We start from the raw sequence: 56,524 nt of genomic DNA on the forward strand, positions 1-56,524 counted from the left end.
TCTTCGCCGATCAGGGTGCACAGTTTCTGCACGTCGTCGACCTCGACGGCGCGTTCGCGGGCGCGTCGGTCAACGGCGACGCGGTGCGCGCGATCGTCGAGCGTTTCCCAGGCCACGTCCAGCTTGGCGGCGGCATCCGCACCCGCGACAGCGTCGAGCGCTGGTTCGACCTCGGCGTATCGCGCGTGGTGATCGGCACGGCCGCGCTGGAGGACCCGGAGTTCGTCCGCGGCGTGGCAGGGGATTTCCCCGGCGGCATCGTCGTCGCGGTCGATGCGCGCGACGGCATGGTCGCGACCAAGGGCTGGGCCGACGTGTCCACGACCAGCGCCGTCGACCTCGCGCGCCGGTTCGAGGATGCCGGCGTCGCGGCGCTGCTGTTCACCGATGTCGGCCGCGACGGTCTGCTGAAGGGCTGCAACATTGAAGCGACCGTTGACCTCGCCCGCGCGGTCGCGATCCCGGTCATTGCCAGCGGCGGCGTTGCCGGCATCTCTGACATTCACGTCCTGTCGCTGCATGCGAAGGACGGGATCGAGGGCGTGATTACCGGTCGCGCGCTGTACGACGGGCGACTCGATCTGGCCGCGGCGTTCGCGGTGGCCGCCGCCGCCGCATGACCGTCCGCGCGCGCGTCATCCCCTGTCTCGATGTCGCCCAGGGCCGCGTCGTCAAGGGCGTGAACTTCGTCGAACTCCGCGACGCCGGCGATCCGGTGGAGCAGGCGCGCGCCTATGACGCCGCTGGGGCGGACGAACTGTGTTTCCTCGACATCACCGCCAGCCACGAGGCGCGCGGCACGATCCTCGACGTGGTCAGCCGCACCGCGGCGGTGTGCTTCATGCCGCTGACCGTCGGCGGCGGCGTGCGGACGGCGGAGGACGCGCGCGCGCTGCTGCTGGCGGGCGCGGACAAGGTCGCAGTCAATTCCGCCGCCGTCGCCCGCCCGGAAGTCGTCGCCGACATCGCCGAGCGCTTCGGCAGCCAATGCTGCGTCGCGAGCATCGATGCGCGCCGGGTGGAGGGTGGCTGGGAGGTGTTCACCCACGGTGGCCGTCGCCCGACCGGCATCGACGCCGTCGAACACGCGCTGCGGCTGGCGGACCTCGGCGCGGGCGAGTTGCTCGTGACGTCGATGGACCGGGACGGCACGCGGTCCGGCTACGACCTCGACCTTATCCGCGCGATCGCCGATCGGACGAGTGTACCGGTCGTCGCATCGGGTGGCGTCGGCGGGCTGGACGACCTCGTCGCCGGGATCGTCGAAGGCCACGCATCCGCCGTGCTGGCCGCATCGATCTTCCACTTCGGCGAGGCCAGCGTCGCGGACGCCCACGCCGCGCTGGCGAAGGCGGGGGTACCGGTCCGGTCGCACTGAGGCGCGTCGATGGAGCGCCTTTTCACGCGAGTAAGGGGAGCACATGCCCGACCGGCACCTCGCCTTGTCCCGGTGAGGAATCGTCGCAAACCTCTTCTGCCACCCCGGCGGAGGCCGGGGCCCAGTTAGGATGTCGACGTTAATCGACGGAGAACGCTTCCCAGCTGGACCCCGGCCTTCGCCGGGATGGTGGCTTGCCCACGGGCGCCGGAGTTCGTTGTAACGATCTCCCTCAGAAAAGCGTCGGGCGGACCCTCTCCGCAAGCGAACCGCTAACCCGATCGCAACGCCCGTCCCCTACCCCACAGCGATGCCCTCGACCCAGGTCCCGTCCGGCCACACCGGCATCGTCCATCCCCGCACCGGCCCGGCGCTCTCCGACATCGCGCTGTTCGCCTGCGCCTGCCTCGGCGTCTGGATCGTCCGCCGTGCGCTGCGTCGCCGTTTTGGATCGACGACCCCGCGGGATTGACCCGACAACGGTCCTCCGCCACGGCGCGGATATGGACGCGTTCGCCCGCCTCGAAGCCACCATCGCCACCCGTCGCGGGGCCGATGCCGGCAGTTCCTATACGGCCAGCCTGTTTGCCCGCGGCCGCGGCAAGATCGCGCAGAAACTGGGCGAAGAGGCGGTCGAGACCGTCATCGCCGCGATGGGCGACGAACCCCGCGCGATCGTGCCGGAGGCCGCGGACCTGATGTTCCACCTGTGCGTCCTGCTTGCCGATGCCGGCCTGTCGCTCGACGATGTCCGCACCGAACTCACCCGGCGCGAGGGCGTATCGGGCCATGACGAGAAGGCGAGCCGCTGACATGCCGATCGATGCCACCCTGCCTTACGACGAGCAGAATATCTTCGCGAAGATCCTGCGCGGCGATATCCCCGCGACCCGCGTCTATGAGGACGAATGGGCGATCGCCATCCGCGACATCGCACCACAGGCTCCGACGCATATCCTCGTGATCCCGCGCGGCGCCTATGTGTCGTGGGACGATTTCAGCACGCGCGGGTCGGAAGCGGAGATCGCCGGCTTCGTCCGCGCGGTGGGCGCGGTCGCGCGGGCCGAGGGGCTGGTCGAGCCGGGCTATCGCCTGCTCGCCAACATCGGCGCTCATGGTGGACAGGAGGTACCGCACCTGCACGTCCACCTGTTCGGCGGCGCTCCACTCGGGCCGATGCTCGCGCGCTAGCGAGGCGTCGGGCGCGCATAGCCACGCTTCACCGCACTAAAGGATTGCGCGTCCCCGATTTGGCTTTAGGCTCTCCCCTTTCGCACATGATGGGGCGCGGACGACGCCCCGCCTTTATCCCTGGGGGGACGTAAGTACATGATTTTCGGGCGCGTTAAGCCACTGGACGCTATCCTGGCGGCGGCGGAGGGGAAATCTCTCCACCGGACGCTCGGCGCGTTCCAGCTCACCCTGTTCGGTATCGGTTCGGTGATCGGCACCGGCATCTTCGTTCTGACTGCGGCGGGCGCGCAAAAGGCCGGACCGGGCCTGATGCTCGCCTTCGCCATTGCCGGCGCGATCTGCATCGTTGCGGCGCTCTGCTACGCCGAGATCGCGGCGATGATCCCCGTCGCCGGCTCCGCCTACACCTACACCTATTCGACGATGGGCGAGCTGCTGGCCTGGACGGTCGGCTGGGCGCTGGTCCTTGAATATGCGGTCGCCGCGTCGGCGGTGTCGGTCGGCTGGTCGGGCTATTTCACCGGCACGATCCTCAACCAGTTCCTCGGCATCCAGCTACCGGTCTGGCTCAGCGCCGGGCCGCTGGCGCTGGGCGGCGTCGCCGGCGGGTTCATCAACCTGCCCGCCGTCGTGATCGCGCTGCTGGTCACGTGGCTGCTCATCATCGGCACGTCGGAAAGCGCGAAGGTCAACGCGATCCTCGTCGGGATCAAGGTCGTCGCGCTGACCGCGTTCATCTTCCTGACCTACGGCAAGATCGACACGGCACAGTTCAGCCCGTTCCTGCCCGCGGGCGTGTTCGGCGGCTTCGGCACCGGCGTCGGCGCGGTGGGTGCGGCGGCGACGATCTTCTTCGCCTATGTCGGCTTCGACGCGGTTTCGACTGCCGCCGAAGAGACCAAGAACCCGCAGCGCAACGTGCCGATCGGCCTGATCGGATCGCTGCTGTTCTGCACCGTCTTCTACATCCTCGTCGCCGCAGGCGCGATCGGGACGATCGGCGGCCAGCCCATCATGGGCCCGGGCGGCATCCCCTTCCCCGCCGGTTCGGAAGAACTCGCACGCCAGTGCGCCATGCCGCAGCATGCGCAGGCGCTGGTCTGCTCGAACGAGGCGCTCGCGCACGTTCTGCGCACGATCGGCTTCGGCAAGATCGGCAACATGCTCGGCATCGCCGCGTTCGTCGCGCTGCCGTCGGTCATCCTCGTGCTGTTGTTCGGTCAGACCCGCATCTTCTTCGTGATGAGCCGTGACGGCCTGCTCCCCAACGCGTTGAGCAAGGTCCATCCGAAGTGGAAGACACCGCACGTCGTCACCGCCATCACCGGTGCGGCGGTCGCGTTCGCGGCGGCGTTCCTGCCGGTCGGCGCGCTGGCGGATATCGCGAATGCCGGCACGCTCTACGCGTTCATGATGGTCGCGATCGCGGTCCTGATCCTGCGCAAGAAGGAGGGTCATCGCCCCCGTTCGTTCCGGACGCCGGCGGTGTGGTTCGTCGCACCGGCGACGATCGTCGGCTGCATCTTCCTGTTCTTCAACCTGCCGTCCGCGGCGATGCTGGTGCTGGTGATCTGGGGCGCGATCGGCCTCGTCGTCTATTACCTCTACGGTTACCGGACGAGCCACGTCGGGCATGGTCGGGTAGAGGTGCTGACCGACGATGCGATAGACGGCATCACCCACTGATCGGCTCAACGCAGGCAACAAAAAAGGCCGGGGGAAACCCCGGCCTTTTTTGTTGCCCCGCTCCTCCCCTGCAAGGGGAGGTGGCAGTCCTCAGGACTGACGGAGGGGTGACACCAGCAGCGTGAACACCCTCCGCCGCTCCGCGCCCCCCCCTTGCAGAGGAGAAGCGACAGCGACCCGGCTTCAGCCCAGCTTTTCCGCCGCCAGCGCCTTCAGATCCACCTGGGGCCGCGCGCCGAAGTGGCTGATGATTTCCGCCGCACACAGCGCACCCAGCTTGAGTGACCGTTCCAGATCGTCACCACGCGCCTGCGCGTGCAGGAAGCCGGCCGCGAACAGGTCGCCCGCACCGGTCGTATCGACCACCGTCGCGATCGGCACCGCCGGTACCGTCGTGCGCTCGCCGCCGCGGATCGCGCACGCGCCCTTTTCGGCCAGCGTCACGACCACCGTCGGCACCTTGTCCTGCACCGCCGCAATGGCGGCATCCACGTCGCTCGTCTCGGTCAACGCCATGATCTCCGCCTCGTTGGCGAACAGCACGTCGATCAGGCCGGCGTCGATCAGCGCATGGAAATCGGCGCGATAGCGATCGATCACGAACTCGGCCGACAGCGTGAACGCGATCTTCCGCCCCGCGCCCCGCGCGACGTCGATCGCGGCCCGCATCGCCGCGCGCGGCTCTTCCGGGTCCCAGAGATAGCCTTCGATATACAGATACGCGGCATCCGCGATCAGCGCACGGTCGATCGCGGCCTCCGGCAGGAAGTGCGACGCGCCGAGAAAGGTATTCATCGTCCGTTGCCCGTCGGGCGTCACGAAGATCAGGCAGCGCCCGGTGGTCGGCGCCCCGGCGCGCTCCGCTGTGTCGAAGCGGATGCCGGCGGCGCGGATGTCGTGCGCGAACACCTGTCCCAGCTGATCGTCGGCGACCTGACCGATAAAGGCGCACTTGCCGCCCAGCGCCGCGATGCCGGCCAGCGTGTTCGCCGCCGATCCGCCCGACACTTCGCGGCCGGGGCCCATCTTCGCGTACAGCGCGTCGGCATCTTCGGGGGAGAAGATGAGCTGCATTGCCCCCTTGGTCATGCCCTGCTCGGTCAGGAAGGCGTCATCGGACTGCGACAGGATGTCGACGATCGCATTGCCGATCGCGACGACATCGTAGGTGGGCTGGCTCAAGACGGAAAACTCCCAGGAAAATCTGCCGCCGCCCTATCGGCGAAACGCCGCCACCACAACGACCCGCCGTCGACCCGACGACGCCGTGTCCGTCTGCTCGACGCCTGAGCGCCCACAGCATCTTCGTGCGCGCAGGGGCGCGCAGAAGAAGGGCGATCTCACGTAAACGATCCTCACCATGTTGACCCCCCGTTGACCCGATCGCCACCGGGCGTCATCCCGGCAGCATGTTCACCGCGTTCTTCCTCTCGCTCGGCCAGCTCGGCGATGCGCGCATCATGCGGGTGCTCGTCAAGTCGATGGCAGTGACGGTCGCGGTGTTCGCAGTACTGGGCGTCGCGACCTGGTGGGGCGTGCGGGCGCTGATCGCGCGCTGGTCTGCCGATGGCGCTGGCGGAATCGCCGCAGCAGCCACGGTCGTGATCCTGGGGCTGGCGTTGTGGCTGTTGTTCCGCGCGATCGCCATCGCCGTGATCGGGCTGTTCGCGGACGAGGTCGTGGAGGCGGTCGAGGCTCGCCACTATCCTGCCGCGCTCGCGACCGCGCGGCCGGTGCCGTTCGCGCGGTCGGCGGCGATGGGGATGCGATCGGCGGGGCGGGTCGTCGCCGTCAATGCCGTGCTGCTGCCCCTCTACCTCGTCCTGCTCGTCACGGGCATCGGCACTGCGGCGGCGTTCTTGCTGGTGAATGGCTGGCTGCTCGGTCGCGATCTGGGCGACATGGTCGCTGCGCGCCACTTCGATCGCGCAGGGCTGATCCAATGGCGTCGGCGGACGCGCGGGCGGCGGTTCCTGCTTGGGCTCGCCGATGCGGCACTGTTCCTCGTGCCGGTGGTGGCGTTCGTCGCGCCGGTGTTGGGCGCGGCGATGGCGACGCATATGTTTCACCGGGACAAGACATGACACGGCTTCCCATCCCCGCCCTGAGCCTCACTCTGGCGCTCGCCGCCTGCGCAACCGCACCGACGCCCGTCGCGCGGACCGGCGCGGCGCGAGCACCGATGCCCTACACCAGCGTCGGACTGGAGCGTGTCCTCGGCCAGAGCGCTGCGGGATTGACGCAGTTGTTCGGCGATCCGGACGCCGACGTTCGCGAGGGTTCTGCGCGCAAACTGCAGTTCGGCAGCAACATCTGCATCCTCGATGCCTATCTCTACCCCAGCGGCAATACCGAGCCGAAGGTCACGTATCTCGACGCGCGCGAGCCGGACGGCAGCGCGATCGACCGCGCAAGCTGCGTAGCGGCGCTGACCCGTCGCAAGGAAGCACGCTAGCGGGCGTCGTTATTCCTCGCGCAACACCGTGACGTCGACGTCGAGCTCCTCCTCGCCCTCGCCCAGCCGCGATCCGGCGACCGGCGCGGCACCGATCGAATCGAGTCCGATCGCGACGCGGACATAACCGTCCTCGGGGCTCAGGCCGGTACACGGATCGAATCCGATCCACCCGATATCTTCACACCAGGCTTCCGCCCACCCATGCGGCGCCGGCCGATGCGCCCCACCCCCCAGCCGATAGCCGCTGACATAGCGCGCGGGGATGCCAAGTGATCGAGCGCCGGCAACAAAGACGTGCGCCAGATCGCGCGCCGTGCCGCTGCGTCGCGCCATCGTCGCGGCGGCGGTGACGCCGGGCTGGCCGCGACCGCGCTCGACCGCGAAGCCCTCCTTCACCGTCGCGTTCAAACGGTGGAGCGCGCGGTGGGGTTCGGCGCCCTTGGTCGCGTCGCGGGCAAATGCCGCCAGCGTCTCGTCGATAGCCGTCTTCGGTGTCGAGCGTTGGAACACGGCCGGGGGCAAAGGTTCGTGAACGCCGTGGAGGACGCCGTCGGAGTGGCTGGTCACCACTTCCCCCTGCACCGCGATCTTGATCGCCTCCACCGGGCCATCGACGTAGAGCATCGTCACCGCGTTGCCGAACCCGTCGCGTCCCTCCCGCATCCGCGCATCGTGATCGACATCGATCCGCCAGCTCGCCACTGTCTGGTCGTGCGAATTCTGCGGATTGACGCGCAGCATCTGCACCAGCCGCGCCTGGGGTTCGGTGAACCGGTACACCGTGCGATGATCGATCGACAGCCGCATGGCCCGCTATCCTAGCTGAAGGTGAATTGCCGCCCGATCGCGGCGTGCAGCAACGCGTTCTCGTGGATGAAGGCCTGCAGATACTGGTGCAGCCCCGCCGCGATCACCTCGCCCGACCGTGTCCGCGCCATCCGTGTCGCCCGCACCCGCGCCATTCGGTCCGCTTCTCCGTGCAAACCCGTCCGCCGCGCCAGCAGACCCAGCACATCGACCGTTTCCTCCACCGACGCCGCCAAACTACGTGGCAGTTCGGCGCGAGCGATCAGCAGGTCGATGACGTTGGCCGGCGTCAGGCCATCCGAATAGAGCCAACGATACGCCGTTACCGCCGATACCGTCTGGAGGATCGTCGTCCACTGGTCGCGATCGACGACGCCGCCGATGCGCTCGCCCGCCGGCAGAAGGATGTGGTATTTCACGTCGAGCAGCCGCGCCGTGTTGTCGGCGCGCTCCACCGCCTGCCCCAGCCGAATGAACCACGTCGTCTGGTTGCGCAGCATCCGATGCACGGCGCCTTCGAACCCGCGCGTCTCGTTCTTTACCGCTTCGACCAGATCGAGCACCGCATTGGGGTCGTCGGCCGCCGGCTTGGCTTCGAACGTCAGCCACGCGCGGTTGATCGCCGCCCACGCATCGCGGGTCAGCGCGGTCCGCACCGCGCGCGCATTGTTGCGCGCCATGTCGAGGCACCGAACGATCGATCCGGGATGGCTGTTGTCGACCGTCAGGAACCTTGCCACCTCGCGGCGGCGGACCTCGCCACCGCGCTCGACGAATGTCTCGTCGGTTTCGGTCACCGCCAGCGCCGACGCCCATGCCGCCTGCCCGGCGGAACGCGGCGACAGTACGTCGAGCCGCACCGTCGCCTCCACCAGCCGCGCGATAAAATCGGTCCGCTCGAAATAGCGGCCCAGCCAGTAGAGCGACGATGCGGTACGGCTGAGCATCAGAGCGGCCCCTGCGACTGGGTCATGCCGCCCATCGTCTGCGTCTGTCCAAAGCCAAAATCCTGGGACTGCGCGATCACCGGATCGTCCATCAGGACGAAACTGTCCTTGGTGCCACCGCCCTGGCTGGAGTTCACGACCAGCGAACCTTCCTTCAACGCCACGCGGGTCAGGCCGCCGGGCACCACCTGCACCATGTTCGCGCCAGTGAGCACGAAGGGGCGGAAGTCGACATGCCGCGGCGCAAGCCCGCTTTCCGCCAGCGTCGGCACCGTCGACAGCGCCAATGTGGGCTGCGCGATATAGCGATGCGGTTCCGCGATCAGCGCGGCGCGGAACGCCTCGATCTCCGCCTTTGACGCGGTCGGGCCGACCAGCATGCCGTAGCCGCCCGATCCGTCGACCAGTTTGACGACGACTTTCTCCAGATTGTCGAGGACGTATTGCAGCGCCTGCGGCTCGCGGCAGCGCCAGGTCTCCACGTTCGGCAGCTTCGGCTCCGCCCCGGAATAGAAGCGGACGATTTCGGGCATGTAGCTGTAGATCGCCTTGTCGTCGGCGATGCCGTTGCCCGGCGCGTTCATGATCGCGACGTTGCCGGCGGCATAGGCGGCGATCAGCCCCGGCACGCCGAGCGCCGAGTCCGGACGGAACACCAACGGATCGAGGAAATCGTCGTCGATCCGGCGGTAGATCACGTCGACCCGTACCCGCCCGGCGATGGTCCGCATCCACACGACATCGTCGTCGACGACGAGGTCCGCCGCCTCGACCAGTTCGATGCCCATGGAATCGGCTAGAAAGCTATGTTCGTAATAGGCGGAGTTATAGTGTCCCGGCGTCAGCACGACGCAGGTCGGCGCGGCGACCCCGAGCGGCGCGACCGACTTCATCGTCTCGAGCAGGCGGTCGGGATAGCTGTCGACCGCGGCGACGCGGAAATTGCGGAACAGCTCGGGGCACAGCCGCAGCATCGCCTCTCGATTTTCGAGCATGTAGCTGACGCCGGACGGCGTGCGCGCATTGTCCTCCAGGACCCAGAACTCGTCGGGGCCGGTACGGACGAGATCGATGCCGCAAATATGCGCCCAGATACCGTGCGGCGGGCGCATCCCCGCGATCTCCGGCCGGAACTGCGGATTGCCGAGAACGAGGTCCTCCGGCAGCACGCCCTCTTTCAGGATGCGGCGCTCTCCGTACACGTCGTCCAGAAACGCGTTGATCGCCTCGGTGCGCTGGATCAACCCTTCGGACAGGCGCGTCCACTCATCGGGCAGGAACACGCGCGGCACGATGTCGAAGGGAATGATCCGCTCCGCCGCATCGCTTTCGCCATATACCGCAAAGGTGATGCCAAGCTGCCGGAACGTCGCCTCCGCGGAGCGTTGGCGACGGCGCAGTTCCTCGGGCGGGGTCGTCTCGATCCAGCGGGCGATCGCAGCCAGCTCGTCACGCGTCGGCGGTCCGTCCTCGCCCCCCAGGATTTCGTCGAACGCCCTCGCCATATACCGATACGCCTCCGACGCGGGTTGAACGCTCATGCTGCGGGCAAACGCCGCACTGCACAAGAGGGAGCGGGCAGAAAGACGTCAGGACCGGCAGCCTTCCCCTTGCCGGGAGCAATGAGGTCAGCCGCCCGCCATGCCCGTCAATATTCCCGTCGTCAGCACCTGCGGCATGACAGTCGGCTCGGCCGCGCCCGGCGCGTACCACAGGTAGAGCGGCACGCCAGCGCGGTTGTGCGCTTCGATGAAGCGGCCCAGCGAAGGGTCGCCGTCCGTCCAGTCGCCGACCAGTACCGTGACGCCGCGCTTGCGAAAGGCGTCGCGCACCGTATCCGTCTCGATCGCGGTCTTCTCATTGACCTTGCACGTCAGGCACCAGTCGGCGGTGAAATAGGCGAAGACCGGCTTGTTCTGCGCCCGGAGCGTTGCCAGCCGCGCCTCGCTGAACCGTTCGCCCGTGTCGGCAGCGGTCACCGCCTGCACCGGCGCGGGGCGGACCAGCACCACCGCCATGATCGCCAGCGCCAGCGCCGGCCATGCCGGCCACCACGCCCGCTCGCGACCGGCATGTTGCCGCCGTCCGGTCCACCACAGGCCGACGGCTGCCAGCAACGTCGCCGCCAGCCCGATCGTCATGCCGTCCACGCCCGCCTGCCGGCCGAGGATCCACGCCAACGCCAACGCGGTCAGGAACATCGGGATCGACAGCACGCGCCGCAGCCGCTCCATCCACATCCCCGGTTTCGGCAGCCGTCGCCGCAATGCCGGCACGAAGCCCAACAGAAGGAACGGCAACGCGATACCCAGCCCCAGCCCCGCGAACACCAGCAGCGCCGCAATCGTCGGTAGCACCAGCGCCGCACCGAGCGCGGCGCCCATGAACGGCCCGGTGCATGGCGTCGCGACGAACGCCGCCAGCGCTCCGGTGACGAACGCGCCCGCAGCGCCGCTTTCGCCGGCAAAGCGCGGCGTTGGCAGCTCGAACAGGCCTGCAAGATTGAGCGCGATACCCATCACCAGCAGCAACAGCACGCCGATCACGCGTGGGTCCTGCAACTGGAACGCCCAGCCGACCCGCGCCCCCGCCGCGCGCAACGCCAGCAGCCCCGCCCCCAGCGCGAGGCACACCAACACGACACCCGCAGTATAGGCCAGCGCCTCTCCTCGCGCCTGCCGCTCGCTCGCCCCGCCCTTGGCGAGGCTCAGCGCCTTCAGGCTCAGGATCGGGAAGACGCAGGGCATGACGTTCAGGATCAGGCCACCGAGCACCGCGCCCGCGAACGCCAGCGCGGCGGTCGTCCATAGGCTTTCCACCATCGCCGCGCCGACCACGCCGGGCTTCGCCGTCAGCAGCAATCCCTGCCCGCCACCAGTCGCCAGCACGCCCGCAATCGTCGCAACCGGGGCCTTCGCCGCCACCTTCGTCTCGATCACCAGCCGGTCGCCGTCGCGCGTCGCCACCTGCGGCGCGGCCATATCGACGATGCCGTTCGCGGCCGGGTAGAAATACGCCTGCTCGACGCTCGCCGAAGCCGGCAACGGCACCGACAGGCGCAGCCGCCCGGCCTCCACCTGATACGTCGCGGCCGAACCCAGCGGTCGGGGCAGCGCTCGGCGCCACGTGTCGAACTGCGTCCGCGCCGCCGGTTCGATCGCCCCGTCGCCGACCGTCAGAACCGTCGCGAGTTCCTGTTGCTCTGGCACGCACAGGCTGAGCGTGCAGACCAGATAATCCAGCTTCACCCGCAGGGGCAGCGTCGTCGCCGCCGCCAGTCCGGCCGGCACGTCCAGCGTGGTCAGCATCGCGAACGGCCGTTCGTAGACGTAATTCATCAGCCCAGCGACGGTCAGCCGCCCCGGCACCGGATACGCCACCGTACCCACTTTACCGCCCCCAGGCAGCGTCCACGCGAATTGGGTCGCGAAGCCCGCGTCGCCCGGGTTCTGCCAATAACCGTGCCACCCCTTGGCCGGCGTCGCCACGATGGCCAGCGCCACGCGCGATCCCGCGGCCGGCGCTTTACTCTCCGCGACGAGCCGCATCGGCAGATGCTTGTCCGTCTGCGCCCAGACGCCGGTCGGCATCAGCAGCATCAGGACCGTCATCATCCTGACCAACACGCGGTTCATGCCGACTCCGTTCTCGCGCCGATTGCCTCGCCGAAACAGGCGATCCATAGCGCCCTACAGTTTACGTCGCCCCGTACCAAGGACGTTCCCGACCAATGAAAGCGCCCCTGCCCGCCGCCCTGTGTGCCGCCCTCCTGCTGCTGTCCGCACCCGCCGCGGCCCAGACCGCCCCCGCCGCGGCCCCCGCCCCTTTCCCCGCGACCCCGCCGAAGCTGATCGTCGCGATCTCCGTCGACCAGTTCTCCGCCGACCTGTTCGCCCAGTATCGCAACCATTACACCGGCGGCCTCGCCCGGCTGCTGACCGGCGGCGTCTTTCCGTCCGGGTATCAGAGCCACGCCGCGACGGAGACGTGCCCCGGGCACTCGACGATCCTGACCGGCTATCGCCCCGCCAACACGGGCATCATCGCCAACAACTGGATCGACCAGCGTGTCGGCCGTCCCGACAAGACCGTCTATTGTTCGGAAGACGAGAGCGTCGCTGGGTCCGATCATAACAGCTACACCGTCTCCGACATCCACCTGAAGGTCCCGACGCTGGGCGAACGCATGAAGACGGCAGACCCGCGCAGCCGCGTGGTGTCGGTCGCAGGCAAGGACCGTGCGGCCGTGATGATGGGCGGCCACAAGGTCGACGAACTCTGGTGGTGGGACGGCAAGACCTATGTCTCCTACGCCGGTCGCGCCGTGCCGCCGGTGGTGCAGCGCACTCGCGATGCGGTCGCCGCGCTGCTCGCCCAGCCGCAAGCGGCACTGCCTCTGCCCGGTTGGTGCAAGCCGCTCGACCGGCCGATCACGGTCGGCGATCAGACGCTCGGGCAGGGCCGGTTCGAACGCGCGGCGGGCGACGCGAAGGCGTTCCGCGCCTCCCCCGCCTCCGACGCGGCGGTGCTGGCGATGGCCGCCGGGCTGGTGCAGGACATGAAGCTGGGCGCCGGCCCCGCCGCGGACATCATCGCCGTCGGCTTGTCCGCGACCGATTATATCGGCCATTCGCGCGGCACGCAGGGCACCGAGATGTGCATCCAGATGGATCAGCTCGATCAGGCGCTCGCCGGATTCTTCGCAGTGCTCGATGCGACCGGCGTCGATTACGAGGTGATGCTGACCGCCGATCACGGCGCGCACGACATGACCGAGCGGCAGCAACAGCGCGCGATGCCGATGGAGGCGCATATCGACCCGCAGGTACAGGCCAAGGCGCTCGGCGCGGCGATCGGCCGCGACCTGAAGCTGGCGGGTCCGGTTCTGCTCGGCAGCGAAGGCGACGTGTATCTGTCCTCCGACCTGCCCGCGCGAGAGCGTCCGCGCGTGCTGGCGGAGGCGTTGCGCCGCTACCGCGCGATGCCGCAGGTCGCGGGTGCATACGACGCCAAAGAGGTCGCGGCGACGCCGATGCCGAGCGGCGCGCCGGAGACATGGACGCTCCTGCAAAAGGCGCGCGCGTCTTACGATGCGCAGCGCTCCGGCGACCTGCTCGTGTTTCTGAAGCCCCGTGTCACCTCGATCGAGGTGCCCGCCGCCTATTATGTCGAGACGCACGGCAGCCCGTGGGATTACGATCGCCGGGTGCCGATCCTGTTCTGGCGCAAGGGCATGACCGGCTTCGAACAGCCATTGTCGGTGGAAACGGTGGACATCATGCCGACTCTGGCGGCGACGATCGGGCTGAAGGTCGCCGGACAGGACGGGCGCTGCCTAGACCTCGATCCGGGCCCAGCGGATACCTGTTCCCGCTAAATGCCTCCCCGGAACGGGGAGGTGGCGCGCCGCAGGCGTGACGGAGGGGCAGCCACTGGCCATGCCTGCCGCGGCCGCCCCTCCACCGCTCCGTGGCCGCCCGTCTGGGAGGATTCACCGCGCCTCGTATGCGCGCAACCCCGGCCCCAGCCGGTTCGCACCGACTGCCAGCTTCTGGCCGCTAGCATTGGCCACGAAAGCCGGGCTGCGCGTCTCGCCGGGCGATAGGCGGGCGTCGTTGTCCTCCACGCGCAATCCGGTCGACGGGTAGGTCTTCGCCTCCGCCGACACCACGATCAGCCCCGACCAGTTTTCCTTGTTCCGCCCTTGTACGAAGGTGTTGCCCGCGATCAGACCGGTCGCCCCCTCGGACAGGTCGATCATGTAATTGGTTTTGCGTCCCGCGGTATCGTCGAAGCTGTTGCCGGTGATCGTCACGGTCGGCACGCGCAGCTTGACGTAATGCCCGCCGGTTCCGCGTTCGAATCGGGAATGGGTGATCGTCACGCGACCTTTGTTGGCGAGGTAGATCGCGTGCGAACAGCTCGGCGTCTCCTCGCACTGGCCTAGCCCGGCGAAGGTCGAATGATCGATCGTGATCGTTTGGCCGCTGGGATGGCCACCCAGGATCCCCTCCTGACTATCGAGGAACATCGAGTCGCTGACGGTCAGGTCGCCGATCTCGGTCCGGATGCCCGCGCCGTTACCGTCCGCCACGCGAATGCCGCGGAACACCAGTCCCTCGACGCGAGAGCCGCGGCCACGCAACACCAGCGTCGCCTTGCCTTCGCAGGCGCCCCCCTCGAAAACCGCGGTGCCGGGTGTCGCCGCGCGGAAGGTGATGACGCCCCCCGCCTGGATCGCACAATCCTTGTAACGGCCGGGCGCGACGACGATCGTGCCGCTGCCGTCGCGGATTTGATCGACGGCCTGCTGAAGGGTTGCGAACCCCTGCCCGGTTTCGGCGATCGTGAACGACGCGCTCGACTGCGCCGCGGCTGGAGCCGCCAGCAGCAGGGCAAGAGAGAGGGTGGGACGCATCAGGGAAATCCTTTCGTCCCGCCCTGCGCCTCCCCATGCCGCTGCCGCCAGCCACAAACGCGGTTAACGTACGGGTCGCCGTGTCGCGTTCGTTACCGACCGGTGGCTTCGTGCCACGCCGGGACGCATCGTCGGCCTTACCTCGCGGCGGATCAGTCTTCTTTGCAACCCTGGACGTCACGCATCGCCTACATGTCGAAAGCCGCACCCGCCAGCGATCGGCAATCTACGCCATCTTCATGCAATCCACACCAACTCGATTGGAGCTAACTCGCTGATAATTATAGGATCGAGTGTATGGCACGACTAATGCAGTGACGTCGATGTCGCCAGAACGGGCGGCGCCAATATCACAGGGATCATCGTCATGTTTGCCCAACGCCCTCTTGCCTCGATCGCCACCGCCGCCGCTCTCGTCGTCGGCCTCGCGATGCCCGCCATCGCCGCCGCCAAGACACCGGTCGTCATCGTGCCCGCCAGCGTCATCGCCAACCCTGACGCCAAGCTGTGCATGCCGCGCTCGACCAGCCCGATCGTGGCAAAAGACAAGTCGCTGCCGGCGACGCTGTGCCAGACGGTCGAGGCGTGGGCGGCCCACGGCGTGACAGTGAAGGCGAAGTAACGCCGACCGTATCGCCGCAACCCGATTCCCGAACATCCCGCTTGGTGGGAGAGGTCACGCTCTCGCCATAACCTCTCCCCCTCCCTGAACAGGGAGGGGAGCTTTTTGCCCTCGAACGGACAAAGCGCTTGTTAGTCTAGGTTCGGACGCAACCAGCGTTCCGCCTGACGCGCATCGACGCCACGCCGTGTCGCATAGTCTGCGACCTGATCCTGCCCGATCCGCGCCACGCCAAAATATTCGGCCTCGGCATGTCCGAAATAGAAGCCGCTGACGGCAGCGGTCGGCAACATCGCGAAGCTTTCGGTCAACTCCAGCCCGGTATTTGCCTCCGCATCCAGCATATCGAACAGCGTGCGCTTCAGCGAGTGTTCGGGGCAGGCCGGATAGCCCGGCGCCGGACGGATACCGCGATACTGCTCGCGCACCAGCGCCTCGTTGGTCAACTGCTCGCCCGGCGCATAACCCCACAGATCGGTGCGGACATGCGCGTGCAGCCGTTCCGCGAATGCCTCCGCCAGACGATCCGCCAGCGCCTTCAGCAGGATGTCGTTGTAATCGTCATGATCAGCCTTGTAGCGCACGAGATGCGGCTCGATCCCGTGGATGCCGACCGCGAAGCCGCCCATCCAGTCGCCCGCCGGATCGATGAAATCGGCGAGGCTCATGTTGGCGCGTCCCTCGCGCTTGGCGATCTGCTGGCGCAGGAACGGCAGCCGCACCGTCGCCTCCTGCGTGCGATCGAGGTTGGGGATGTGGAAGCCGTCGGGGATGCTCGCGCCATCCGGGCTGCGATGAGATTCGCGATGTTCGGTATAGACCCAGACATCATCGTCGTGGCGATGGCAGGCCCACAGCCCGGCGACGCCGCGGGCGGTCAGCCACTTCTCGGCGATGATCCGGTCGAGCATTGCCTGCGCGTCTTCGTACAGCCCGCTCGCGCTTTCGCCGACGACTTCGTCGGTCAGGATCGCCGGGAAATTGCCCGCCAGTTCCCACGCCCGGAAGAACGGCGTCCAGTCGATATAGCCGCGCAGGTCGGCGAGGTCCCAGTCATCGAACCGGTGCACGCCCGGCTGCGCCGCCGGCGGTGCCTTCAGCGCCATGTCGACCTTCAGCCCGCGCGCCCGCGCCTCGGCGAGCGGCAGCAGGTCGTTCTGCCCCTTGCCCGCACGCGCCACGCGCACCTTCTCGTATTCGGCCGCGATATCGAGGACATAGGCATCGCGCTGCGTATCGCTGACCAAGGTCGTCGCAACACCCACCGCGCGCGAGGCGTCGAGGACGTGCACGATCGGCCCGTCATAGGCCGGCGAGATGCGCAGCGCGGTATGCACTTTCGACGTGGTCGCGCCGCCGATCAGCAGCGGCATCGTCATGCCTGCGCGCTTCATCTCCTCCGCCACCGTCACCATCTCGTCCAGCGACGGGGTGATGAGGCCGGACAGCCCGATCATGTCGGCGTCGTTCTCGTTCGCCGCCTCGAGGATTTTTGTCCACGGCACCATTACGCCCAGATCGACCACGTCGAAGCCGTTGCACTGGAGCACGACGCCGACGATGTTCTTGCCGATGTCGTGAACGTCGCCCTTCACAGTCGCCATCACGATCTTGCCCTTGCCCTTCGCACCCGGCTCCTTCGCCGCCTCAATGAAGGGGAGCAGATGCGCCACCGCCTTCTTCATCACGCGGGCCGATTTCACGACCTGCGGCAGGAACATCTTGCCCGATCCGAACAGGTCGCCGACGACGTTCATGCCGTCCATCAACGGCCCCTCGATCACCTCGATCGGCCGTGCGAACTGCTGGCGGCATTCCTCGGTATCGTCGACGACATGCGCGTCGATGCCCTTGACCAGCGCATATTCCAGCCGCTTCGTCACGGGCAGGCTGCGCCACTCCGCCGCCTGCTTTTCCGCCGCCGCATCGGTGCCGCGATACTTCTCCGCCAGCGCGACCAGCCGGTCGCCCGCCTCCGGATCGCGGTTGAGAACGACGTCCTCGCACGCCTGACGCAGCTCGGGATCGATCGTATCGTACACGTCGAGCTGGCCAGCATTGACGATGCCCATGTCCATGCCTGCGGGAATGGCATAGTACAGGAACACGCTGTGCATCGCGCGCCGCACCGGCTCGTTGCCGCGGAACGAAAAGCTCAGGTTCGAGAGTCCGCCAGAGATATGGCAATGCGGGCAGCGCGCCTTGATCTCGCGACACGCCTCGATGAAGTCGACCGCGTAGTTGTTATGCTCCTCGATCCCCGTCGCCACCGCGAATACATTGGGATCGAAGATGATGTCCTCTGGCGGAAAACCGATCGTCATCAGCAGCTTGTAGGCGCGCTCACAGATCTCGACCTTGCGCGCCTGCGTATCCGCCTGACCGACCTCGTCGAACGCCATCACGACGACCGCGGCGCCGTACGCCATGCACTTCTTCGCCTGGGCCAGGAATTGCTCTTCGCCCTCCTTCATGCTGATCGAATTGACGATCGGCTTGCCGGACACGCACTTCAGCCCCGCCTCGATCACGCTCCACTTGGACGAATCGACCATGAACGGGATGCGGGCGATGTCCGGTTCCGCCGCGATCAGCTTCAGGAACGTCGTCATCGCGTATTCGGCGTCGAGCAGCCCCTCGTCCATATTGACGTCGAGCACCTGCGCGCCCGATTCCACCTGCTGCAACGCGACCTCGACCGCGGCCGGATAGTCGCCCGCCATGATCAGCTTCTTGAACCGGGCAGAACCCGTAACGTTCGTTCGCTCGCCGATGTTGACGAACTGGGTGGCGGAGTTGGTCACTTGAAAATTCCCGTTATCCCGGCGAACGCCGAAATCTCGCAGTTACACAGCGTGCCCTTCGCGGCACGAGACCCCGGCGTTCGCTGGAGTGACGCAAAACAAGCGTCACGCCGCCATCGTGAACGGCTCCAGCCCGGCCAGCTTGGTCTGCACCGGCGGTGCGCCCGGCACGCGCGGCTTCAGGCCGCGCACCTTGTCGGCCATCGCCTTGATATGTGCCGGCGTGGAGCCACAGCATCCGCCCAGCACGTTGACCTGCCCCGCAATCGCCCATTCGCCGACCAGCCCCGCCGTCGTCGCCGGTGCCTCGTCATATGCGCCCAACTCGTTGGGCAGGCCCGCATTCGGATAGATCATGATCAGCGTATCGCAAATCTCCGACAGCGTCTTCACATGCGGGCGAAGCTGCTCGGCCCCGAACGAGCAGTTCAGCCCGATCGTCACCGGCTTCGCATGCCGCACCGCGTGCCAGAATGCCTCCACGGTGTGTCCTGACAAATTGCGGCCCGACAAATCCGTCAACGTCATCGACAGCATGATCGGCACGTCCCGGCCCAACGCCTCCCCCGCTTCGATCGCGGCCATGATCCCGGCCTTGGCGTTCAGCGTGTCGAACACCGTCTCGATCAGGATGAAGTCGACGCCACCCTCCAGCAGCGCGTCGGTCTGCTCGCGATACACCTGCTTCAGATAGTCGAAGTCGATCTCGCGATAGCCGGGATCGTTGACGTCCGGCGACAGCGACAGCGTCTTGTTCGTGGGCCCGATCGCCCCCGCCACGAAGCGAGGATGCCCGTCGCGCGCGGCATATTGATCCGCCAGCCGCCGCGCGATCTTCGCGCTTTCGATGTTGATGTCGCGGACCAGATGCTCGGCACCATAATCCGCCTGCGAGATGATGTTCGCGCTGAACGTGTTGGTCGACACGATGTCCGATCCCGCGTCCAGATATTCGCGCGTGATCGTCTCCGGCACCTCCGGCTTCGTGATCGCCAGAATGTCGTTGTTGCCCTTCTGGTCGTGGCTCAGCCCCAGCGTGCCGGCATAATCCTCCTCCGACAGCTTCCAGTTCTGGATCTCCGTCCCGAACGCGCCGTCCGTGATGAGGATACGCTTCGCCGCCTCGGCGAGGAATGCCCGACGGATGCTCACGCCGCCACCTCCTGCGCCCTGGCCTGAGCGCGCACGCCGAGCAGGTGGCAGATCGCGAACGCCAGTTCCGCGCGGTTGAGCGTGTAGAAGTGCAACTGCTTGCATCCCCCCGCATACAGCCGCCGCGATAATTCCGCCGCCACCGTCGCCGCGACCAGCTGCCGTGCCGCCGGGTGCGCATCCAACCCGTCGAAAAGCCGACCCATCCACGCCGGTACGTCGGTGCCGCACATCGCGCTCATCCGCTGCACGCTAGCGAAGTTCGACACCGGCATGATCCCCGGCACGATCTCAGCCGATATACCCGCGGCGGCGACGGCATCGCGGTAGCGGAAGAACGTCTCCGGCTCGAAGAAGAACTGCGTGATCGCACGGTTCGCGCCCGCGTCCAGCTTGCGCTTCAGGTTGTCGAGGTCGGCCGCCGCATCCGCCGAATCCGGGTGGTTTTCCGGATAGGCTGCGACCGAGATCTCGAACGGGTGAAGCTTGCGCAGGCCGGCGACGAGCGCCGCCGCGTTCTCGTACCCGCCCGGATGGCTGGCGAACTTCGTCCCCGCTGTTGGCGAGTCGCCGCGCAGCGCGACGATGTGGCGCACGCCCGCCGCCCAATATTCCTCGGCGACCTGATCGATCTCGTCACGCGTCGCCTCGACGCAGGTCAGGTGCGCCGCCGCCGCCAGCGACGTGTCACGCTGGATGCGCGCTACCGTCGCATGCGTCCGCTCGCGCGTGGTTCCGCCTGCGCCGTAGGTGACCGACACGAAGCGGGGGCCCAGCGGCTCCAGCGTCCGAACCGCCTCCCAGAGCTGCTCCTCCATCTTCTCGTTCTTCGGCGGGAAGAATTCGAACGACACGTCGAGATCGCCGCCGACATCCGCGTAAAGCGGCGATTCCAGCGCGCACCGCGCCTCCGCGAGCTGGTTGACCGAGATCGTCATGCTGCCTTCACCTCACGCAGATGCACGCCGGGTTTTTGCCCCAGCCACAATTTCACTGTCAGTTCCCCGCCGTCGAGTACGTCCGTTCTCGCCGGGGTCAGCCCCGCCGTCTCGAACCAACCCTCGATCTGGGCATCCGAAAATCCCAACCGGACATGCGCGTCGCGCGTCCGCAATTCCTCGCGATCGTGGCTTGCGAAATCCGCGATCAACAAACGCCCGCCCGGCCCCAACGCCCGCGCCGCTTCCGCAATTGCGGCACCCGGCTGCTGCGCGAAGTGCAGCACATGATGCAGGATCGCGACATCCGCCGCCTCGTCGTCTACCGGCAACGCGTAAAGATCGGCCTGCCGCAACTCCGCATTCATCACGCCTTCCAGCTTGGCGCGTGCCAGCCGCAGCATTTCCGAGCTGCGGTCGATACCCAGCGCGTGGTGGGCGCGGCCGGCGAACAGCTCCAGCATGCGGCCGGTGCCGGTGCCGATATCGACCAGCGTACCAACATCACCCTCCCCAAGTGCTACCTGCATCGCGGCCTCGACCTGTTCCTCGGCGACGTGCAGCGACCGGATCGCATCCCACTCACGCGCATGGCTCTCGAACCAGGACGCTGCCGCCGCCGCACGGTCCGCCCGCACCGCCGCCAGTCGCGCCGCGTCCGTGCCGCTATCCGGCTGTCCCCAAGTGTCCAGCGCCGCCGCGATCGGCGCTACGATCTCTGCCCGCCCGAGCACGACGAACACCCAGCTGCCTTCCTTACGCCGCTCGGCGAGCCCGGCATCGCACAGGATCTTGACGTGCCGCGACACGCGCGGCTGGCTCTGCCCCAGCACCTGTGCCAGTTCACCAACGGACAGCTCCATCTGCCGCAGCAGCGCCAGGATGCGGAGCCGGGTGGCGTCGCCAAGAGCACCGAAGATGTCGAGTGGGTCAACCATGTCGCATCAAGATATAAAGATATCTTTATATGGGGTCAATCAGCCATTGTCGTGGACCCGAATGCTTTCGCTCGCGTTCCGACCTCTCGACGCGCGTAACCTGCGTCAATGAAAACGGGAGGAACCCTGATGAAGAAGCTTATCGTTCCCGCACTGGCGGCCATCGCACTCGCCGCTTGCAGCCAGAATGCCCAGAACGAGACGTCGGAAGCGGCCAACGCCGTCGCCGCCGACACCGCCGCGACGACGAGCAATGCGGTGGGCGACGTCGATGCCGCCACCGATCGTGCGCTCGGCTCGGCCGAAGCGAACCTCGACAACGCGGGCGCGAACGTGGAGCGGGGCGCGGACCGCGCGGGCGACAGCATCGAGAACGGCCTCGACCGTACGGGAGCGGCGATCAGCAACGGTGCCGATCGCGCCGCCGACGCCACCGGCAGCGCGCTCGAAAAGGCTGGCGCCAAGTTGAAGGATTAAGACCGGGATGCGTCTCGTCGGCCTGATTGCCCCTGCCCTGTTCGTCGCCGCCTGTTCGGGCGGAGAGGAGCAGCCAGGAACGGTGACGGCAGACGAGGCGCGCCAACTCAACGAAGCCGCGGCAATGCTCGATGCGAACAGCGTCGAACTGAATGCCGTGACGAACGATCGGGACGTACCATGACCCTGTTGCGCCGCCTTGGCTCCACCGACCTCAAGATCGCGCCGCTGGTGCTGGGTGGCAACGTCTTCGGCTGGACCGCCGATCGTACCGCGAGTTTTGCCGTGCTCGATGCTTTTGTCGCGGGCGGCGGCACGATGATCGACACGGCGGATGTTTATTCGGCGTGGGTCGAAGGACACGATGGCGGCGAATCCGAAACCGTGATCGGTGAATGGCTGAAGCGGTCCGGCAAGCGCGAAGCGGTGCAGATTGCGACGAAGGTCGGGATGCTGCCAGTAAACGGTGAGAAGCTGTCGCCAGCCAATATCGCCGCCGCGTGCGACGCCTCGCTGCGCCGGCTCGGGAGCGACTACATCGATCTATATTATGCGCATCAGGACGATGACGACACGCCACAGGAGGCAGTGCTGGAAGCGTTCAGCCGCCTGATCGACGCGGGCAAGGTGCGCGTGCTCGGCGCGTCCAACTTCACGGCGATGCGATTCAAGTCCGCCAACGACGTCGCGACAGCTGCCGGGTTGCCGCGATACCATGTGCTCCAGCCGGAATATAACCTGATCAGCCGCCACAAGTTCGAAGGCGAGTTGCAGGATTATTGCGTCACCGAGAATGTCGGCGTCCTGCCCTATTATGGTCTGGCTGCGGGCTTTCTGACCGGCAAATATCGCAAAGCCGAGGACTTCGGCCAAAGCGTTCGGGGCGCCCGCATGGGCGATCGGCTGGCCGCCGGCGAACCCGTGCTGGCGGCGATGGACTCTGTCGCGGCCGAAACCGGCGCATCGCTCGCGACGATCGCCCTCGCGTGGCTGATCGCCCAGAACGGCGTCACGGCACCGATCGCCAGCGCCTCGAAGCCGGAGCAGTTGCCGGAACTGTTGGCGGCGATGACGCTGGAGCTGAACGAGGCGCAGCTTGCGCGGCTCGTCGAAGCAGGCGCCTGACCTCGACTCACGCGATCAGGCCCCCGTCCTCCGCACCCTTGGCCAAGACCCGACCCATCGCTTCGAACAGCTGGTCCATCGCCACCGGTTTGAAAATCACATCGTCAGCACCGGCCGCCAGGCATCGTTCGCGCAGGTCGAGTGCGGCATCGGCGGTGACGACGATGATCGGTACCCGTCCCTTGTCGTCGCCGCGCGCGCGGATGTGCTGGATCGCCGTCACGCCATCCATGCCGGGCATTCGCAGATCGATCAGGATCATGTCCCAACGCTCGGCGGCGATCATCGCCAGCCCCTGTTCGGCATCTTCCGCCTCGGACATCGTCGCACCGGCGACATCCAGCATGTCGCGAACGACGCGCCGGTTCATCCGGTCGTCCTCGATAAAGAGGACTTTCATGATGCCGCCGACCCGGGCGGTACCTGCTGTGTTGATCGGGTCATACGCTTTGATACGCGTCAAGCCGCCTCGGACACAAGTCGATCCGTACCGGAGGCAATGGTTTGTGCGACGAATATCTTCGCGATCAACGCCGCGCCCGCGATTGGTCGAGGCACGACGCGGGTTGCACCGGTGTGGTCGGCTATCGCCCTTACATCTCCGGGGTTTCTCCAAAGCAATGTCGTTTCAGCGAAGCCAGCAGCGGCGGCGATCCGCGTCACCTGCTGCAGATCGGCATCCACCGTCGCGTCGTCGATCAGTACCCGTCGGACGTTGCCGTGCTGCAGCAAGGTGACCGCCTCGGCAGTCGTGGCCGCATAGACGAGGCGTCCGGTGTGACGCGCGAGCAAGGACGTCCACATCGCGCGGGCGATCGGGTTGCGCTCGACAACCAGAAAATCGGGACGTGCGAGTTCGCTGCCGACGCAGTCAGCGGGTGCAGGGGCGGCTCGGAGCGGTAGCGTGACGGTAAAGGTCGCACCGTTGCCCGGCTCGCTGCCGACCATGACGTCTCCGCCCATCGCCCGGGCAAGCTTGCGACAGATCGTCAGGCCCAATCCCGTGCCGCCGAACCGCCGTGTCGTGCTGGCATCCGCCTGCCGGAATGACTCGAAGATCTGCCCCAGTTTGTCCGGCGGGATACCGATGCCCGTGTCGGACACGGTGATCGCGACCCCCTCACCCGTTCCGGTCGCGATCAGCCTGACCTGCCCTGCCTCGGTGAACTTCATGGCGTTCGACAGGAGGTTGAACACGATCTGCCGCGTCCGTGCCGCATCGCCGATGACCCAGCCCGGACAGTCGTCGAGCTGCGCCACGAAGCTCACGCCCTTCGTGCGCGCCTGCTCCTCCCAGAGGCGGCTTGCTTCGGCGAGGGTAGCGGCAAGGTCGAAAGCGGCTTCCTCGATGGTGAGGTTGCCCGTTTCCATCTTCGCGACATCCAGGATATCGTCGACCAGCGCTCGCATCGTCATGCTCGCACCGTGGACCACCCCCAACCGATCACGCATCAGCGGCGCGAGCGTCGGGTCGGACAGCATCACCTCCGTCATGCCAAGAATGCCGTTCAATGGCGTGCGGATCTCATGGCTGGTCGTCGCCAGGAACTCGGTCTTCGCAGCCAATGCGCGCGACAGGGCTTCGTTGCTCTCGCCCAGTTCGGCGTTGGCCGCGCGCACCTCGTCGCGGCTGCGACGGATCGACACCAGCGCAAAGACGAGCAGTCCGACGATGATCGCAGCGGCGCCGGCGCCGCCATAGAAGATCGTCCGCTGCGTACTGGCACGCGTCTGCTCCAGTTCGATACGACGCTGCAATTCCTGTCCGCGCAACGTGGCGATGCGCAGTTCCTGATTGGTGAAGTCGAAGCGCGCGGCCATCAGCGCAGTGCTGGTCGTCGTGGCGAGCCGGGTAGCGTCGTCGTCGATCCGCTTCATCGCCGCCAGATGCGCAAGGGCGAGGTCGGCGCGTCCCATCCGGCGATAGATCGTATAGGCCGTCTCATGCGGCTCCCGAAGACTGAGCGTCGTCGTGCGAAGGTCGACCCCCGCGAAGCTGCGGTCGATCAGCCCCGCCGCGCCCGGCAGATCGCCGCGCTGCAACGCAGCCTGCGCCGCCACGGCCAGGACTTGTGGTCGCCAACCGGCACCGTCACCGCTGATGCTGATCGCATTGGCTTCTGTTATCGTGTGCGCAGCCTGCTCTGTCTTGCCCCGTTTAAGTTGGTTCCGAGCCATGTTGACCAGCAAGCGCACACGAGACGCCGGACTGCGGATTTCATCGGCAGCATCCATTGCCAGCTTGAATTGCTGAGACGCTTCATCAAGCCGACCCATCTCCTGCAACGCTGCGGCCCGACCGTTCCGCAGGGCGATCATCAATCCCGCATCACCTTGATACAGATCGAGCGCCTGTTTCAGGTACCGAAGTGCGCCATGGCTGTCTTTTGCATCGCTGTAGAGTGTCGCGATCAATAATAACGAGATGGCTTGGCTACGCGTGTTATGCACACCACCGAATATACGAAAAGCTTCCTGATAGTCTTTAAGGGCTCCTGCAGGCTCGATCCGCGCACCATGAAGCGATCCCCGGGTCATTAGGATATCGCCCATCAATTGCGTTTTTGGCCCATACCGGCGAGCCAAATGGAAGGCTGCGTCGAGTGGTACTGTCGCGCGTTCCTCCTCACCCAATCTATAACTGGCTTCGGCCTGGAGCCACAAGGCTGCTGCCAACGTCATGCCAGTCACCGGGTTGACGGATGCTCGACGAGCCTGTGCCGCTGCACGGATCGCCACTTCTCGCGCGGATGATGCATCAGCCAGCATCAACCTTTTGGCTCGATCCACATCGGTCGCCGCCACCGCGGCCGCATCAGACTGTGGTGATTGGGTGGCGGTTACCCTTGGCGCTGCAACAGCGGGCGATTGATCCGCGACCATCGCGACGGTCATCAGCACCGCTGCGAATAGGGCCCGCAACATCATGATGCGCGCCGATGACCCGTTGTCAGGTTCAGCAACTTGGCCGGAGCGCTGACGAAAACGCGCGCCTGATCTCGCGCGAGGAACTCTAGCAGGATCGGCAGATCGATAGGCCGACTGATGAGGAAGCCCTGCGCCACGTCGCAGCCCATCACGGATAAAAGCGCTAACGCGGATGCCGTCTCCACGCCTTCGGCGACCACCTCCATCTCCATCGCATGCGCCAGGTCGATCGTGGATCGGACGATCAGCGGGTCGCGGTTGGAACTGGTCAGCTGGGTCACGAACAGCTTGTCGATCTTCAACTCGCTGGCAGGCAACTGCTTCAGATAGGCGAGCGACGATAAACCTGCCCCATAGTCGTCGATGGCGATGACGATGCCGATGTCCGCGAACCTCTTGAGATGCCCTATCGCGCTCTGCGGATCGCGGATCACCGCAGTCTCGGTAATCTCGAAGCCGATCTTCACGCCGCTGCTCTGGATCAGCGCGCAGGCGCGACGGACGAAGCGAGCGTCGGACAACAGGACGCCGGATATGTTCACGAAGACCGGAATGTCATGGCCCCTCGCGGCCAGCACCCTTTGGTCCTTGATAACCTGTTGGATGGTCCAGACCGTCAGGTCGACGATATCCTGCGACTCTTCTGCGAGTGCGATGAAGTCGCCCGGCATGACCAGTCCGCGCACGGGATGGCGCCAGCGGATCAGCGCCTCGACGCCCGACACGACTTGGCGGCGAAGATGCAGCTTGGGCTGATATTGCAGGAACAGTTCGCCCTTGCCGATCGCATCCCGCAGGTCGCGCCCAAGGCTGGCGCGATCAGGCGGTGTCGTACCCCGCGCCAGATGCCGCACGACCGGCGCACGTGTCTCTCGCGCCGCTTCACACGCGCGCTCTGCTTCGTCGAGCAGGCGCACGTCGTCATGGAGGGTCACCGGGAGCGTCGCGGAGCCCAGCACCAGCTCTATGGAATAGGGTTCACCATCGACGTCGAAAGCCGCCTCGAACGCCGCGTCGAGGCGCGCGACGATCGTCTCCACCGCCTCAAATTGTACGCTCGCCAGGGAAACTTCGATGCGGTCCCGGCCGGCGGCAACGATGACGGCATCGGGCACGAGTTCAGCGACCCGGATGGCAATATTTTCGGCCAACATATTCGCGCGCACGATACCGACATGGCGGCGAAGGATCGGAAAATTCGAGATCGTCAGAACGATCAACGCACAACAACAGTCGGTTACCGAGGCTAAGCTGGTCGGCATTGGCGTACCGCCATCGGCACGACGGATCGGCGTGGGGGAGACGAACTCGCTCACTGCCGGGTCGCGGTCGCAGCCGCCGCAAGAGGGAATGCGAGCTTCATCTAGCAACCACCTAGAAGGCGGCTCATGAAAATTGCGTTAAGCCGAGCTTCATCTCCGGTTGTCGCAACCACCGCTGCAACCGGTTGTGCAATGGTGAAACGCGCATTAACCTCGGCGAAGCGCCCAACGAGGCGCTTTTGGGAGAAAAAACATGCTGCGTTTCATTCTCGCGCTGATCCACGTCGACGGCATCAAGCCCTGGTAATGAGATCGGCCCGGTCTTGCGTCGATTGACTACAAGACCGGGCCGAACTTCTTAGCGCCTGCGCTTAGGTGCGACATCTGACCGCGGTGTTTTTTGCGTACCGCATGCTCGGCCGCTGTGACGGCCTCGAGCGCTAATCACATCGGCAGGGGAAAGCGCGGTTGCTTGGATCGCGGGCATCGCTGATGCGCGGTCCATTCCGAGCACGGGCAGCGCTTTCGCGCCACCCGGCCCATCAATAATCCTTCGAATAGCGCAGGCTGCCGCTCGATCCGCCGAACGATCCGGTCGAGGTCAGCAGGCTGAGCGCCTTGGTCAGGGCGATCTCCAACTGCGTTGCGGTGAAGCCGCGCGCATCGGTCACGATTTCGACATAGATGTTGTCCGTCAGGTACTTGCCTGCTGCCAGGCTCGTCCCGCGGCCGGTCGCCTCGTCCGCCCCGAGGACGCGCAGGCGATCGAATCCGGTCGCCGAGCGCAGCTTGCCGAGCGGATTGAGTCCGCCGCCCCCGGATCCGCGCAGTGAATTCAGGGCCGATGCCAGCTGGATCGCCTCCGTCGCCGACAGATTTTCCGGGTTCGTCCCGAACAGCAGGCGACTCAGCACCTCGTCCTGCGGCAGGTTCGGGGTCGAGGTGAAGCTGATCTGCGGACGCTGACCTGTGCCCGTGACGTTGATGACGGCGGTAATGCCATCGGTCGTCGTTGTCGCCTGGATGTTGATGTCCGGATCGGTCAGCGCGCCGCCGCGGAAGCGGATCGTCCCGCGGTTCACGTCGAAGCGCTTGCCCGAGAACGAGTAGGTGCCGCGGACGAGATCGAGGCCGCCGGTGATGACTGGTGCTGCCGACGTACCGCCGATGCGCAAGTCCATTTCCCATTCGGACTCCAGCCCCATGCCGGACACGAACAACTGGTTCTCCGCTCGCACCCGCAGGTCGAGCTTGAACAGCCCCGGCGGTGTCGCCGGCACGGGCCGGTCGGTCGGGCGCGCGATGCGGATCTGGCTGCGGCGGCGAATACCGGTCAGCTCCGGCACCTCCGCCTGACCCTGCCGAATGATCTGGTAGCGCGCGTTCGGGATCGTCAGCTCCCCCTGGATCAGCCCGCCCTGGGGCCCGTTCGTCAGCCGCACCGTACCGCTGCTCGTCGCCGCCAGCGCGTCGCTGTTGGCGAGGCGGGCATTGTCCAGCGTCGCGGTCAGGTCGATCGGATAGCCGCTATCCGCCGCCAGCCCGATCGAGCCCTTGGCCTGCACCGTGCCATCACCGGCACGGGCGTTCAGCGTCGTGATCTCCAACCGATCGTTGTTGAACCGCCCAGCCAACTGCATCCGCGACAGTCGCGTACCATAGGTTTCGTTGTCGTAGGTGAGGTTGTCGGCGCGGATCAATCCGTTGAGCCGCGGTGCGGACACCCGCCCGCCGAAATCCGCCGCCACCGCGATAGGACCGGTCAGCTGCTGGTTCGGCAACGCCGCGAACGAGAACAGCAGTGAGGACGGACCGTTATAGCGGATGCCGCCCGCGAGTGGCGCGGACATCAGCCGCGTCATCCATGACCCCGCGCCCGGCGGCAGCGGCCGGAGCGTCGCGAGCATGCGACCGACCACGGTCGGTCCGCTCTTGACCAGCGCGCGTGCCTCGCCGCCGTCGCCCTGGAGACGACCCGCGAACACCACGTCGACTGGCGTCGAGATCGCCGCCAATCCGGTCCGTCGGAACTGCGACACTGTGATCCGCGCGTCTGCCGTCGGGAAGGACGCGCCCGAAGCCTGCGCATAGTCGAGGCTGCCCGTCGCCGTTCCCGACACGCCAAGGTTCGGTACGAACGCGGAGGCGATCGACAGATCGAGACGGTCGAGCCGGACCTGCGCGGTCGTGGCGCTACCGTACGCGCCCGCCAGCCGCACCGAGCCACCCCCACCGCCACCCTGCCCTGCGCCGAAGTCGATGCGGGTCGGGGCGAGCCGGTACGTGCCGCGATCAGCACGGATCCGGGCGGGATTCGCGGTCTTGAAGGTGATGCTGTTGGCCATCCCTTGCAGCGCGACGAGATAATCGTTCGGGCTGAGGCGGGCATTCATCGCCACGCGGAACGGCACGCCGTTCGATCCGGTCAGCAGCGCCTGTGCACTCCCGCGTCCGCCGACATAGTTCACCTTCGCCCGTGCGGACTGGATGACGGTCGGACCGTAACGCGTATCGGCAAGCTGCACGTCCGCGATCACCTGCGGCGCATTCGGGAACACCACGACGCTGGCATCGACGATCGCGCGGCCGATTGTGAAGTCGACCTGACCCGGCACCGTCGCGTTGTAGGCGCGGGCAGCGACGTCGGCACGCTGATAACCGCCCTGATTGGCGAGCTTGACGTTGCCGTTCATGCCGCGCCCGTTGAACAGCAGCGCACCCGCGAACGGCCCCGCCGCGGTCTGGACGACCCGACCATTGGCGGTGATCCCTGCGAACACCACCCGGCGGACGTCGACCGCCAATTGTGCCCCCGGTCGCACCAGGACGTCGGCAGTGAACGGGCCATAGTTGGTGCCGCCGCTCGCAGTGACGGCATAGGCACCACCCCGGCCGACGACTCGGGCGTTCAAATCGACCAATCCGACACCGACACCCGGGCGTGGTGCGCGCAGCACCACGACGGGCGCAGTCGCCGAGCCGGTGATGCGAGCGAACAACGGGCCATATTGGGTGGAAAACGCGTCCGCATCGACGGCCACCTCGCCGTTCTTGGGGTCGAACCGCCCCTGCCCGCGGGTAATGCGGAACTGTGGTGCGTTCATCCGCAGGTTGCGGAACGTCACGACGCCTTCAGGGCTGTAGCCGATGTCGGCACGCACGACGGCATTGCCGCCGAGGAAGTTACGCGCGCCGTCGTTGAACAGCTGCGTCGTCTGTGCCGCCACCCGACCGGTGATGCCGAAACCGCCCTTCGGACCCGGCACCAGTTTGGCGTCGGTGGTGATGTTGAGGATGCCAACGGAATCGACGCGATAGTTGTTGACGCGCCCCTTCAACGCACCCGTATACCGGCCCGTCTGCATGTTCGCGACGACGATCGCTGTGGCGTCTATGTTGTCGGAGCGAATGCGCAGGTTATCGGACAGGATGTTAGGCATCGAGATCGCGAAGTCGCCATTGATGCGGACATTGTTCGCCAGCCCGCCCACCGCCGCGTTCAGCCCGACGACGCGGCGCGCGCGAGCATTCACCGGCACCAGGATGCGGTCGCTGTTCACGCGGGCGAGCCCCTCGGCGTAGAGGTTTTCGACGCCCATCTCGCCGAAGCCGATCGCTGCCGCGGACACCTTGTAGTCCACAGTCGGGGTCGCGAAGGCGCCGTCCAGCACCACGCGTGCGTTCACGTCACGGCCGCGCAGATTGGGGGCGATCGCACCCGGCGTCAGCAACCGTGCATTGACCGCGAAATTCCCGAAACGGCTATTGGCGAGGTCGAGCAGACCGCCTGCGTCCACCGCCAGCGCGTCGGACTTCAGCGTCACGCGCGTGTCCGCTTTGCGGTCGTTCAGCGTCGTGTCGATCGCGACCTGAAGTTCGGGTGCCGTCAGCCGCTCGACCGGGCCCTCAAGATACAGTCCAGGTCGCGTCGTGCCGCGGACCTCGATATGCCCGTTCTTCGCGGTCAAATTCAGGTTCGCGAGCGGTCCGCCGCCGAGCGTCGCCAGCGCGCGGCCCTGCCACGATGCCCAGCTACCGCGACCGTCGACCGACACGGTCAGCGGCTGCTTCAGCGAGCCCATCGTCGCGACCACGCCGCCGGTCGGAGCCTGAAGCTTCAGATCGACATCGAGCGTGTTCCGATCCGGCACCGCATCGATCTTCAGCGCCAGCCGGTCGCCGCCGGCTACACCGGGGCCACGCAACGCGGCGGCATTCGCCACCAGTTGCGCGCGCCGGTCGGCGATGTGCACGACGCCATCGATCGACAGGATGTGAGCCTGCCCCGTCACCGGCGCGGCCAGCATGAAGCGACCGACCTTAAGACGGTTCACGTCGATGTCGAGATCGGGCAGCAGCGGTGCATTGGGATCGCTCGGCGTCGGCTTCAGCACCGGCTTGCGCCGCATCGTGACGGTCCCCGCCTCCAGCGAGCGCACGTCGACATGATTGCTGGCGAAGGCGAACGGACGCCAGTCGACCGCGAGCTTCGGGCTGTCGAGGAACACGCCCTGCGTATCGCTGACGCGCAAGTCCGACAGCGTCATCTGGCCATAGAGCGACCCGTCGATCCGCCCGACCTTGATGTTCAGCCCGGACGCCGTCGTGTAGCCGCCGATCTGGTCGGCGACGAACCGCCGGCCGGGATCGGTGTTGATGCCGAACAACACCAGCAACACCAGCACGATGAGGCCGAGGATCGCGATCCCCAGCCACTTCAGGATGCGTTGCCATAGCGGCCGGCGTTCGATCACCACCTCGTGCGAAGTGGAGGAAGTGGAGGCGCTGGACGGCTGCGTCACGGGCGTTTCCTCGGCCATCAGAATGCCTGCCCGATCGAGATGTACAGCGCGACCTTGCCGTCGCCCGGCCGCGGATTGAGGGGGGTCGCCACGTCGATGCGGAACGGACCGAAATTGGTGTAGAACCGCCCGCCGATCCCCGCGCCGAACTTCAGCGCGGAGAAGGTCGGCAGCGAATCCTCGTAACTGTTACCCGCGTCGATGAACGGCACGATGCCGAAATTGCCGAAGCGATAGCGTGCCTCGACGGCGAACTCGTTCAGGCTGCGCCCGCCGACCGGATTGCGCTTCGCCTCTGGATCGGCAGGGTTGATCGGCTCGAACGGCCCGAGCCGCTGGAACCCGTAGCCGCGGACCGACCCGCCGCCGCCGCCATAATAGCGCCGCGACGGTGCGAGATCGTCACGGTCGATGCCCTGAATCGACCCGGCGCGCGCACGGCCGGCGATCACGAGGCTGGGGCTGACCGGGTAATAATAGGTGCCCTCCACCATCGTCCGCACGTACGGCCGCACGCCGCCGCGCACCGACGTTTCCGGGCTGAGGTTCAGTTTCAGGCGATAGCCGCGGGTCGGGTTCAGCAAATTGTCCGACTGGTCGAACACCACCTGCCCTGGCAAAGCCGCGATCCCGAACGTCCCGCGACGGCGACGGCTCAGGTCGAAGTCGTACACGTCTTCGTTCGTGCCGGTCAGTTCGACGCCGTAGGAATAGGTGAACTTCTTCTGCCAGATCGGCGTCGAGTCGTAGCTCCAGCGGACCGCCAGCGTGCCGATGAAGGCTTCATAGGCGTCGTAATTCTGGTGGCTGGCATTGGCGATGATCGAGAAGGTACGATCGCGCCGCCCGGCGTTGGACCGCCGGAACGTCGCCCCCGCGCCCTGTTCCTGCGTACCGGCGACGACCGTGCCGATCAGCGCGCCCTCGTCCGGGAACAAGTTGCGATGCTGCCAGCTTCCCTCCAGCCGGATACCCTGCCCCGTCGAATAGCCCGCGGTGCCGGCCAGCGTGCGCGCCGGCCCCTTGGACTGGCGGACGAGCAGGTCGACCTCCTCGGTGCCGTCAGGTCCAGCGCGGCCAGTGCGCTGCGGTTCGACCGCGACGCTGTTGAACAGGCCGGTCGCGACCAGCGCGTCGCGCAGGTCGTCGGTCAGGCGATTGTCGTAGAGTTGCCCTTCCTTGAAGCGCGGGAAGACGTTGAGATGATCGACGCCGAACACCGTGTCGCCGGTCGTCGTCAGCTTGCCGAACGACGAGCGTGGCCCGGTATCGACCGGCAACGTATAGGCACCCGTCGCCTTCGGGGCCTGATCCTCCAGCAGGATGTCGCGATCGCCGACCTTGACGAAGGGATAGCCCTGCTGCGGCAGGACGAGGCTCACATTCGCCTCCGCGCCCTGGACGCGCGCCGCCTCGATCGGGTCGCCGACCTTCAGCGGCAGGTTGCGGCGGAGCAGATCGTCCGGGATCACCGGATCGGCGAGGATCGTCACCGACGACAGCGTGTACAGGCGCCCCGGCGATGCGGTGATCACGGCGCGGAATCGGCCGGGCGTGTTCGGCACCGACTCAACCGTCGACAGCGCGGTGGCGTCGTAATACCCCAGCGAATGCATCAGCCGCACCGCGAGCGCCTCGTCCTCACGCGCCCGCGCGCTGATCTGCGCCGTGTTCGCGGCCTTGCCGTCGCCTTCGTTCAGTGCGGAGAGCGACTTCAACTCGTCGGCCAGTTCCAGCTTGTCGAGACCGTTGACCGTCGTCTCATATCGGACTTCGGGCGTGTCGGGATTGGCGGTGACGGCCGTTTCCAGCGGTGTCGTGTCGAAGCTGCCGATTGGCGGCAGGGGCCGCGCGAGTTCCGGGTCTTCCGGTCCGACCGTCGGCAGCGTGTCGCCGGTCGCGACCGGCTGGTTCGTGGTCGGTGGAGGCAGCGGTGTCGAGGGCGCCGTTCCGGCCGCCGGCGGGGTGGTCATACCGCCGATCGGCTCCAGCGGCGAATTGATGTCGCCGGACAGCGGCGGCAGGGCCGCGTCGAACTCAGCCTCGGGTACGATCGGCGCATTGCCGTTCGGATCGCCCTGATCCGCCGGTGGAACGGTACCGGGCGTCGTGGATACTGGGGACTGGTCTGTCGATGGCTTCGGCGCATCCGGTCCGCGAGCGGGCGCGACACCAGGTTGCGACAGTTGGCCCGTCGCGGGTGCAGACGCGACGAGCGATACCGCCAGCCAATAATGTCGACGAGAACGAGCAGTCACACTGAACACAAAACCCCTTTCACGTCGGCACCCGTGTTCGGTATACCTTCGCTTGCAACTGAACGCCCTGATTTAGGCTTGGTTTCACGGAGTGGGGCTTTTCGCGCATCCGATCAGCCCGCCCACCGGCACGACCAGCGCGTCGCCACCACCTTTGGCGAGGCTGAGCGTCGCCGTCGGCACGATCGCACCGTCGACCAGATCGCTCCGCGTCGCAATCTGGATCGCGAGCGTCGCGGTGATGTCGTCGCGCCGGTAGGTGGTGCTGTCTCCGAAGCCGAACCCCGCGCCACCCGCCTGCTCGGCGCGGGCGATGTCGACGACCTTGCCATCGAGCACCAGCCGCAACGTCGCCGGATCGGCGCCCGCCATCGCCACCAGCCGGCGATCCTCCGCACTCCACAGATACACCGCGCATCCTTTCGCGGGCAGCGCCTGTTTCGGCAGCGTGCCGGGGATCGGCACCGTCAGGGGTGCCGGCACCGGAGCGGCCTGCGGCAGCGGTACCGGAGCGGCTTGCAGCAGCAGCGGGAGGGAAAGCGCGATCATGCCGCAGCCCCTATCATCATCAGCCACGCGGGATAAGCCGCCAGCGCCATCAGTGTCCCGAGCGGCAGCGCATCGTCGCGCGCGACCGGCCGCCGGCCGATCCGCCGCACCAGCACGATGCCCAGCCCGATCAGCCCGGCGACCACCAGTACCGCCGGCAACGGTCGCCAGCCCAGCCATAATCCGATCGCACCGAGCAGCTTGGGGTCGCCGCCGCCCAGCCCCTCGCGCCCACGGATCAGGCGGTAGGCCGTTGCAGTAGCCCATAGCAGCCCGAAGCCGAGCAGGCCGCCGATCAGCCGATCTTCCAATCCCGGCTCCAGCCCGGCCACCACACCCGCGATCCCGGCCAGCGCCAGCAGCGCGGTGATCCGATCGGGCAACCAGAATGCCCGCCAGTCGAGCGCCGCCAGCACCAGCAGAAGCCACCCGAACACCGCACCCGCGACCGCGGTCGAGCTCGGCGCGATCAGGCCCGCCGTGACCCCGACCACCACCGCCGCCGCCTCGATCCGCCAGTGCCAAGGATCGATCCGACTGCCGCAATGACGACAACGCCCGCGCTGGATCGCGGCACTGAGCAAAGGCACCAGTTCGTGCGCGCGCAATGTCCGGCCGCATGCATCGCAGGCGGATCGCCCCGTCATGACCGACCGCCCCTCCGGCCAGCGCAGGACAAGCGCCGCCGAGAAGCTGCCGATGATCGCGCCCAGTCCGCCGAGAATCAGCGCCCAGAACGCAGGCTCGCTCACCCGTTACGTCGGATCAGATAGCGATAGACGCCCAGCAGGTTGATCCCGAACAACACCGTATTCTGCGTCCCCAGCGCCCAATCCTCGGTCAGCCACGCCCCCGCGAACCACGCCATCGACGACGTCACGAAGATCACGAACCCCCATCCGGTCAGACGTCGCCCGTAATCGAGCGACACCATGAACGCCGCAAGGATGCCCGAGAGTGAGGCATACCATTTGATGCCGTCCGTCAATGTTTCCATGCCGATCGTGTAGCCGGGGCGCACGGCTTTGCCATTGACCCCGCTCAACGCTAGATCGCGCGCAAAGAAAAACTCCCGGAAAGCCCGTCATGTCCGATACCGCCGCCAACGACCCTGTCGTCATCCTGTCCTACGCACGGACACCGATGGGCTCGTTTCAGGGCTGTCTGTCGGGCGCGACCGCGACGGAACTGGGCGCCGCGGCGGTCAGGGGCGCGGTCGAACGGGCGGGCGTGGCCGCCGCCGATGTCGAGCGCATCTATATGGGCTGCGTCCTGCCCGCCGGCCTGGGTCAGGCTCCGGCGCGGCAGGCGGCGATCGGCGCAGGCCTGGGCGATCATGTCGAGGCGACGACCGTCAACAAGATGTGCGGATCGGGCATGCAGGCGGCGATCATGGGCGCGGAGGCGCTGGCGGCTGGCTCGGTCGACCTGCTCGTCGCGGGTGGCATGGAGAGCATGACCAACGCCCCGTATCTGTCGAAAAAGCACCGCGCCGGCGCGCGGATCGGTCATGACACGATGTACGACCATATGTACCTCGACGGGCTGGAAGACGCGTACGAGCCGGGCAAGCTGATGGGCAATTTCGCGGAGGATACCGCGGCCGAATATCAGTTCACGCGCGCCCAGATGGACGATTACGCGATCGAGTCGCTGCACCGTGCGCAGGCCGCCCAGAAAGACGGCGCGTTCGATCGCGAGATCGTGTCGGTCGAGGTGAAGGGCCGCAAGGGTAGCGCGACGATCACGCTCGACGAACAACCCGCCAAGGGCGATGTCGCCAAGATCCCGACGCTGAAGCCCGCATTCAGCCGGGACGGTACGATCACCGCCGCCAATGCCTCCTCGATTTCGGACGGTGCCGCGGCGCTGGTGATGACGCGCCAGTCGGTTGCCGACCGCCTCGGCCTGACGCCGATCGCGCGCATCGTCTCGACCGCCGCGCACGCGCACGCTCCCGCCAAGTTCACGACCGCGCCGGTATTCGCGATGCGCAAGGCGATGGACAAGGCGGGCTGGGGGGCGTCGGATATCGACCTGTTCGAGATCAACGAAGCCTTCGCTGCGGTGGCGATGATCGCCATGCGCGACCTCGACCTGCCGCACGACAAGGTCAACGTCCACGGCGGCGCCTGCGCATTGGGCCACCCGATCGGGGCGAGCGGCGCGCGGGTGATCGCGACGTTGCTGTCGGCGCTGGAAACCACCGGCGGGAAGCGCGGCCTCGCCTCGCTGTGCATCGGCGGTGGCGAGGCGACTGCGGTGGCGGTGGAAATGATCTGACGGACTGAGCGCGTCGCCGCATAGCGTCGCCTGCGTCAGGCCGGGCTCGTCACGGCATCCACCGTTCAGCCGACTGCGAGTCTGCGGAGCAGCCGGTGCCGGGACGAGCGTGGCAGGACGATCGAAGCGGCTCCCACTCGCGTCTTTGTGCGGCGTTAACCACTCGTCGCATAGACGGGGCGGACGGCGGCGTGGACGATTGATCTCCCTCGCACGCCGCGCAAACGATGCCAGCGGTGCAACCGGAGGGAAAATGTTGTTCGATGTTTTGGTGATGGCCTACGCCGTCGTCGTGGCGTTCGTCTTGTCGACCGCCAGCCGCAACCGCCGCGAACAGCGGCCCAACGGTCGTGCCGTCCTGTACGCCGGCCAACTCGCCTGTGGCGTATCGATGACCTTTTCCGTGCTGTGCATGGCATGGGTCAGTCTGTCGCTGCTAGGCGCTGCGCCCTACCCGACGATTTCCTGAACCCGGCAGCGCCGGATCGGTTCCGGCACCCTGCTGAATTTTCTTCAGGGTAGCACTTCGGTCGGGCTTACGCCCCAAAGCTGCCCAAGCTCGACGAAGCCGACCTGCCCCTTCACGTCGAAGCGGCACCAGCCGTTTGCGCATTGGCTGATCCGCCCGACCACGCCCGGCGCCGCGCGCCACGCCAGCCGTGCATCCGCCGATGGGCGATCGCGCATCGCCAGCGGCTCGGTTCCGCGTACGATCGCGGTCCGCGTCTCGCGCAACAGCGTGCCCTGCATCCACCCCTCGGTGCCGTCCGGATCGCGCACCTTGCGCCACTCCTTGAACACCTGCACCACCTGCACCGGCAGGTCGGCGCGCTGGTACAGCCAGCTTGCCGGGTAGGCGCGCGCCGGGCCGGTCCGCATCCGCGCCTGCCCGGGACCGATCGACGCCCAATACGGCACCTGACGCTTGGCCTGCGCGGTCGCAGCTTGAGGCGCGATTACGACGCTGCCGGATGTCACCGCGGCGATAAGCGCGAACGCCAAGAAACGCATGATACGAAACCCCTTCGCGTCTGCTCTTCCACGAAAGCCGTGTGCGGATCAACGACCGGCAAGTGACGAGCGTTGACGTGCCGTGTCGGCTCCGCCAAGCCCGCTGCCATGTCCGATACGCGCCCCTCGCGTCCGCGGGTTCCGCACCCCAAAGTCGTGGTCACGCGCGACCTGCCCGATCTGGTGACGGGACGGATGGCGGCGCTGTTCGACACCGACCTGAATCCGTCCGATATCAAGCGCACGCGCGAGCAGCTCGCCGCCGCGGTGGCGGATTGCGACGTGCTGGTCCCGACCGTCACCGACGCGATCGACGCTGCGATCATCGCCGCCGCCGGCCCACGCCTGAAGCTGATCGCCAATTTCGGTGCGGGCGTGAACCACATCGACCTGAAGGCTGCCCGCGCGCGCGGGATCATCGTCACCAACACGCCCGGTGTCCTGACCGAAGATACGGCCGACATGACGATGGCGCTGATCCTGTCGGTCCCGCGCCGTCTGGCGGAGGGCGAAAAGCTGGTGAGATCCGGCGAATGGCATGGCTGGAGCCCCGGCGGCATGCTCGGCCACCGTATCGGCGGCAAGGCGCTGGGCATCGTCGGCATGGGCCGCATCGGTCAGGCGGTTGCGGCGCGGGCCCGCGCATTCGGCCTCGCCATCCACTATCACAACCGCCACCGCCTCCCCGCCGTGCCGGAGGCGCAGCTTGCCGCGACCTTCCACGCGGATCTCGACGCGATGCTGGCTGCGGTCGATATCGTCACGATCCACACGCCGTTGAACGCCGACAGTCGCCTGCTGCTCGACGCGCGCCGGATCGGCCTGATGCGTCCGCACGTGTACCTGATCAACGCGAGCCGCGGCGGCATCGTCGATGAGGAGGCGCTGGTCGACGCGCTCGAGGGCGGACGGCTGGCGGGCGCCGGGCTGGACGTGTGGGAACACGAACCGCGCATCGATCCGCGCCTGCTGGCGCTGCACAACGTCGTCATGACGCCGCACATGGGCTCCGCCACCTACGAAGGCCGCCTCGCCAGCGGTGAGAAGGTCATACAGAACATCCGCATGTGGGCCGACGGCCACCGCCCACCCGATCAAGTGCTGGAAGGTTGGGCGTGAGGCCAGCCATTGCTGCTGTGCAGCATTTCGCTCCCGAAACGGCAGGAACATAACGCAGCGGTCATCCTTTTGGTCGGGTATCTACCCCTAACGCAAGGATTTCCCCATGAAGAAGATCGCTCTGTCCGCCCTGCTCGTCGCCTCCGCCGTGTCGATGTCGGCCTGCTCGACGCTCCGTGGGGCCGCGATCGGCGGCGCGGGTGGTGCCGGCGTCGCGGCGGTCACGGGTAACGATGTCGGCAAGGGCGCGGCCGTCGGTGGCACCGCCGGCGCGGTGGTCGGCACCGTTGCCGACTGACGGTGATCCGTGGGCGATGACCGTCCACAGTCCGTTGAGGAGCGTTCACGAGGGGGCTTAGCCGCCAGCGCCTGCTGCTTTACCCCGCAACCGAGGCGAACCAGCTTCGCCTCGGTCGAGCACTATCTGACGTCTGGGACCCCAGCCAGGCTCGCGTTCATGCCGGCAGCCGCGCCAGCCAATCCGCGATCATCGCACGGCCTGCCGCGACCGCGCCCGGACCTAATCGGGCATGGTCGGCCTCGACCGCCGCCGGGTCGATGCCCGCGTCCGCCATGTAGTCGCGCCCCTCGGCCAGCCAGATGTCGAAGCGCGCGTCCTCGCCCATCTCGGCATGGAATTGCAGCGCGAGGACGGTTTCGCCTCGTGCGAACGCCTGCCGCGCATAAAGGTCGCTCGACGCCAACAACGTCGCACCGGTAGGCAGATCGAACGTATCGCCATGCCAGTGCAGCACCGGCACCCCCGCCAGCGCGGCCAGTGGCGATCCGCGGCCGTCGTCGCTCAGCGTCAGCGGCGAGAAGCCGATCTCGGTGCGCGGACCACGATAGACCGCCGCGCCCAATGCCGCCGCGATCATCTGGCTGCCGAGACAGATGCCCAATGTCGGCAGCCCCTTGACCAATCGCCGGCCGATCGCGGCGACTTCGGGGCCGATCCATGGATAAGCATCCGTTTCGTACACCCCCATCGGGCCGCCCATGACGACCAGCAAGTCGGGTGTATCGAGTATGTCGCCGGAGAAGTCGGCACTGTCCGCCGCCAGCCATTCCAACCCATAACCCGCCGCGAGGATCGGCTCCCGGTATCCGGCCGCGCCCTCGTAATCGACGTGCCGGATGATGAGCGCGCGTTTCGCCGCGGTTATGGTCATGCCTGGCGTCAGTCCCCGGTCAGGATGCGGTCCACCAACTGCTTCACCGTCGGAACGAAGCCGTTGGAATAAAAGGGATCACGCTTGAAGTTATAGGCGGCGTGACCCGCGAACATCAGGTTCTGCTCGGTGTCGCCGCCGTGCGCGATGTCCTGCAACGTCTTCTGGATGCAGAAGCTGCGGGGATCGGCGAGCCGGCCGGTCGAGTTCGTGTCGGTGTCCGCCCAGCTGGAGAACAGGCACTGCGACAGGCAGCCCATGCAGTCCGCCTGATCCTTGCGGATTTCCATCTTCTCGGTGGGCGACACGAACACCAGCGTGTTGTCCGGCGTCTTCAGCGCATCCGTGAAGCCGTGGCCGAACCACTCGCGTGCGCGCAACAGGTCGCCCTGCGTCACCCAGAAGTTCTTGCCCTTCACGCCGACGTCGAGCTGGAAGACGTGGTCGCCCGCCTCCTGCTGCGAAAACGCGATCTGGCGCGCCGACCGCGCCTCCAGCGCGCGCAGGAACGGATTGCGGACCGCCGACGAATAGAAGCCGGTGGGGGAGAAACGGTGGAGCAGCACGTCGCCCTCTTCGATCTCCATCAGCTTCGCCTTCCACCCCTCGGGAATCGGGCTTTCCCGCGTCAGCAGCGGACGCGTACCGTACTGGAACGCGATCGCGCCGAGTTCCGGATTATCGATCCAGTTCTCCCAATCGCGCAGATACCAGACGCCGCCGGCCATCACGATCGGCGTGCTGTCCGGGATGCCGCCCTCGCGCATCGTGTCGCGCAGTTCCTTGACACGCGGGTAAGGGTCCTGCGGCTTCAGCGGGTCCTCGGCATTGGACAGGCCGTTATGACCGCCCGCCAGCCATGGATCCTCGTACACCACCGCCGCGAGCCACTCCGCCGCCTTGGAATAGGCGCGCTTCCACAGCGCGCGGAACGCCCGGCCCGACGACACGATCGGCAGGTACGAGACATTGTAGGAGGAGGTGATTTCCGACAATTTGTACGGCATGCCCGCGCCGCAGGTCACGCCGGCCACCAGCCCGCGCGTCCGCTCCAGCACGCCGTGCAGGATGCGTGGTGCCCCACCCATTTCCCACAACACGTTGATGTTGATCGCGCCCTTGCCGCCTGCAATGTCGTAGGCGCGCTTCACCTGCTCGACCGCGCCGGCGATTGCGTATTCGATCAGCTCCTCGTGCCGGTCGCGGCGTGTCAATGAGCGGTATATCTGGGGAATGATCTTGCCGTCAGGATCGTAGCTGTCGGCGTTGACCGCCGATACCGTACCGATACCGCCGGCAGCGGCCCACGCTCCTGCGGACGCATGGTTGGTCGCGGCGACGCCTTTGCCGCCCTCCACCAGCGGCCACACTTCGCGACCGTTATAGTTGATGGGGGAGAGACCCTTGAACACGAAAACGACACCTTTCGGACGAAATACGACTTCCTATAGCGGATGGATGCGGGCGTGCGAGCGAAACATGGATCATGCGTCCATCGCTGCGCCGTCCACTGCACCGTCAGCCAAGTGCCCCAGGCCGGTCCAGCGCCTGCTCGTACAGCGCCTTGTAGCGCGCGATCATCGTCGCCTCGTCATACTCCGCGACAGCCTTAACACGGTTCGCCGCGCCGACCGTGGCCCGCGCGGCGGGACCGTTGATCAGGCCCTGCATCACGTCGCGCAGGCGTACCTCGGTCGGGTACTCGGCGATGAAGGGCAGGTTCTCCGGCGCGACCATCCGCCGCACGTCGCCGACCGGCAGGCTGGCGATCGGCAGCCCGGCGGCCATCGCCTCAACAACTGAAATCGGGAACTGTTCGCTTTTCGACGACAGCGCCAGCAGGTCGAAGTGGCGTAGATAGCGGTACGGGCGGTCGACGAAGCCCGGCATCAGCAGCCGGTCGGACAATCCCATCGCCATTGCCGCACCCTCGATCGTCGCCCGCTCCGGGCCCTCGCCGACGATGACGAGCCGGAACTTGCCCGACAGTCCACCGGCTGCGCGGACCAGGGCCGGCAGGTCTTTGACCGCGCGCAGGCCGGCGACGGCGCCGATGATGACCTCGCCTTCCTTGCGGACCAGCCCACGGATCGCCTTCGGTTCGGGATCGCGGAAATAATGCGCGGTGCCGATGCCGTTGACGATGCGGTGCACGCGCGCTGCCGGCTGTTTCCAAGCTTTCAGTGCGATCGCCTCCAGCACCTCGGACGGGACCGCAAGCGCGTGCGCCGCGGGCAGCGCGACGCGGCGGTACATGTTGCGCTCGATCTTCAAACCGGCCGCTTCGTCTTCGTTGAACCCATCCTCGTGATGGACCAGCGGCGGCGCGCCCTTGGCGAACACGCGGCGGGCCATGACACCGTCGATCGCGCCCCAGTTATAGGTCAGCACCAGATCGAACCGGCGCATATAGTGCGCAATCGCCTCGTAGCGCTTGACCGAAGGGCGACCGGTCAGCGGCAGGTCGCCCTGCGCGATCTCGTAGCGGACACCTTTCGGAATGGAGTCCCGCGCACCTAGTGCGCCGGGCACGCCCGACACGATCGTGTGCCGCGCGCGGTCGCCCCATGCGCCCATCAGCCGTACCGCCCGTGCCTCCTTGCCGCCGAGGTCGAACGAGGAATGGAGGTGGAGGATGTGAACGGGCGCGGTCATGCCGGCATCGATAGCGTCGTGCGCACCGGCTTCCTACGCGAAAACCGACTTCGCGACGTGCGTGATCCGGCAAGCCAGGTCCGCCTCCCCGCTCGCGACGACATAATGGTCGCCGGCGTCAGCGATGCCGGTCGTGAACACGACGTTGTCCAGGTACAGGCTGTCCTTCAGCGGTTCCGTCAGCGCGGGCGCGGGTTCCAGCAGCGGAGTGTGTTCCGTGCGCACCGTAACGCTGGGGTCGTCGCGGTCGAGGATCGACCAGTAGGTGCGATAGATGCCCACGACGCCCGACGGCTCCACCCCGTGCCACAGCGTCAGCCAGCCTGCATCGGTCAGGATCGGCGGGGTTCCCCCGCCCATCCGTGCGGTCGAGACCGTCGCGGCATGCGGCCGGATTCCGGGCTTGTCATAGGGTTTCCAGTGCAGGCCATCCGGAGAGGTCGACAGGTTGATCGACGGCCCGGCGCGCCACTCGCTGCCCGGCGGATAGGCGAAATACAGGTCGCCGAGCGGGCGGGTCTGCGCCCAGTATTTGCCGCCGACCAACCCCTCGAACACCAGCATGTCCTTGTTCTGGTGGTCGAGGACGATCCCCTCCAGCGTCCAGTCGAGCGCGTCGGCGCTGCTGTACATCGTCGTGCAATGGCGTTCCGGGCTGACCGAGCAGGTGGTCATCAGGAAGCGGTCGCCGACCCGGCTGATCCGCGCATCCTCAACGCCGTAGCATTGATAGTTCGCAGTCGGGGCGATGGCGCGGTCGTAGTGCACGGCGACGACGCTGCGCCCCTCCGCATCCAGTTCGACGGGCAGCAGCCACGATAGGCTGGTCAGGGCCAGCACCTTCCACCCGCCGCCGCGCATCAGGAACTTGCGCGGGTCGGCGGTGTCGACCAGCGCGAGCGGCCACGCGTCGAGGTGATACGCACCGTCCGCCCAGCGGATCGCGTGGATGTGCCCGTCGTGGATCGGCTGCTTCAGCGCCTCTGCGATGCGGACCATCAGCAGCAGGTTGCCGTTCGCCAGCCGCGTCATGCCGGGGTTGAACGCGCCCAGCACATAGGTTTCGGCGTCGATCTTCCCCGCCAGGGGCGACCGCGACAGATCGACATCGGCAGGGGTGAAGACGAGGTGGTCGAGCGGCATCAGCGTCTTGGTCCTTTACTCGCCAGCTTGGGCGCGCGGCACGATCGTCAGTTGCTGTACCACCGTGCGGCTCGGCTGAGTCAGCAGATAATGGACGCCGACCGCGATGTCCTCGGCGCGCAGCATCGTTTCTTCCGCGATCTTTTCGCGCTGCTCCTCGGGCGGAGTGTCCGGCTCCTGCATGGTCGATCCGGTCAGGCCGGGTTCGACCAAGGCGACGCGGATGCCCTTGGGTCCGAGTTCGCGGCGCAGCGCTTCGGAGAAGCCGGCGATGCCCGCCTTGATCCCGGCATAGACGGTCGATCCGGGCCCGAGCACGTGTGCGCTCATCGATCCGATCAGCACGAGATCGCCGGTCGTGCTCAGCCGGGCGGCGGATGCGTGCGCGCCCATGACATAGGCGGTGAAGTTGAGCGCCACGCGTGCGCGACCTCGTCCTCGCTCATGTCGGTCAACCCCTCGGCAGCGACGGCGGCGTTCATCACAGCGATGTCGAGGCCACCGAGATACGCCTCGCCGGCCTCCACGAATTTTTGCGCGTTGCCGGCGACGGCGAGGTCGAGGACCGTGCCGTCACCCTCCCCCACTTCGCGGATGCGGGCCAGCGCGTCCTCCAGATGTTCGGGGCTGGTGCCGCCGACGAACACCTTCGCACCCTCCGCGGCGAGGAGCACGGCGATCGCGCGGCCGATTCCGGTCGTGCCGCCGGTGACGATAGCGCGACGGCCCTGCAAAGGGGTCACGGCGGTGTGGGCGTCGGTCGATTCCGTCATGTTATCATCCACTTGGCTGTTCGCCGCTAGGGACGCCCGACCCTCTTCGTGGTTCCCCGCGACGTGATCCGAAGGGTTGCAGATTGTTCATGCTTTTCTGCGAGATAACCGCTCCTGCCCTCTGGGACGCATGATGAACGCGCATTTCTCGATCACGGTCGATCCGACCATCCACCTTCTGTCGATCAGGATGGGCGGTTTCTTCTCGCAGGCCGATGTCGGCGCGTTCGATGCCGATCTGCGGCAGAAGGTGCCGACGCTGAACTGTGGTCCGAACGAGCACATCACGCTGGTCGATGTCACCGAGATGCGCATCCAGTTGCAGGACATTGTCGCGATGTTCGCCAAGATCGTCAGCACGCCGCAAAACCGGTCGAAGCGCCTCGCCTTCGTGACCGGCTCCTCGCTTGCCCGCATGCAGACGCGGCGGTTGACGGATCGGCCCGACGTGGAGTTCTTCACCGACCTCGACGCTGCCAGGACGTGGCTGTTCGCATGACGCGCCGAACCCGCCGCCGGTGACCGGCGACGGGCGGGCTTCCTCTCCCGGAAAACGCGTCAGCCGAGACGGCCCAGGCGGTGGTACAGGTTGGAGAATTTCGCCGAGCGCGGATCGTCGGCGATCTTGCGGACGTAATCGGCGACGGCTTCCTTCATCAGGCCGAAATCCTCCGTCGAAAAGACGGCGCGGCTGCGTTGGGGTTCGGTGTTCGGCATCGATCGTCTCCTGATTTGCTGCTCTGACTAGGCGGCTTGGTGGAACTAGGCGGCTTTGTGGAACTGGGCGGCTTCGGTGGACTCGGCGAGCGCGGTGGTGCTGCTCTCGCCCCCGGCGACGGCCTGCGCGACGAGATCGAAATAGCCGGTGCCGACCTCACGCTGGTGACGCGTGGCGGTGTAACCTTTGGCTTCGCTGGCGAATTCGGCCTGTTGCAGCTCCGAATAGGCCGCCATGCCGCGGTCACGGTAGCCGGACGCCAGTTCGTACATGCCGTGATTGAGCTGGTGGAAGCCGGCGAGCGTGACGAACTGGTACTTGTATCCCATCGCGCCGATCTCCCGCTGGAAGCGAGCGATGTCGTCCTTGTCGAGGTTCGCCTCCCAGTTGAAACTCGGCGAGCAATTATAGGCGAGCATCTTGTTCGGGTGTTCGCGCTTGATCGTCTCCGCGAACCGCCGCGCATCGTCGAGGTTCGGGTGCGACGTCTCCCACCACAGCAGGTCGGCATGCGACGCGAATGCCAGCCCACGCTTGATGCAATGATCGACACCGGTACCGTCCTTGAGGCGGAAGAACCCTTCCGGCGTGCGTTCGCCGGTCAGGAACTCGTGATCGCGCTCGTCCACGTCGCTGGTGATGAGCTTCGCGCTTTCGGCGTCGGTGCGGGCACAGATCACGGTCGGCACGCCCGACACGTCGGCGGCGAGGCGCGCCGCATCGAGGTTGCGGATATGCGCCTGCGTCGGGATCAGCACCTTGCCACCCAGATGGCCGCACTTCTTTTCGGAGGCGAGCTGATCCTCGTAATGCACGCCCGCCGCGCCTGCCGCGATGTAGGCCTTCATGATCTCGAAGCAGTTGAGCGGACCGCCAAAGCCAGCCTCCGCATCCGCGACGATCGGCGCGAACCAGTCGCGTTGCGCGCCGCCCTCCGAATGTTCGATCTGGTCGGCGCGTTGCAGCGCATTGTTGATGCGCTTGCACAGTTCCGGGCCGGCATTGGCGGGGTAGAGCGATTGGTCCGGGTACATCGCGCCGGCGGTGTTGGCATCTGCGGCGACCTGCCACCCGGAGAGGTAGATCGCCTTCAGTCCGGCGCGGACCATCTGCATCGCCTGATTGCCGGTCATCGCGCCGAGCGAGTGGACGTAATCTTCCGTATTCAGAAGGTCCCACAGCTTCAGCGCGCCACGCTTCGCCAGCGTATGTTCGATCGGCACCGATCCGCGCAGCTTGGCGACATCCTCCGGCGAATAGGGACGCTCGATCCCGTCGAAGCGACCGGGAGGCGAGGGAACGAGATCGTCGAAGGTCATTGTCACATCCTTTACAGTGTCGTCCGTCTTGTCCGACGAAGTGGAGGAAGCGGAGGCGAACGAAAAGATGTCCCCCTTTCTTCATGCGGTCGCGAAGTGGAGAACTTCCACTTCGGCGACTGTCATGGTGTAAATCGTTGACATAATCCGGGCTCCTGTCGACTGTGTGTAGAAATACAGGATCGGGAGGCTGTAGGACATGGCCGGGGCAGGAACAGGTGGGCGCAAGCTGCTGGCGGGACATGCGCTGCGGCGGCTGCGGCGGGCGCAGGGACTCAGTCAGGTACAGATGGCGGAGATGCTGGAGGTCAGCACCAGCTATGTGAACCTGATCGAGCGTAACCAGCGGCCGGTATCGGCGGCGATCGTGATGCGACTGGTCGAACGGTTCGACTTCGACCCGCGCGCGCTGGCGGCAGACGCGCCGGGCGGTGGTGCGGCGGCGATGCGGCGGCGGCTGGCCGACCCGATGTTCGCCGATCTGGAGATCGATCGTAACGAGGTCGAGGAATGGCTGGCCGCCGCCCCCGGCGGTGCGGCGGCGTTCGCAAGGGTGTTCGACCGGCTGGGTAGTGGTGGCAGCGAGGGCGGAGCGCCCGTGGCCGACGATCCGTTCGCGGAGGTCCGACGCGCGATCGGGCGGTGGCGAAATCATTTCGCCGACCTCGACGCGTCGGCGGAGGCGCTGGCGGACGAGCTGCGGCTAGGCGCGGGTGATCTGCACGGCGCGGTCGCGGAGCGGTTGCGCGTGCGGCACAGCCTGTCGATCCGGGTGCTGCCGGTGGACGTGCTGCCGGATGTGCTGCGGCGGCTGGACCTGCATGCGCGGCAGCTGCAGCTGTCGGAATTGCTGGGGCCTTCCGCGCGGACCTTCGCGGCGGCGTTCCAACTGGCGCAGATCGAGGCGCGGGCGGAAATCGACGCGCTGGTGCGCGGCGAGGCGTTCGTGGCGCGCGCGGCGGAGCGGCTGTTCCGGCGGCATCTGGCCGGATATTGGGCGGCGGCGCTGATGATGCCCTATGCCCGGTTCCTGCGTGGATGCGAGGCGACGGGCTACGACGTGGAGCTGCTGGGGCGGCGGTTCGGAGCGGGGTTCGAGCAGGTGGCGCATCGGCTGACGACGCTGAGCCGGGTCGGCGCGCGGGGGCTGCCGTTCTTCATGATCCGCGTCGATCGCGCCGGACAATCCTCGAAACGCTATCCGGGTGCGAGCGGAGCGGCGCTGGTCGAGGTCGAGGGGCGATGCCCGCTGTGGCGGCTACATCATGCGTTCGATCGACCGGGCGAGGTAGCGACCCAACTGGTTGAACTGGAGGACGGCGCACGATTCGTGACGATGGCGCGGACGGTGACGCCGCAGGTGCGGCGGGTTGGTGGCGTGCCGGTGGAATTCGCGGTTGGGCTGGGGGTGGCGGCGGAGTTCGCGCGCGGGCTGGCGGCGGCACGCGGGCTGGACCTCGGCGGCAGCGCCACGCCGATCGGGCTGGGATGCCGCGCGTGCGTGCGCGCGGACTGTCCGCAGCGGTCCGCGCCACCGGCGGGACGCGCGCTGACGGTGAACGAACGTGAGCGGCGGATCACGGCGCTGACCTTCGCGGGGGATTGAGGACGCCGGGTCGGCGTGCAGGCCGCGAGCGAAGGGAGCACGGCGGGTCCCGGAACAGCCCGACCGCCAGATCGACGCGCGCGGCCCGCGCGGTCAGGCCTCCTTCCACGACAAGGGTTCCCTGCGGGCGACCGTGACCTCGACGGGCACCGGCGGCGACACCGTCGCCGGCCACCGTGCCGCGATAAACCGGCTCTTGGCGACCCAGGCCAGCGAGACGCTGTCCGACTGATTGCCGCCGAGGATGCGATAGGCGTCCGCATCCTCGCCCGCATAAAAGCCGACATGACCCAATCCGCTGTCCCTGGTCTTTCGCCAGAAGACCATGACCGCACCCGGCGTGGGCTTCGTCGCGATGCCGAACGCGCCCCACGCGCGGGCACTCAGCACGCGGGTCGGTAAAGGTTCGCGGTCCAGTGTCGACGAGATGCAGTGGCCGACGAACAGGCCGCACCAGGGAATGTCGTCCGACTTGTAATCGAGCGTCTTCATATCCTTGACCCATTCGATGATCTCCGGGTTCGATCCCACGCCGGGATGTTCGCGAGTACCGAGCAGCCGCTGGGCTTCCTTGAACCAGACCAGGCTGGGATCATCCAGTTTTCGCGGCAGCTTCGTATCGGGGAAGAGCTCGGCGAGTGTCAGATTTCCAAGGATTCCATCTGCCTGCAAGTTGTTGCTGTCCTGAAAGGACCGTAATGCAGATGCCGTCTGCCGTCCCCAGACTCCGTCCAGTGCACCGGGCTTGTAACCCTTTTGCGCCAGCGCCTGCTGTACCTAGATGATCTTCATGATAATTCCCCCCGACTCGCCCTCGAACGTGGGATACTCGCGCGCATGGATGACGGAGTCTATCACTCATGCTGCATATGTTGCCGATTGTTGTGGTCGGTCGACCCACGTCTTGCCGGATTGGCCGGCGTCGCCGCGCGTTGATCGGCACGACCGGCGAAGAGTGGCTTTCGCGCGACGAATCAGAACGCTAGGCGAGACGCGGGGCCGCCGGTGCGGCGCCTGCCGGAGTGCCTGTCCATGCGTTCGATGTTGCCCGTTCTTCTGCTCGCCTCCGCTGCCCTGATCGCGGTGGTTGGGGTGCCGGCGATCGCCTCGGGTCAGGCGTTGCCGCCGCCCGTGCCTGTCGCCGGCGACGGGCCGGAGGATGCGCGATTGAAGCGGTTGTTCTATGACAGCGACGAGCGGGATCTGGCTCTGTCGCCGCTCGGTGCGATCGCGCGCGGGGACATGCGCTACGCCGACCAGTTCGGCGAGTATCTGACCGACGCGCGGCTGGCGCGGGACAAGCGCAATCTGGAAGCCGACCTGAAGGCGCTGAACGCAATCGATCGTGCGACGCTGACGCCGGTCGATCGCATCGCATACGACGTGTTCCGCAACCAGATCGAGATCGGGCTGAAGGGCTATACGCCCGAACTGCTGGCGATCGTCCGGTTGCTCCCGGTCAGCCATTTCGACGGGTTCCAGACCTTCTACCCGGACTTCGCGTCGGGCAAGGGGGCGGCGCCGTTCAAGGCGGTGCAGGATTACGACAATAACCTGAAGCGCAACGCCGGCTATGCGGCGCTGTACCAGCGGCTGACCGACCGGTTGCGCGAGGGCATGGCGAAGGGCGTGACGCAGCCCAAGCTGGTCGTGCGCAACATGATCGCGCAGTTCGATAACCTGATCGCGGAGGGCGTCGAGAAGTCGACCTTCTACGCACCTGTCACGATGTTCCCGGACGGCATCCCGGCGACCGAGCGCGTGCGGCTGACGGCGGCCTATGCGGCGCAGGTGCGTGACGTGATCCTGCCGGCGCATCGCGCGTTCCGCGACTTCCTCGCGAAAGAGTATCTGGCGAAGGCGCGCGATACGGTCGGGCTGTCGGCGCTGCCCGGCGGCGCGGCGCTGTACGCCCACAATATCGAGCAGAACACGACACTGCCGCTGAAGGCGGAGGACGTCCACCAACTCGGCCTGTCGGAAGTGGCGCGGATTACGCGGGAGATGACGGCGCAGCAGAAGGCGGTCGGGTTCAAGGGCACGCTGGCGCAGTTCTTCGACCACCTGCGTACCGACGCACAGTTCCAGCCCAAGTCGGCGGAGGCGCTGCGCGCCGGGTACGAGGCGATCGGCAAGCGCATCGATGCGCGGGTGCGCGAGCAGTTCTCGCTGATTCCGAAGACTCCGCTCGAAATCCGGCCGGTGCCCGATTTCCGCGCCAAGACCGATGCGGCGGGATCGTACCAGCAGGGCACGCCGGACGGATCGCGGCCGGGCATCTTCTATTACAACACCTACGATCTGCCGACGCGGTTCACCTGGGGGATGGAGACGCTGTACTTGCACGAGGCGGTGCCGGGACATCATTTCCAGATCAGTCTGGCGCAGGAGAATGCGGCCCTGCCCGCGTTCATGCGCTTCGGCGGCAACACCGCCTATGTCGAGGGATGGGCGCTGTATGCGGAGACGCTGTGGCCCGATCTGGGCATGGAGACGGACCCGTATCAGCGGATGGGTGGCCTGTCCGACGAGATGCTGCGCGCGATGCGGCTGGTGGTCGACACCGGCATCCACGCCAAGGGGTGGAGCCGCGAGCAGGCGATCGATTACATGCTCGCCAATTCGCCGATGAGCCGGACGGATGCGACGGCGGAGGTGGAGCGCTACATCGCGATCCCCGGACAGGCGCTGGCGTACAAGATCGGACAGCTCACGATCCTGAAGCTGAAGGCGCAGGCGAAGGCCAAGCAGGGCACGGCGTTCAACCCGCGCGCGTTCCATGCGGCGGTGCTGGATTCGGGGGCGCTGCCGATGCCGGTGCTGGAGAAGAAGATCGGGGACTGGCTGGCGGCCAAGTAGGGCAGAAGAGCAACATGCCGTCACCCCAGCGAAAGCTGGGGTCTCGTAGTGGCGGCGGGGATCAATCGCCTGAGATCCCAGCTTTCGCTGGGATGACGGTGGAGGTTACCCCGCCCCCTAAGCGTCCCGCAGCCCGATCCCGATCGCCGCTCTCGCCGCGTCGCTTTCGCTGCTGACGACCGGATAGGCGCAGTAATCGGCGGCGTAATACGCGCTGGGGCGGTGATTGCCGGACCAGCCGATGCCGCCGAACGGCGCATTGCTGGCGGCGCCGTTGGTCGGACGGTTCCAGTTGACGACGCCGGCGCGGATATTCGCCCAGAAGCGATCGTAGAGCGCCGGCGTCTGGCTGACGAGCGCCGCCGACAGGCCGTATCGCGTGTTGTTGGCCTCCGCGATGGCGGCGTCGAAGTCGGCGGTGCGGAACACCTGCAGGATCGGGCCGAACAGTTCGAGGTCGGGACGCTCCGCCATGTTCGTGACGTCGATCATGGCGGGGGCGAGGAATGGCAGACGGTCGTCGGGCCGCTCCAGATGCCGGATCGGGCGGCCGCCGCGCATCAGCAGCGACAGGAAGCTCTCCGTCAGCTGGTCGGCGGCCTCGTTGTCGATCACCGGGCCCATGAAGGGCGCGGGCGTGTCGTGCGGCGCGCCGACGATGATCCGCTGGCAGATGCGCCCGATCGCGTCGATCAGCCCGTCATAGAGCGAGTCCTGCACGATCAGGCGACGCGCGGCGGTGCAGCGCTGGCCGGCGCTGGTGAAGGCGGATTGCACGACCAGCACGGCGGCGGTGTGGAGGTCCGGCGTATCCCACACGACGATGGGATTGTTGCCACCCATTTCCAGCGCCAGGATTTTCTCCGGTCGCGTCGCGAACAGGCGGTTGAGCGCAATGCCCGTGCGCGCCGAACCGGTGAACAGAAGACCGTCGATGTCGCGGTGTTCGGCGAGTGCCTTGCCCTGATCGGGACCCCCGACGAGCAGCCGCACCGACCCCTCCGGCACGCCCGCCGCGTGGTAGCAGTCGACGAGGAACTTGCCCGTCGCAGGCGTCTTCTCGGACGGCTTGAACACCACCGCATTGCCGGCGATCAGCGCGGGCACGATGTGGCCGTTGGGCAGGTGCGCGGGGAAGTTGTACGGCCCCAGCACCGCGAGCACGCCGTGCGGCTTGTGACGCAGCGCCACGCGGGCACCGGCGGCGGCCTCCATCCGGCGTTGCGCGGTGCGGTCGGCATAGGCGGTGGCGGAAATATCGACCTTGGCGATCACCGATTCGACTTCGGTGCGTGCCTCCCACAGGGGCTTGCCGGTCTCGCGCGCGATGACGTCGACGAACGCGTCCTGACGCTGGCGGACGACGTTGGCGAAGCGGCGCATCGTCTCGATCCGGAACGCCAGCGGCTGCGCGGCCCAGCCGGCCCAACCGGTGCGTGCCGCCGCCACCTCCGCATCGACGTCGCCGATGGGCAGCCGTGCCAGCTCGGCTCCGGTCGCAGGTTCGAAGGAGATGATCTCGCTCATGATCGCCCTTCATAGACGCGGCCAGCTTGCGGGCAAGTGAAGGCGCGCATTCGTTTGCGGAACGCGAAAACGATCACAGAGGATGCGAGAAGTCGTTGGAGCGGCAGGGCGCGCGGCAGCAGGAGGCCTGGACGGGGGATTAGGGGAGCACGATGCGGAGATTGCCGGTGGGCGTATACGTCGCGAGCGCGGCCGCGCTGGGGTGGGTCGTATTGGCGGGTGGCGCGGAACTGCTGTGGCTGGCGTTCCGCCACTGAATGTCAGCGCAGCGCCGCCCCGAACGCGCGGATCGCGGCGACCTTTTCGGTGAGCGCGGACCAGTCTTCATCGTCGGCGATGCGCGCCCAGATCGCCTCCACCTCGTCGATCAGCATCGAACAGGGTTCGCCGGTCCAATAGTCGCCCCGCGCCTTGCGCGGAACGAAAGCGGCGGCGCGGCTGCGGACGTCCGCCCAGTCGTCGCCATAGCTGTCGGGCAAGGGTACCGCGAAGGCGTCGTGGAAGAACCCGTCAAGCGGATGGCCGGTGGCGCGCAGCGTCGCCTCCACCGCCCGCACCAGCGCGCGATCGTCGGGCGTGCCGAGCGGCGTCAGCCCCATTCGCCACAGCACCGCCTCCACCAGCGCCTGCTGGAAACGCGGCGAATAGCGCTCCACCGTCTCGATCAGCGCGTCGCTCTCCGCGATCGGGCGGAGCGAGGCGGCAAGCTGCATCACGTTCCAGCCGATCGCCTCCGGCTGACGGCCGAACGCGTAGAGGCCCTGCTGGTCGAAATAGGCGGCGGTGAAGGCAGGGTCCCAGGTCGGTGCGAGCCGCCAAGGGCCGTAATCGAAGCTCTCGCCGGTGACGTTGATGTTGTCGGTGTTGAGCACGCCGTGGACGAAGCCTGCGGCCATATATTGCGCCGAGAGCGTCGCGGCGCGACCGACGACGAGGTCGAGCAGGCGCACCGGATCGCCAGCCGGCTCGTCGAACAGTTTCGTCAGGGCATAGTCGGTCAGGCGGCGCAGGCCGTCGTCGTCCCGCAGATAGGCGAGCCGCTGAAAACTGCCGATGCGGATATGGCCGTGGCTAAGCCGGACCATCACCGCCGACCGCGTGGGCGACGGCTCGTCGCCGCGGTCCAGTTGCTCGCCGGTCTCGATCAGCGACAAAGTGGAGGATGTGGAGACACCGAGCGCGTCGAGCATCTCCGTCGCCAGCACTTCGCGCACGCCGCCCTTCAGCGTCAGGCGACCGTCGCCGAAGCGGCTCCACGGCGTCTGCCCCGATCCCTTGGTGCCGAGATCGACCAGCCGGCCGTGCGCGTCGCGCATCTGCGCAAAGGTGAAGCCGCGACCGTCGCCAAGATCGGGATTGTAGGTCCGGAACTGGTGGCCGTGATAGCGCAGCGCCAGCGGCTGCGGCAACGTATCCGGCAGTGGTTTGAAGCGCCCGAAATGCGCGATCCATTCCTCGTCGCTCAACGCGTCGAGGCCGACCGTGGCGGCGGCGCGATCGTTACGGAAGCGCAGCCGCGTCTCCGGAAAATTCGCCGCGGCGACCGGGTCGACGAAGGTCGGGCCGAGATCGAGCAGGGCGGCGGCGGGGCGATAGGCTTGCGTCACGGGCATGGCCCGATATGGGTGGCGCGCACCGGGAGACGCAAGCATGGCCGCTTATACGAACGTCTATTGGTGGTCCGCCGACGGCGTTCGCCTGCATGCGCGCGATTACGGTGGCGGAGACGATGCCCCGACGGACGGACGCCCTCCCCTGCTGTGCATTCCCGGGCTGACTCGCAACGCCCGCGACTACAAGGCATTCGCGGAGGCGCATGCCGGCGAATGGCGGGTGATCGCGGTCAGCCTGCGCGGGCGTGGCGAGAGCGGCTACGCCAAGGACGCGATGAGCTACGTGCCGCTGACGTACATGCAGGATATCGAGGCGCTGCTGGTCGATCAGAAGATCGACCGGTTCGCGCTGGTCGGCACGTCGCTGGGCGGGATCGTCGGCATGTTGCTGGCGGGTGCGCGCGGTGGCCGGATCGCGGGCGCGCTGATCAACGATGTCGGGCCGGAGATCGATGCCGCGGGGCTGTCGCGCATCCGCGGCTATGTCGGCAAGGGGTCGAGTTGCCCGACCTGGCTGCATGCCGCGCGCACCGTGGCGGAGGCGAACCGCGACATCTATCCCGACTGGGGGCTGGAGGAGTGGCTGGCGATGGCCAAGCGGCTGTACCGGCTGACCAGTGCGGGGCGGATCGTGCTGGATTACGACCTGCGCATCGCCGAGCCGTTTCGCGTGCCGGGCGCGGAGAGCGGGCCGGATATGTGGTCGGCGCTGGCGGCGCTGGGCGATGCGCCGGTACTGGTGGTGCGCGGCGAGCGGTCGGACATCCTGTCGGGCCCGGTGGCGGAGCGGATGATCGCGGCGCTGCCCGACGCCACGCTGGCGACGGTGCCGGGGATCGGCCACGCGCCGACGCTGGCCGAGCCGGAGGCCGCGGGCGCGATCGGGGCGTGGCTGGACAAGGTGCGCGCGCGACACTGAGCGATGTGCTGACAAACAGGCGGGGACCAAGTCGGTCGTAGCGCGTTCATCGCTGCCAGTGCCGACACCTTGGCGGCGCGCACCGGATAGACCTTCATGACGACGCTGACTGGCCGCATCCGCGAGAATATCGTCCTCTACGGCGCGCTGGCCGCCAATCTGGGCATCGGCGTCGCCAAGTTCATCGCGGCTGGGATCACCGGATCGTCGTCGATGCTGACGGAGGGAGTGCATAGCTGCGTCGACAGCGGCAACCAGATCCTGCTGCTGTACGGCCAGCACCGGAGCCGCCGCTCCCCCGACACCGCTCACCCGTTCGGATATGGTCGCGAGCTGTATTTCTGGGCATTCGTCGTGGCGATCCTGATCTTCGCGATCGGCGCGGGCGTGTCGATCTACGAGGGGTGGCGGCACATCGTCGAGCCGGAGCCGCTGACCAGCCCCCTCGTCAACTACATCGTGCTGGGCATCTCGGTACTGTTGGAGGGGTCGTCGTGGACGATCGCGGTCCGTGAATTCTCCGCGTCCAAGGGCGACACCGGCTGGTGGCAGGCGATCCGCGAGTCGAAGGACCCGGCCGGCTTCATCGTGCTGTTCGAGGATTCGGCGGCGCTCGCCGGGCTGGTCATCGCAGCGGTCGGTGTGTGGGCGAGCCACTATTACGACAATCCGGCGCTGGACGGCATCGCGTCGATCGCGATCGGGTGCATCCTGGCGCTGGTCGCCGTGTTGCTCGCGCGCGAGAGCAAGGGGCTGTTGATCGGCGAACGCACCGATCCGGCGACGATCGCCCGCATCCGCGACATCGTCGCCGCGTATCCGGGCATCGCCGCCGTCAACCACGTCCGCACGATCCACACCGCGCCGGACGCGGTCTTCGTCGCGATCAGCGCCGATTTCGACGACGCGGTGACGATGGGCGACGGCGAGCGGATCATCGAGGCGCTGGAGGCGAAACTGCACGACGAATTGCCGACGCTATCGTCGATCTACATCCGGCCGGAACGGCGCGAGGACGCGTTCGTGGCGACGGCTGCGCCGGCGTAGGGCTTTTTACTCCCTCC

Annotated in this window: 50 protein-coding genes and 1 pseudogene (1 of these 51 only partly in view); 22 read left to right on the forward strand and 29 right to left on the reverse strand. The window is 66.9% G+C overall.

The features are described 5' to 3' along the window. The 6 genes from hisA to ILT43_RS05840 form a co-directional block, all read left to right on the forward strand. Positions 1 to 620: the 3' portion of a 1-(5-phosphoribosyl)-5-[(5-phosphoribosylamino)methylideneamino]imidazole-4-carboxamide isomerase gene (gene hisA / locus ILT43_RS05815; RefSeq protein ID WP_239473881.1), read on the forward strand. It extends 136 nt beyond the left edge of the window; only the last 620 of its 756 coding nucleotides appear in the window; its start codon lies off the left edge, out of view; it ends in the stop codon at positions 618 to 620. Continuing rightward, entirely contained in the window at positions 617 to 1,378 is a 762-nt protein-coding gene (gene hisF / locus ILT43_RS05820) for an imidazole glycerol phosphate synthase subunit HisF (protein WP_204195994.1), read from the forward strand. Before hisA ends, hisF begins: the two co-directional genes overlap by 4 nt. Positions 1,379 to 1,688: 310 nt before the next feature. Then, positions 1,689 to 1,850, forward strand: a complete 162-nt coding sequence (locus ILT43_RS05825; RefSeq protein ID WP_204195995.1) for a hypothetical protein — start codon at positions 1,689 to 1,691, stop codon at positions 1,848 to 1,850. A 31-nt stretch (positions 1,851 to 1,881) separates the two neighbouring features. Beyond that, the gene (locus ILT43_RS05830) at positions 1,882 to 2,190 is read left to right on the forward strand and encodes a phosphoribosyl-ATP diphosphatase (RefSeq protein ID WP_204195996.1); all 309 of its coding nucleotides are present in this window, start codon (positions 1,882 to 1,884) and stop codon (positions 2,188 to 2,190) included. Between the two features lies 1 nt (position 2,191). Beyond that, complete coding sequence (locus ILT43_RS05835) at positions 2,192 to 2,569, forward strand: histidine triad nucleotide-binding protein (RefSeq protein WP_204195997.1); 378 nt, start codon at positions 2,192 to 2,194, stop codon at positions 2,567 to 2,569. A gap of 138 nt (positions 2,570 to 2,707) precedes the next feature. After that, positions 2,708 to 4,258 (forward strand): amino acid permease, encoded by a 1,551-nt coding sequence (locus ILT43_RS05840; RefSeq protein WP_204195998.1) that lies wholly within the window; start codon positions 2,708 to 2,710, stop codon positions 4,256 to 4,258. Between the two features lie 183 nt (positions 4,259 to 4,441). Here the strand turns inward: ILT43_RS05840 and ILT43_RS05845 are convergent, their stop codons facing one another. Continuing rightward, positions 4,442 to 5,440: an adenosine kinase gene (locus tag ILT43_RS05845; RefSeq protein WP_204195999.1), complete on the reverse strand. Its 999-nt coding sequence runs from the start codon at positions 5,438 to 5,440 to the stop codon at positions 4,442 to 4,444. Between the two features lie 227 nt (positions 5,441 to 5,667). On the opposite strand from ILT43_RS05845, the gene ILT43_RS05850 reads away from it, so the two are divergent. Together ILT43_RS05850 and ILT43_RS05855 are read left to right on the forward strand one after the other, a co-directional pair. Next, positions 5,668 to 6,342 (forward strand): EI24 domain-containing protein, encoded by a 675-nt coding sequence (locus tag ILT43_RS05850; protein WP_204196000.1) that lies wholly within the window; start codon positions 5,668 to 5,670, stop codon positions 6,340 to 6,342. Next, positions 6,339 to 6,713 carry a hypothetical protein gene (locus tag ILT43_RS05855; RefSeq protein WP_204196001.1) on the forward strand — a complete coding sequence of 125 codons (375 nt, stop codon included), beginning with the start codon at positions 6,339 to 6,341 and terminating at the stop codon, positions 6,711 to 6,713. Before ILT43_RS05850 ends, ILT43_RS05855 begins: the two co-directional genes overlap by 4 nt. A gap of 9 nt (positions 6,714 to 6,722) precedes the next feature. On the opposite strand, the gene ILT43_RS05860 is transcribed toward ILT43_RS05855, so the two are convergent. The 4 genes from ILT43_RS05860 to ILT43_RS05875 all read right to left on the reverse strand — a co-directional run bounded on the left by ILT43_RS05860 (position 6,723) and on the right by ILT43_RS05875 (position 12,105). Beyond that, complete coding sequence (locus tag ILT43_RS05860; protein WP_204196002.1) at positions 6,723 to 7,523, reverse strand: transglutaminase family protein; 801 nt, start codon at positions 7,521 to 7,523, stop codon at positions 6,723 to 6,725. 11 nt (positions 7,524 to 7,534) lie between these two features. After that, a complete protein-coding gene (locus ILT43_RS05865) occupies positions 7,535 to 8,470 on the reverse strand; it encodes an alpha-E domain-containing protein (RefSeq protein ID WP_204196003.1) in 936 nt (311 codons plus the stop codon). Next, a complete protein-coding gene (locus tag ILT43_RS05870) occupies positions 8,470 to 9,975 on the reverse strand; it encodes a circularly permuted type 2 ATP-grasp protein (protein WP_211534403.1) in 1,506 nt (501 codons plus the stop codon). The genes ILT43_RS05865 and ILT43_RS05870 overlap by 1 nt, the downstream gene beginning before the upstream one ends. A 123-nt stretch (positions 9,976 to 10,098) precedes the next feature. Beyond that, positions 10,099 to 12,105: a protein-disulfide reductase DsbD family protein gene (locus ILT43_RS05875; RefSeq protein WP_204196005.1), complete on the reverse strand. Its 2,007-nt coding sequence runs from the start codon at positions 12,103 to 12,105 to the stop codon at positions 10,099 to 10,101. 95 nt (positions 12,106 to 12,200) lie between these two features. Here ILT43_RS05875 and ILT43_RS05880 point away from each other — a divergent pair, with 95 nt between their 5' ends. Then, complete coding sequence (locus ILT43_RS05880; RefSeq protein ID WP_204196006.1) at positions 12,201 to 13,847, forward strand: alkaline phosphatase family protein; 1,647 nt, start codon at positions 12,201 to 12,203, stop codon at positions 13,845 to 13,847. Between the two features lie 114 nt (positions 13,848 to 13,961). On the opposite strand, the gene ILT43_RS05885 is transcribed toward ILT43_RS05880, so the two are convergent. Next, positions 13,962 to 14,888 carry a right-handed parallel beta-helix repeat-containing protein gene (locus tag ILT43_RS05885; protein ID WP_204196007.1) on the reverse strand — a complete coding sequence of 309 codons (927 nt, stop codon included), beginning with the start codon at positions 14,886 to 14,888 and terminating at the stop codon, positions 13,962 to 13,964. A gap of 367 nt (positions 14,889 to 15,255) precedes the next feature. On the opposite strand from ILT43_RS05885, the gene ILT43_RS05890 reads away from it, so the two are divergent. Beyond that, a complete protein-coding gene (locus tag ILT43_RS05890; protein ID WP_204196008.1) occupies positions 15,256 to 15,510 on the forward strand; it encodes a hypothetical protein in 255 nt (84 codons plus the stop codon). 131 nt (positions 15,511 to 15,641) lie between these two features. Here the strand turns inward: ILT43_RS05890 and metH are convergent, their stop codons facing one another. From metH to ILT43_RS05910, 4 genes are all read right to left on the reverse strand, one after another. Continuing rightward, positions 15,642 to 18,314 (reverse strand): methionine synthase, encoded by a 2,673-nt coding sequence (gene metH / locus ILT43_RS05895; RefSeq protein ID WP_204196009.1) that lies wholly within the window; start codon positions 18,312 to 18,314, stop codon positions 15,642 to 15,644. A gap of 105 nt (positions 18,315 to 18,419) precedes the next feature. Continuing rightward, complete coding sequence (locus ILT43_RS05900; RefSeq protein WP_204196010.1) at positions 18,420 to 19,466, reverse strand: homocysteine S-methyltransferase family protein; 1,047 nt, start codon at positions 19,464 to 19,466, stop codon at positions 18,420 to 18,422. Further along, entirely contained in the window at positions 19,463 to 20,404 is a 942-nt protein-coding gene (metF, locus tag ILT43_RS05905) for a methylenetetrahydrofolate reductase [NAD(P)H] (RefSeq protein WP_204196011.1), read from the reverse strand. The genes ILT43_RS05900 and metF overlap by 4 nt, the downstream gene beginning before the upstream one ends. Then, on the reverse strand, positions 20,401 to 21,342 hold the full coding sequence (locus ILT43_RS05910) for an ArsR/SmtB family transcription factor (RefSeq protein WP_204196012.1): 942 nt from the start codon (positions 21,340 to 21,342) through the stop codon (positions 20,401 to 20,403). The genes metF and ILT43_RS05910 overlap by 4 nt, the downstream gene beginning before the upstream one ends. A gap of 129 nt (positions 21,343 to 21,471) precedes the next feature. On the opposite strand from ILT43_RS05910, the gene ILT43_RS05915 reads away from it, so the two are divergent. The 3 genes from ILT43_RS05915 to ILT43_RS05925 are packed head-to-tail and all read left to right on the forward strand — an operon-like array spanning position 21,472 to position 22,944. After that, positions 21,472 to 21,819, forward strand: a complete 348-nt coding sequence (locus tag ILT43_RS05915) for a lipoprotein (RefSeq protein WP_204196013.1) — start codon at positions 21,472 to 21,474, stop codon at positions 21,817 to 21,819. 7 nt (positions 21,820 to 21,826) lie between these two features. Then, entirely contained in the window at positions 21,827 to 22,003 is a 177-nt protein-coding gene (locus tag ILT43_RS05920; RefSeq protein WP_204196014.1) for a hypothetical protein, read from the forward strand. Beyond that, entirely contained in the window at positions 22,000 to 22,944 is a 945-nt protein-coding gene (locus tag ILT43_RS05925; protein ID WP_204196015.1) for an aldo/keto reductase, read from the forward strand. Before ILT43_RS05920 ends, ILT43_RS05925 begins: the two co-directional genes overlap by 4 nt. Before the next feature lie 7 nt (positions 22,945 to 22,951). Here ILT43_RS05925 and ILT43_RS05930 read toward each other — a convergent pair whose 3' ends face one another. The 8 genes from ILT43_RS05930 to ILT43_RS05965 form a co-directional block, all read right to left on the reverse strand. Next, positions 22,952 to 23,344: a response regulator gene (locus tag ILT43_RS05930; protein ID WP_204196016.1), complete on the reverse strand. Its 393-nt coding sequence runs from the start codon at positions 23,342 to 23,344 to the stop codon at positions 22,952 to 22,954. A 59-nt stretch (positions 23,345 to 23,403) separates the two neighbouring features. Further along, on the reverse strand, positions 23,404 to 25,839 hold the full coding sequence (locus ILT43_RS05935; RefSeq protein WP_211534361.1) for a tetratricopeptide repeat-containing hybrid sensor histidine kinase/response regulator: 2,436 nt from the start codon (positions 25,837 to 25,839) through the stop codon (positions 23,404 to 23,406). 29 nt (positions 25,840 to 25,868) lie between these two features. Then, positions 25,869 to 27,188 carry an EAL domain-containing protein gene (locus ILT43_RS05940; protein ID WP_204196018.1) on the reverse strand — a complete coding sequence of 440 codons (1,320 nt, stop codon included), beginning with the start codon at positions 27,186 to 27,188 and terminating at the stop codon, positions 25,869 to 25,871. 488 nt (positions 27,189 to 27,676) lie between these two features. Beyond that, positions 27,677 to 31,954, reverse strand: a complete 4,278-nt coding sequence (locus ILT43_RS05945) for a translocation/assembly module TamB domain-containing protein (protein WP_204196019.1) — start codon at positions 31,952 to 31,954, stop codon at positions 27,677 to 27,679. Then, positions 31,954 to 34,194, reverse strand: a complete 2,241-nt coding sequence (locus ILT43_RS05950; RefSeq protein WP_204196020.1) for a BamA/TamA family outer membrane protein — start codon at positions 34,192 to 34,194, stop codon at positions 31,954 to 31,956. The genes ILT43_RS05945 and ILT43_RS05950 overlap by 1 nt, the downstream gene beginning before the upstream one ends. Positions 34,195 to 34,278: 84 nt before the next feature. Beyond that, complete coding sequence (locus ILT43_RS05955; RefSeq protein ID WP_204196021.1) at positions 34,279 to 34,743, reverse strand: hypothetical protein; 465 nt, start codon at positions 34,741 to 34,743, stop codon at positions 34,279 to 34,281. Continuing rightward, complete coding sequence (locus ILT43_RS05960; protein ID WP_204196022.1) at positions 34,740 to 35,495, reverse strand: prepilin peptidase; 756 nt, start codon at positions 35,493 to 35,495, stop codon at positions 34,740 to 34,742. Before ILT43_RS05960 ends, ILT43_RS05955 begins: the two co-directional genes overlap by 4 nt. Next, on the reverse strand, positions 35,492 to 35,740 hold the full coding sequence (locus ILT43_RS05965) for a hypothetical protein (protein WP_204196023.1): 249 nt from the start codon (positions 35,738 to 35,740) through the stop codon (positions 35,492 to 35,494). The genes ILT43_RS05960 and ILT43_RS05965 overlap by 4 nt, the downstream gene beginning before the upstream one ends. 89 nt (positions 35,741 to 35,829) lie before the next feature. Here ILT43_RS05965 and ILT43_RS05970 point away from each other — a divergent pair, with 89 nt between their 5' ends. Next, positions 35,830 to 37,026, forward strand: a complete 1,197-nt coding sequence (locus tag ILT43_RS05970; RefSeq protein ID WP_204196024.1) for an acetyl-CoA C-acyltransferase — start codon at positions 35,830 to 35,832, stop codon at positions 37,024 to 37,026. A gap of 274 nt (positions 37,027 to 37,300) precedes the next feature. Next, positions 37,301 to 37,495, forward strand: coding sequence for a hypothetical protein (locus tag ILT43_RS05975; RefSeq protein WP_204196025.1), 195 nt, complete (start codon positions 37,301 to 37,303; stop codon positions 37,493 to 37,495). Positions 37,496 to 37,539: 44 nt separating this feature from the next. On the opposite strand, the gene ILT43_RS05980 is transcribed toward ILT43_RS05975, so the two are convergent. After that, positions 37,540 to 38,037, reverse strand: a complete 498-nt coding sequence (locus tag ILT43_RS05980; RefSeq protein WP_204196026.1) for an SH3 domain-containing protein — start codon at positions 38,035 to 38,037, stop codon at positions 37,540 to 37,542. A 108-nt stretch (positions 38,038 to 38,145) separates the two neighbouring features. Between ILT43_RS05980 and ILT43_RS05985 the strand changes: the two genes are divergently transcribed. Together ILT43_RS05985 and ILT43_RS05990 are read left to right on the forward strand one after the other, a co-directional pair. Continuing rightward, the gene (locus ILT43_RS05985; protein WP_204196027.1) at positions 38,146 to 39,156 is read left to right on the forward strand and encodes a 2-hydroxyacid dehydrogenase; all 1,011 of its coding nucleotides are present in this window, start codon (positions 38,146 to 38,148) and stop codon (positions 39,154 to 39,156) included. A gap of 106 nt (positions 39,157 to 39,262) precedes the next feature. Further along, complete coding sequence (locus ILT43_RS05990; protein ID WP_204196028.1) at positions 39,263 to 39,454, forward strand: YMGG-like glycine zipper-containing protein; 192 nt, start codon at positions 39,263 to 39,265, stop codon at positions 39,452 to 39,454. A 157-nt stretch (positions 39,455 to 39,611) separates the two neighbouring features. Here the strand turns inward: ILT43_RS05990 and ILT43_RS05995 are convergent, their stop codons facing one another. From ILT43_RS05995 to ILT43_RS19455, 5 genes and pseudogenes are all read right to left on the reverse strand, one after another. Next, complete coding sequence (locus ILT43_RS05995) at positions 39,612 to 40,328, reverse strand: glutamine amidotransferase (RefSeq protein ID WP_204196029.1); 717 nt, start codon at positions 40,326 to 40,328, stop codon at positions 39,612 to 39,614. 8 nt (positions 40,329 to 40,336) lie between these two features. Continuing rightward, positions 40,337 to 41,740 (reverse strand): NAD(P)H-dependent flavin oxidoreductase, encoded by a 1,404-nt coding sequence (locus ILT43_RS06000; RefSeq protein WP_211534362.1) that lies wholly within the window; start codon positions 41,738 to 41,740, stop codon positions 40,337 to 40,339. Between the two features lie 106 nt (positions 41,741 to 41,846). Then, the gene (locus tag ILT43_RS06005) at positions 41,847 to 42,983 is read right to left on the reverse strand and encodes a glycosyltransferase family 4 protein (protein WP_204196030.1); all 1,137 of its coding nucleotides are present in this window, start codon (positions 42,981 to 42,983) and stop codon (positions 41,847 to 41,849) included. Positions 42,984 to 43,016: 33 nt separating this feature from the next. Beyond that, positions 43,017 to 44,126, reverse strand: coding sequence for a glycoside hydrolase family 130 protein (locus ILT43_RS06010; protein WP_204196031.1), 1,110 nt, complete (start codon positions 44,124 to 44,126; stop codon positions 43,017 to 43,019). 15 nt (positions 44,127 to 44,141) lie between these two features. Then, positions 44,142 to 44,899: pseudogene (locus ILT43_RS19455) on the reverse strand (SDR family oxidoreductase). A gap of 130 nt (positions 44,900 to 45,029) precedes the next feature. On the opposite strand from ILT43_RS19455, the gene ILT43_RS06025 reads away from it, so the two are divergent. Beyond that, positions 45,030 to 45,398 (forward strand): STAS/SEC14 domain-containing protein, encoded by a 369-nt coding sequence (locus ILT43_RS06025; RefSeq protein ID WP_204196034.1) that lies wholly within the window; start codon positions 45,030 to 45,032, stop codon positions 45,396 to 45,398. Positions 45,399 to 45,457: 59 nt separating this feature from the next. Here ILT43_RS06025 and ILT43_RS06030 read toward each other — a convergent pair whose 3' ends face one another. Together ILT43_RS06030 and aceA are read right to left on the reverse strand one after the other, a co-directional pair. Continuing rightward, entirely contained in the window at positions 45,458 to 45,616 is a 159-nt protein-coding gene (locus tag ILT43_RS06030; protein ID WP_168377291.1) for a hypothetical protein, read from the reverse strand. 45 nt (positions 45,617 to 45,661) lie between these two features. Continuing rightward, positions 45,662 to 46,936 (reverse strand): isocitrate lyase, encoded by a 1,275-nt coding sequence (aceA, locus tag ILT43_RS06035; protein WP_204196035.1) that lies wholly within the window; start codon positions 46,934 to 46,936, stop codon positions 45,662 to 45,664. A 199-nt stretch (positions 46,937 to 47,135) separates the two neighbouring features. Here aceA and ILT43_RS06040 point away from each other — a divergent pair, with 199 nt between their 5' ends. Beyond that, positions 47,136 to 48,542 carry a helix-turn-helix domain-containing protein gene (locus ILT43_RS06040; protein WP_204196036.1) on the forward strand — a complete coding sequence of 469 codons (1,407 nt, stop codon included), beginning with the start codon at positions 47,136 to 47,138 and terminating at the stop codon, positions 48,540 to 48,542. Positions 48,543 to 48,635: 93 nt separating this feature from the next. Here the strand turns inward: ILT43_RS06040 and ILT43_RS06045 are convergent, their stop codons facing one another. After that, positions 48,636 to 49,307 carry an NlpC/P60 family protein gene (locus ILT43_RS06045; RefSeq protein WP_211534405.1) on the reverse strand — a complete coding sequence of 224 codons (672 nt, stop codon included), beginning with the start codon at positions 49,305 to 49,307 and terminating at the stop codon, positions 48,636 to 48,638. Positions 49,308 to 49,583: 276 nt separating this feature from the next. On the opposite strand from ILT43_RS06045, the gene ILT43_RS06050 reads away from it, so the two are divergent. Beyond that, positions 49,584 to 51,401, forward strand: a complete 1,818-nt coding sequence (locus tag ILT43_RS06050; RefSeq protein ID WP_204196038.1) for a DUF885 domain-containing protein — start codon at positions 49,584 to 49,586, stop codon at positions 51,399 to 51,401. 117 nt (positions 51,402 to 51,518) lie between these two features. On the opposite strand, the gene astD is transcribed toward ILT43_RS06050, so the two are convergent. Both astD and ILT43_RS06060 read right to left on the reverse strand, forming a co-directional pair. Continuing rightward, positions 51,519 to 52,928: a succinylglutamate-semialdehyde dehydrogenase gene (astD, locus tag ILT43_RS06055; protein ID WP_204196039.1), complete on the reverse strand. Its 1,410-nt coding sequence runs from the start codon at positions 52,926 to 52,928 to the stop codon at positions 51,519 to 51,521. Positions 52,929 to 53,188: 260 nt separating this feature from the next. Beyond that, entirely contained in the window at positions 53,189 to 54,541 is a 1,353-nt protein-coding gene (locus ILT43_RS06060) for a protein adenylyltransferase SelO family protein (protein ID WP_204196040.1), read from the reverse strand. Between the two features lie 37 nt (positions 54,542 to 54,578). On the opposite strand from ILT43_RS06060, the gene ILT43_RS06065 reads away from it, so the two are divergent. Both ILT43_RS06065 and ILT43_RS06070 read left to right on the forward strand, forming a co-directional pair. Next, positions 54,579 to 55,460: an alpha/beta fold hydrolase gene (locus tag ILT43_RS06065; protein WP_204196041.1), complete on the forward strand. Its 882-nt coding sequence runs from the start codon at positions 54,579 to 54,581 to the stop codon at positions 55,458 to 55,460. A gap of 96 nt (positions 55,461 to 55,556) precedes the next feature. Next, the gene (locus tag ILT43_RS06070) at positions 55,557 to 56,507 is read left to right on the forward strand and encodes a cation diffusion facilitator family transporter (RefSeq protein WP_204196042.1); all 951 of its coding nucleotides are present in this window, start codon (positions 55,557 to 55,559) and stop codon (positions 56,505 to 56,507) included. Positions 56,508 to 56,524 lie beyond the last annotated feature (17 nt).

The organism is Sphingomonas longa, assembly GCF_016892685.1.
Taxonomy (GTDB): domain Bacteria; phylum Pseudomonadota; class Alphaproteobacteria; order Sphingomonadales; family Sphingomonadaceae; genus Sphingomonas; species Sphingomonas longa.

What these genes read in the sequence shown, in the direction of transcription:
- hisF (WP_204195994.1), top strand. Translation starts at nt 617, where the DNA reads ATGACCGTCCGCGCGCGCGTCATCCCCTGTCTCGATGTCGCCCAGGGC.
- ILT43_RS05825 (WP_204195995.1), top strand. Translation starts at nt 1,689, where the DNA reads ATGCCCTCGACCCAGGTCCCGTCCGGCCACACCGGCATCGTCCATCCC.
- ILT43_RS05830 (WP_204195996.1), top strand. Translation starts at nt 1,882, where the DNA reads ATGGACGCGTTCGCCCGCCTCGAAGCCACCATCGCCACCCGTCGCGGG.
- ILT43_RS05835 (WP_204195997.1), top strand. Translation starts at nt 2,192, where the DNA reads ATGCCGATCGATGCCACCCTGCCTTACGACGAGCAGAATATCTTCGCG.
- ILT43_RS05840 (WP_204195998.1), top strand. Translation starts at nt 2,708, where the DNA reads ATGATTTTCGGGCGCGTTAAGCCACTGGACGCTATCCTGGCGGCGGCG.
- ILT43_RS05850 (WP_204196000.1), top strand. Translation starts at nt 5,668, where the DNA reads ATGTTCACCGCGTTCTTCCTCTCGCTCGGCCAGCTCGGCGATGCGCGC.
- ILT43_RS05855 (WP_204196001.1), top strand. Translation starts at nt 6,339, where the DNA reads ATGACACGGCTTCCCATCCCCGCCCTGAGCCTCACTCTGGCGCTCGCC.
- ILT43_RS05860 (WP_204196002.1), bottom strand. Translation starts at nt 7,523, where the DNA reads ATGCGGCTGTCGATCGATCATCGCACGGTGTACCGGTTCACCGAACCC.
- ILT43_RS05865 (WP_204196003.1), bottom strand. Translation starts at nt 8,470, where the DNA reads ATGCTCAGCCGTACCGCATCGTCGCTCTACTGGCTGGGCCGCTATTTC.
- ILT43_RS05870 (WP_211534403.1), bottom strand. Translation starts at nt 9,975, where the DNA reads ATGGCGAGGGCGTTCGACGAAATCCTGGGGGGCGAGGACGGACCGCCG.
- ILT43_RS05875 (WP_204196005.1), bottom strand. Translation starts at nt 12,105, where the DNA reads ATGAACCGCGTGTTGGTCAGGATGATGACGGTCCTGATGCTGCTGATG.
- ILT43_RS05880 (WP_204196006.1), top strand. Translation starts at nt 12,201, where the DNA reads ATGAAAGCGCCCCTGCCCGCCGCCCTGTGTGCCGCCCTCCTGCTGCTG.
- ILT43_RS05885 (WP_204196007.1), bottom strand. Translation starts at nt 14,888, where the DNA reads ATGCGTCCCACCCTCTCTCTTGCCCTGCTGCTGGCGGCTCCAGCCGCG.
- ILT43_RS05890 (WP_204196008.1), top strand. Translation starts at nt 15,256, where the DNA reads ATGTTTGCCCAACGCCCTCTTGCCTCGATCGCCACCGCCGCCGCTCTC.
- metF (WP_204196011.1), bottom strand. Translation starts at nt 20,404, where the DNA reads ATGACGATCTCGGTCAACCAGCTCGCGGAGGCGCGGTGCGCGCTGGAA.
- ILT43_RS05910 (WP_204196012.1), bottom strand. Translation starts at nt 21,342, where the DNA reads ATGGTTGACCCACTCGACATCTTCGGTGCTCTTGGCGACGCCACCCGG.
- ILT43_RS05915 (WP_204196013.1), top strand. Translation starts at nt 21,472, where the DNA reads ATGAAGAAGCTTATCGTTCCCGCACTGGCGGCCATCGCACTCGCCGCT.
- ILT43_RS05920 (WP_204196014.1), top strand. Translation starts at nt 21,827, where the DNA reads ATGCGTCTCGTCGGCCTGATTGCCCCTGCCCTGTTCGTCGCCGCCTGT.
- ILT43_RS05925 (WP_204196015.1), top strand. Translation starts at nt 22,000, where the DNA reads ATGACCCTGTTGCGCCGCCTTGGCTCCACCGACCTCAAGATCGCGCCG.
- ILT43_RS05930 (WP_204196016.1), bottom strand. Translation starts at nt 23,344, where the DNA reads ATGAAAGTCCTCTTTATCGAGGACGACCGGATGAACCGGCGCGTCGTT.
- ILT43_RS05935 (WP_211534361.1), bottom strand. Translation starts at nt 25,839, where the DNA reads ATGACCGTCGCGATGGTCGCGGATCAATCGCCCGCTGTTGCAGCGCCA.
- ILT43_RS05945 (WP_204196019.1), bottom strand. Translation starts at nt 31,954, where the DNA reads ATGGCCGAGGAAACGCCCGTGACGCAGCCGTCCAGCGCCTCCACTTCC.
- ILT43_RS05955 (WP_204196021.1), bottom strand. Translation starts at nt 34,743, where the DNA reads ATGATCGCGCTTTCCCTCCCGCTGCTGCTGCAAGCCGCTCCGGTACCG.
- ILT43_RS05965 (WP_204196023.1), bottom strand. Translation starts at nt 35,740, where the DNA reads ATGGAAACATTGACGGACGGCATCAAATGGTATGCCTCACTCTCGGGC.
- ILT43_RS05970 (WP_204196024.1), top strand. Translation starts at nt 35,830, where the DNA reads ATGTCCGATACCGCCGCCAACGACCCTGTCGTCATCCTGTCCTACGCA.
- ILT43_RS05975 (WP_204196025.1), top strand. Translation starts at nt 37,301, where the DNA reads ATGGCCTACGCCGTCGTCGTGGCGTTCGTCTTGTCGACCGCCAGCCGC.
- ILT43_RS05980 (WP_204196026.1), bottom strand. Translation starts at nt 38,037, where the DNA reads ATGCGTTTCTTGGCGTTCGCGCTTATCGCCGCGGTGACATCCGGCAGC.
- ILT43_RS05985 (WP_204196027.1), top strand. Translation starts at nt 38,146, where the DNA reads ATGTCCGATACGCGCCCCTCGCGTCCGCGGGTTCCGCACCCCAAAGTC.
- ILT43_RS05990 (WP_204196028.1), top strand. Translation starts at nt 39,263, where the DNA reads ATGAAGAAGATCGCTCTGTCCGCCCTGCTCGTCGCCTCCGCCGTGTCG.
- ILT43_RS05995 (WP_204196029.1), bottom strand. Translation starts at nt 40,328, where the DNA reads ATGACCATAACCGCGGCGAAACGCGCGCTCATCATCCGGCACGTCGAT.
- ILT43_RS06005 (WP_204196030.1), bottom strand. Translation starts at nt 42,983, where the DNA reads ATGACCGCGCCCGTTCACATCCTCCACCTCCATTCCTCGTTCGACCTC.
- ILT43_RS06010 (WP_204196031.1), bottom strand. Translation starts at nt 44,126, where the DNA reads ATGCCGCTCGACCACCTCGTCTTCACCCCTGCCGATGTCGATCTGTCG.
- ILT43_RS06025 (WP_204196034.1), top strand. Translation starts at nt 45,030, where the DNA reads ATGATGAACGCGCATTTCTCGATCACGGTCGATCCGACCATCCACCTT.
- ILT43_RS06030 (WP_168377291.1), bottom strand. Translation starts at nt 45,616, where the DNA reads ATGCCGAACACCGAACCCCAACGCAGCCGCGCCGTCTTTTCGACGGAG.
- aceA (WP_204196035.1), bottom strand. Translation starts at nt 46,936, where the DNA reads ATGACCTTCGACGATCTCGTTCCCTCGCCTCCCGGTCGCTTCGACGGG.
- ILT43_RS06040 (WP_204196036.1), top strand. Translation starts at nt 47,136, where the DNA reads ATGGCCGGGGCAGGAACAGGTGGGCGCAAGCTGCTGGCGGGACATGCG.
- ILT43_RS06050 (WP_204196038.1), top strand. Translation starts at nt 49,584, where the DNA reads ATGTTGCCCGTTCTTCTGCTCGCCTCCGCTGCCCTGATCGCGGTGGTT.
- astD (WP_204196039.1), bottom strand. Translation starts at nt 52,928, where the DNA reads ATGAGCGAGATCATCTCCTTCGAACCTGCGACCGGAGCCGAGCTGGCA.
- ILT43_RS06060 (WP_204196040.1), bottom strand. Translation starts at nt 54,541, where the DNA reads ATGCCCGTGACGCAAGCCTATCGCCCCGCCGCCGCCCTGCTCGATCTC.
- ILT43_RS06065 (WP_204196041.1), top strand. Translation starts at nt 54,579, where the DNA reads ATGGCCGCTTATACGAACGTCTATTGGTGGTCCGCCGACGGCGTTCGC.
- ILT43_RS06070 (WP_204196042.1), top strand. Translation starts at nt 55,557, where the DNA reads ATGACGACGCTGACTGGCCGCATCCGCGAGAATATCGTCCTCTACGGC.